This window comes from Gaetbulibacter sp. NE (assembly GCF_025548475.1).
Classification (GTDB): Bacteria; Bacteroidota; Bacteroidia; order Flavobacteriales; family Flavobacteriaceae; genus Gaetbulibacter_B; species Gaetbulibacter_B jejuensis.
Genome location: NZ_JAOQHY010000016.1, coordinates 1 through 47,753 on the forward strand (window position 1 = coordinate 1; position 47,753 = coordinate 47,753).

Genomic DNA, 47,753 nt, shown 5'->3' on the forward strand with positions numbered 1-47,753 from the left:
CCTTTGTAAATATAGCAGCAGTAAATTTCTAAAAAAAACTTGTTTTTTACCTTGGAATACGTATAACCGTCAGTTACTTGGATTAAAGATACTATTTTTCAATTAAGTTGTTACAAGACATTACTGTAAGTAGTCTTTTTATTTTATCTATATTAGCTTTCAAATAATTAACCACAAATCAATAAAGATGAAAAAAATTTTAATACTGCTTTTGTTAGGTGTAAGCATGCTAAGTGCTGCGCAAGAAAAAGTGTTACTTCGTTTAAATTATGTTGAAGGACAAAAATATGCTATGAGTATGAGCATGTCGCAAGTAATTGGTGATGATATTATAACCAATGATATGCAAATAGATATGCAGTATGATATAACTAAAGTCACTGGTGATACCTATGAAAGTAATGCGAAAATTACTAGAATGGCAATGGATATGAGACAAGATCAATTGGCAGTATCTTATGATACAAATAAAAAACATGATGAATTAGATGAAACAGGACAAATGATGAAGACTCGATTGGAGCCTATGTTATCGGCAACAATTATAACTAAAGGTGATAATTTAGGTAATATTTTAGAAACTAGAGTTGAGCCTAGTGATATTGAAGGTGCTGCCGACTTTGCAGATCAATCAGGTAGTGTAATTTACCCTAAAGAGGAAGTTGCTGTTGGTGATACATGGACAAAAACTAAGGTTGATAACGCAATGACGTTTAACTTTATATACAAAGTGAAAGCTATCAATCGTAATAATGTTTTAGTTGATATTTCTGGTAGTATTTCGGGTACTGCTTCTGGTGATATTACAGGAACTATGGATATAGATAGAGATTCTGGTATGCCTACATTATCAAAAATCAATATGACGATGAGTATTGAAGGTCAAAAATCTACAACCGATATGACTGCTAAATTTACTAAAATTTAAAGGCATTAAATTTTTACCTAGTACTAATAGAAAAACCTTGGTTATAGTTTAATCAGGGTTTTGTTTTTTTACTTCATTTGTTAACTCAATAATTCCTTCTTTTGTGATTTTTCCTGTTTTGTAAATAACTTCTTTTTTATCAGTTCCTACTATTTCGTTTCCATTTTCATCACAATTAAAATAACGAGAATTAAATGCAACGTAAATATTTAAATCATTATCTATTTCCATTAATTCTTCACATTCAAAACATGGGTCAGGTCCACAACGTCCAATCATCAATTCTTTTGAATTAACTATTTCACCAGTAATCTTGAAAGTTGTTAATATTGGCATAAAACACTCAGCTTCTTCTAGTGTAATTACAGCAATATACTCTTCATTAATTTTAATTTTTCCATAGATGTAATTGAATTCTTCCCTGTCAAGAATGTTGTTTGTGTCGTTTAATTGGATAAACTCACTAAAATCATCATCACAAGCTTTTATTTTAATAGGAGTTTCAATTATTGGAAATTGGTCAACAAATAGGTTGTATTGTTCAGTTAGCTTAGATGCTTTAGAAGTAGTTTTATTACTTGCTAATGTGTTTTCTCTTTCTTTACTTTCTGATTTGCAGCTAGATAAAAGTATTAATGCTATTATTGGAAACAATATTTTCCGCATCATATTCCTCTAAAATCGAGTAGACAACCTTACATTAAATACTCTTGGTGTTAAGTAATTTGGGATGGCATATTGACGCTTACTGTACACATCTCTAACCCAAGTATTAGTAATTGAGTTTTGTACGTCAAACATATTAAAGATTTCAAAACCTACGGTAAGTTCTTTAAAATGACGTTTCCAACTACTATTATAGGTTTTGTTTTGGTCAACAAGTACATAGCTTATACCTAAATCGGCACGTTTGTAATCTCTTAATCTGTTTTGGTAGTCGTATGGGTCAGCATAACTTGGAGAACCTCCAGGAACACCTGTGTTATAAACCAAATTAAGGTACATTTTTAAATCAGGAATACTTGGTACATAATCTTGAAACAGTACTCCAAATTTTAAACGTTGATCTGTTGGTCTTGCAATATACCCTCTGTCTTCAATGTTTTCTTCGGTTTTAAGGTAGCTAAAACTAAACCAGCTTTCTGTACCTTTTACAAACTCACCATTAAGTCTTAAGTCAAGACCATAAGCATAGGCTTTAGCATTGTTTTTTGCTCTGTAACGAATACGAACGTTTTCTAAAGTGTAAGGGTTTACATCAGACAGACTTTTGTAATAAGCTTCAGATACAAGTTTGAAAGGTCTGTCCCAAAGTTCAAAACTGTATTCGTTTCCTAAAACAAAATGAACTGATTTTTGTGCTTTTACATCTGGTTGTACTACACCAGAAGAGTCTCTTAATTCTCTGTAAAAAGGAGGTTGGTAGTACATACCAGCAGCAAACCTAAATAGCATGTCTTTTTCCCAATTTGGTTTTATGGCAAATTGAGCTCTTGGACTAAATACTGTATGGCTTTTACTTTCAATACCGTCACCACTAACATTCCAGTTGTGCACACGTACACCAGCATTATAAAACACGTCGTGTTCTCCTAGTTTTGTACGCTTGCTGTATTGTAAATAGGCCTGTAAACGGTCAATAAGTACTTTGTTGGTTGCTCTTACATTTTGGAATGCGACAAGTGGTCCTTCGTAAGGTGAGTAAGGTTGATCGTTAAACGCATCAATATTTGGTGGGTTTATTGAAAAACCTGCACTATCAATAACTTCCCATTCTACTAGACGGTCTCTAATATCTTCATGAGTATACTTTGCTGACCACTCAAGTGTGCTTTCTTCATCAATTTTATAGTCTCCTTTGTGCTCAACATTTACAATTACAGCATCAAGGTTATTTCTAGCATGCGTAAGTTGAGAGCCAATACCTTCACTAAACTCCACTTCACCTAAGTCTTCATCTCCAATATTACTATTGACTTCACCTAGTCTGTATTGTGCTAAAATATCAAAGTATTCCTCTTCAGTCGTGTGATACGCAGAAGTAATGAGCTTTAAGGTTAGGTCATCATTTACAAAATAATTAGCTTTAAATGCTCCAAAAGCGGTTTGGTAACGGTCTTTTTCTTGACCTTCATAAAACACCAATAAAGCTACAGGATTATCTATAGTACCAAAGTTGGTTTGTCTATTTTGAGGTTTAAAATCGTATTTGTTAAGTGAAAGGTTTCCAAGGAAATTTAAATGAAATTTATCAGAAAACTTATACGTTAAATAGGTTTGAGCATCTGCAAAAACAGGAACTACATTAGTTTCGGTTTCTAAAGAGTTTATTAAAAGACTATTGTCTCTGTAACGCAAACCTACAATACCTGAAAACTTAGAGTCTTTACTCACAGTTTCAGCAGCAATACTTCCTCCAAGTAAGCTTAAGTCTGCTCTTAAACCAAACTTTATAGGATTTCGATACGTAATATCTAATACTGAAGATAATTTGTCTCCATATTTTGCTTGAAAACCACCAGCTGAAAAGTCTACATTTTGAACCAAATCAGTATTTACAAAACTCAACCCTTCTTGTTGACCAGAACGAATTAAAAACGGACGATACACTTCAATTTCGTTAACATATACCAAGTTTTCATCAAAATTCCCACCTCTTACTGAATACTGTGTACTCAGTTCATTGGAAATATTTACACCTGGTAAGGTTTTTAAGATGTTTTCAACTCCTGGTTGCGCACCTTTTATGGTTCTAATCATTTCGGGAGCTATTGTGGTTACTCCAGTTACTGATTGTCTTGTATTTGTATTAATTACAACAATACCTATTTGCTCTACATCAACTTTCATTACTGGGTTAAATTCCAGTTCTTGACCGCTTTTTAGATTAAAAGTTTGTGTTATTGACTTGTGCGATAAATGTGTAAAAACAATGGTTACATCTTGGTTTGCTGGTATTTTTAACTCGTAAAAACCATTTATGTTTGTTGCAGTTCCTAAATCACCTGCTTTGATATTTACATCATAAATAGGAGTATCGTTTTCATCCAATATTACACCTCTAATGGTAGCGTTTTGTGAAAAAGCCATTGTAGACATGGCGAAGAAAAACAAAAGTAGATAGTTGGTAAGTGGTTTCAAATGCTGTAAATTTTATTTTCTGAAAAAGGTTGCTTCAAAAGTAGAACTATTTCCTACATTATCAGTAACAATTACTTTTAATTTATTTTCGGTATCAGTGACAATACCATCGTCAAAATTATGGGTTAATACACCTGTTTTGTATTCATACTCCATTAAAATCCATTTTCCGTTTACAGTTGCTCTGTAATTACTAATACCTGAAAGATCATCGGCTATTTTCACTTTCAATTCGGAAGATTTACTCATCCACTTACCATCGGTAAAATTAACAGGAGTAATAGTAGGAGCTACTAAATCGCTTTGTAAAGCAAATGTTCCTAGTGATTTTGTTCTAGCTGAAAGCACATCTCCTTTTCGGGTTGTATGCACATAAGATGGTCTTTGGTAATACCCAACAAGTTCAGCAATAAACAGTTTGTCTTTATCAACATCGTTATAATTACTTATGTCATAATTTATGGTGTAGCTTTTAAGTAATGGCACCACGTCTTTATGCATTAATAGTGTGTCGCTACTAACATTAAAATCTAAATGAAGGTCATCGTAAAACGTATTGCTAGGAATATAAACTGAAACATTACCTTTTTCTAAAGTAGTTACTTGGTTGGCATACGCAAAGTGTAACGGTTTAATATCGTTGAGTTCTTTTTGTTCTTTTTTGACTTCTTTTTTTCCAATAATAGGAATGGTAATCCACGCATCGTTGTCTTTAAAATCTTTAACCCTTATTTTATAAACCGAAGAGGTGCTGTCCTCAACAATTAAATACCCATTATTATCTAAATCTTTAAGCATACTAAGTGTATTACCAGATTGTGCAAATAATTTTTGAACTCTTGAGCGTTTGGTTTTATAGATTTCAAAATCTATATAACGATTGATGTGTTTGGTTTCGTTAAAACTAAAACGCTTAAAATCCATTTCAAAACTCTTGTTGCCATTAAAAAAGGTTTGAATGTTACTAACACCATTTTTATTATTGGCTCCATCTAATTGGTCATAACTTACTATACCAAACCCAATATTTCCATAAGCTTCAACACTTTCAACGGAATAATCACCATTTTTATTTGGTATTAATCTTAGTTCAACACGTTTTTTTGAATTGTTCACATGCGAATTTTCGTCTTTAGGATACGCATAAATACCAGAAATTAAAGGCTTTTTAGAATCTTTTACATCCATGCCAAAGAGCATTGGGTTTATAGGTCTTTCAGCATTATCTCTAATTTCGAAGTGTAAATGTGGTCCGCCAGAAGACCCTGAGTTTCCTGAGAAAGCAACCATTTCGTCAGTTGTAATAGGAAGCTCGTCAGGAGTAGGGAAGACCTCTACTTCATAAGTTTCTTTTTGGTATTGACACTGCTTGATGTACTCTTCAATTCTTGGCGAAAATTTCTCTAAATGTGCATAAACCGTAGTATATCCATTAGGATGAGTAATGTACAACGCTTTACCATAACCATAATGTGAAATTTTAATTCTGCTCACATAACCTTCAGCAGCAGCATAAACCTTTAAGCCTGTGCGTTGTTGTGTTTTAATGTCTAATCCTGAGTGAAAGTGGTTAGAACGCAACTCAGCAAATGTACCAGATAAAACAAGGTCAATATCCAAAGGATTCCTAAAGTAATCTTGAGGGTATTGTGCGTAAGCACTATAGAATTGCGAGCAAAAAAGGATTAAAAAAAGGTATTTCATATATGGAATTATAATAGCTAAAATATTAATTTGAATGTAATCTTCAAAAGCATAAAGAGTTATTCATAAAATATTGATTGCTTATCATACTATTAATTAAATATTTTAAAATTTATTGTAAAACAATTGTAATTTTTGATTTGGTATGTTAACTTTGTTTCAACAGTATTGAAATTTGTAAATGAGTAAAATTGAAGATATTGTAGATTCTTTAGAGAATAAAATTAGCAAGGTTTTGCACAAACTAGAGGTTTTAAGGCAAACCAATGCTAAACTTTCAGAAGAATTAGCAATACAACAACAAAAAAATATTCAACAACAAGAAGAAATAAGTTCTTGGGTTGAAAAGTATGAAGCTCTAAAAATGGCAAATTCATTACTTGGCAGTGGCGAAGATAATAGAGAAACTAAGCTCAAAATAAATACATTAATCAGGGATATTGACCATTGTATAGCGCAATTATCTGAATAATGTTAGTAAAATAAATCATGGCAGAACAGCTTAAAATAAAGCTTTCAATAGCAAATAGAGTATATCCTTTAACGATTGCTCCAAGCCAAGAAGAAGGTTTGAGAAGAGCTGCAAAGAAAATTGAAGACATGATTTCTCAGTTTGAGCAGAATTATTCTGTCAGAGATAAGCAAGATGTATTAGCCATGTGTGCGTTACAGTTTGCATCTCAGGTAGAGCAAAAACAAATAGATAAGGCAAATGTGAGTGAAGAAGTTCAAAACAAGTTATCAGCACTTGATGAACTATTGCACAAACATTTATCAGCCTAACGTTCTTTTAAATAAAACATAAGGTTACTGCCTACATTAGTTATTTTTTTTGATAAACTCAACGTTAATTCTTTAAAAAGGGTGAGTTTAAGTTGTAAAAGCAAGCCATCTTTGAATGGATCCTTGATCAGCTTGTTAGCCCTAAACTTGTTTTTAAGGAGTTTATACAAAATGCTCAACTGATGTAGGCTTTTTTTATATATAAACACTAACTAAACATGGAAACGAACACAATTTTATTAATTGTTGGAGGAATAGTATTAGGAGTAATACTTGGATATATAGTTGCAAAATCATTAGAAAAAAGCAACGCATCAAAGCTTATAAAGAATGCTAAAAGTGAAGCAGATTCAATTATAAAGCAAGCAAACTCCGAAGGAGAATCGATTAAAAAAGATAAAATACTTCAGGCAAAAGAAAAGTTTATCGAGCTAAAGTCTGAACACGAAAAGGTGATTTTATCTAGAGATAAAAAAATGGCTGAAGCCGAAAAAAGGACTAGAGATAAAGAGTCTCAAGTATCTAACGAGCTTTCAAAAAGTAAAAAAGCCAATCAAGAACTAGACGCGAAAATCAAAGATTATGATTTTCGTTTAGACTTTTTAGAGAAGAAAAAAGTAGAGCTCGAAAAAGCGCATAAAAGCCAAATTCAGCAATTAGAAGTTATCTCAGGACTTTCTGCTGAAGATGCTAAAGCACAATTGGTAGAGTCACTTAAAGGTGAAGCTAAAACTGATGCAATGGCATTTATTCAAGATAGAATAGAAGAGGCAAAACTTACAGCTCAACAAGAAGCAAAGAAAATTATTATTAACACCATTCAGCGTATAGGTACTGAAGAAGCTATTGATAACTGTGTATCGGTTTTCAATATCGAATCTGATGACGTTAAAGGACGCATTATTGGTCGTGAAGGTCGAAACATTAGAGCTATTGAAGCTGCAACAGGAGTAGAGATTATTGTTGATGATACACCTGAAGCAATTATCTTATCGTGCTTTGACTCTGTGCGACGAGAAGTAGCGCGTTTATCGTTACACAAGTTGGTAACTGATGGTAGAATTCATCCTGCACGTATTGAAGAGGTTGTTAAAAAGACGCAGAAACAAATAGAGCAGGAGATTATTGAAGTAGGTAAGCGTACTGTAATTGACTTAGGAATTCATGGATTACATCCTGAACTTATAAAACTTGTAGGACGTATGAAGTACCGTTCGTCTTACGGACAAAACTTATTACAACACTCTCGTGAAGTTGCTAAGCTATGTGGTGTAATGGCTGCAGAATTAGGCTTGAACCCAAAACTAGCTAAACGTGCTGGATTATTACACGATATAGGAAAAGTACCAGATAGTGAAGCTGATATCGAAACGCCTCACGCAATCTTAGGAATGCAATGGGCTGAAAAATATGGTGAAAAACCAGAAGTATGCAACGCTATTGGAGCTCACCACGACGAAATAGAAATGACCACTTTATTATCGCCAATTATTCAGGTGTGTGATGCTATTTCAGGAGCAAGACCAGGAGCAAGACGACAAGTGCTAGATTCTTATATTCAAAGGTTAAAAGACCTTGAAGATGTTGCTTTTGGATTTACAGGAGTAAACAAGGCTTATGCAATACAAGCAGGTAGAGAGCTTCGTGTAATTGTTGAAAGTGAAAAAGTATCTGATGATCAAGCAGCAAACTTATCGTTTGAGATTTCACAAAAAATCCAAACAGATATGACGTATCCTGGTCAGGTTAAAGTTACTGTAATTAGAGAAACAAGAGCAGTTAATATTGCTAAATAGAATATATAAACTATTACAACGTAAAAAAAGCACCTTTTTAGGTGCTTTTTTTTATGTATTTAATGTGACTTTAAAGCAAGTACCTTGGTTAGGAGTGCTATCAACTTCAATAGTCCCTCCAAGAGCTTCTACTTGGGTTTTTGTGATATATAAACCTATGCCTTTGGAATCTTCTCTTTGAGTGCCATGAAATGTTTGGTAAAGCTGAAAAATCTTGTCTTCATGTTTGTTTAAATCTATACCAATGCCATTATCCTTAACTGTAAGTTGAATAGTGTTAATAGTTACATCACAATTTAATGTTATTAAGGGTTGACGTGTTTTACTACTGTATTTAATACTATTTGAAATTAAATTGTGTATGACGCTATTAAGGTAGCTTACGTTGGTATTTATATAAATTGTTTCAGGAATAAGATTTTCAATTAAAACATTATGTTTTTTAATATCAAGTACTAAGCTTTCCACAACTTTTTTTGCAACCTCTCTTAAGTTTACTCTTTGATTAAGTGCTTTGGTATCTGACTTTGATTTAATACTAATGATAGAATTTAAATCAGTAATGGTTTCAGTTAAAGATTTTGAAATAGTTTTTAAATGATTAACCATGTCTTCCTTTTCGCTTTCAGAACTAGCTTGGTCATAAAACTCTAAAATACTCTCAAAGTTACCAACGTGTGTGCGTAGGTTATGAGATACAATATGAGTAAAGTTGTGCAATCTATCGTTTTGATTAGTTATAAGGTCAAGATTTATTTTTAATGCCTCTTCAACTTCTTTACGTTTGGTAATATTGGAGTGCGTACCAATAATTCTTGTAGGTTTACCATCGTTATCTTTACTAACAACTTTACCTCTATCTAAAATCCACGTATAACTTCCGTCTTTACAGCGTATTCTATGTTCGTTTATATAGATATCAAGTTCGCCTCTTAAGTGTGCATTAAAGTCTCTGTAATAGGCTTCTCTATCTTCAGGATGAACTCTTTTGTCCCATTCGTCTGATGTGTTTCCAATTTCATAATCTTCATAGCCTATCATTTGTTTAGACTCTTCAGAATAAAAGACTTCGTTAGTTTTTGCATTCCAATCCCAAACACCAATATTTGAGTTTTCTAAAGCAAAACGCCATTTATAACTATCAGTAATTAACTCTTCGAGATATTTATCATTATTTAAGCATTCTATGTAGAGTAGCTTGCTATTTTCCATAAGTGTTGATTGATGTAAGGGCTTTTGTGTTAAGACACATAATCTAAAAAAGGGTCACAAAGATAGGACTGATTTTTAGAAAAAATTATGAAGAACATTATTTTCTTGGATGAAACTGAGTAAGTACGTCTTTTAAGTGAGTTCTATCAACATGCATATAAATTTCGGTAGTGGTAATACTTTCATGACCTAACATAAGTTGTATAGCTCTTAAATCGGCACCATTTTCTAATAAATGAGTAGCAAACGAATGTCTAAATGTATGTGGCGAAATAGTTTTTTGAAGACCAGTTTTCTTTGCTAGCTGTTTAATAATTGTAAATATCATAGCACGAGTAAGCTGTTTCCCTCTATTGTTTAAAAATAAAGTGTCTTTAAACTCTTTTTGAACATTAATAGTTGTACGCACTTCGTTTTTATAGATGTTAATGTACTTTTGAGTGTTTTTTCCAATAGGCACAAACCGTTGCTTATTACCTTTACCTGTAACTTTTATAAAACCTTCATCAAAATAAAGATCAGATAGCTTTAGGTTGGTAAGTTCGCTTACACGCAATCCGCAACTGTAAAGTGTTTCTAGTATAGTCCTATCACGTTCACCAATTCGTATACCATTATATTCTTTGGTAATATCAATAGCAGCTATAAGAGAGTCAATATCTTCAATACTTAAAGTGTCTGGTAGTTTTCGGCCTATTTTAGGCGACTCTATATGGTCTAAAGGATTTGTGGTTCTGTAATCTTCAAATACCAAATAGCTAAAAAAACTACGCAAACCAGATATTAAACGCGATTGTGACCTAGCGTTAAGGGATTTTGATAATTCGTAAATGAATGGTTGTATAGTATCATAATCAATTGCATCAGGAGATTGATTAATATTGTTTTCTTCTAAATAGGTGATAAGTTTTTGAACATCATACTCATAATTAGTGATTGAATTGTCTGATAATCCTCTTTCAATTTTGAGATAATGTTTATAATCGTTGAGTGCATTTAGCCATTTCATTGGGTAAAAATAGTACTTTTTTACTGTAAATTAGTCAAAATCAGTACGTCATATGTCGTATATTTCTTAAAAATTGTTAATAACGCATTGTGTAAAGTATTGATAATTAGTATTTTAAAAATTAATGTGTATAAAATTGTTAATAACTAGCGATAAAAATGTGAAAAATTCAAAAAAAAGTGTTTAGTTTGCTAATAATCAATTTAAAAACTTTAAATATTATGAAAAAATTAATGTTATTAGCTGCTATGGTAGCTTTTGGATTTACTGCTAAAGCCCAAGATTTTAATGCAGGAATTAGTGCTGCATTACCAATTGGAGATGCTGGAGACTCTTACACTTTTGGAGTTAATTTAGACGCAAATTATTTATGGGAAGTTTCTGAAAGCTTCAATGCAGGTGTTGCTGCTGGTTATCATCACTATTTTGGAGATTCTGTTGAAGTATTAGGAACATCTATTGATGTAGACGATGCAGGATTTTTACCAATTGCTGCTGCTGGACGTTTTGCTGTTTCTGAAGAATTTACTTTAGGAGCTGACTTAGGATACGCAATAGGACTAAGTCCAGATGGTAACGATGGTGGATTTTACTATGCTCCTAAAGTACAATATGGTGTAAGCGAATCTTTAGATATCGTTTTATCTTATAAGGGAGTAAGTGTTGATGGTGGATCTTTCGATGCGATTTCTTTAGGTATTGAGTTTGGGTTATAATACTTCCAAAACATAAAAAATGAAGCCGAAACATTCGTTTCGGCTTTTTTTATGTTCTGATACTTAAAAGATTAAGAAAATTCTTGTTAAAATGTTGTGTAGATAAAAAACTTCTACATACTTTCGCAAACTCAATTAAAAAAAAACTTAATCAATTATGAAAAAATTATTTTTATTTGCTGCTGCTGCAGTATTAGGATTATCTAATGTAAACGCTCAAGATTCTGACAACGCATCAACTGCTTTATCAGAAGGAAGTATGGTTATTGAAATCAACACTGGTTCTTGGGCAACAGGAAGTACAGCATTTTCTTTAACATCTATTGATGGAAACACTGCTTGGTCTGCTGGTGCTGAAGCTGGTTATTTTGTTATGGATAACTTAGCGGTTAAAGCTGGTTTAGGTTATGCTGATGATGGTTTTAACGATGGAATGTTTGCTTACAAAGTTGGAGCAAAATACTACATCGACGGACAGTTTCCTGTAGGAGTTGATTTTACAGGTGTTTCTCAAGATGGAAACAACGCTAACTGGGTTGGTTTACAAGGTGGTTATGCTTGGTTTGTTGCTCCAAACGTAAGTATTGAGCCAACTGTACGTTACAATGTAACTTTAGATGAGGAAAAAGCTGAAAGCGCTTTCCAAGGTTTAATTGGATTTGCTTTTCACTTCTAATTATAAAAAATAATAGTTGAAAAAAGCCGAAGCAGTTGCTTCGGCTTTTTTTATACCTTTTTTTAATATCTTTACTATATGAAGAAACTAATTATTATTAATGGACCTAATTTAAATTTGCTAGGTAAACGTGAAACCAATATATATGGTAGCTTAACTTTTAATGAGTTTTTTGATACAATACAAGAAAAGTATAAAAACGTAAACATAGAATACTTTCAGTCAAATATTGAAGGTGAAATTATTAATAGACTTCATGAAGCTGGTTATGGTGCTTATGATGGTATTGTATTAAATGCTGCTGCTTATACACATACTTCTGTTGGTATAGGTGATGCTGTAAAAGCCATTGAAACTCCTGTTGTAGAAGTTCATATTTCCAACACATTTGATAGGGAAGAGTTTAGACATGTATCCTATGTGTCTCCTAATGCAAAAGGTGTAATAGTTGGTTTTGGTTTGCAAAGCTATGAGCTTGGTATTCAAAGCTTTTTATAAAGTTATAATTAGTTAATTAACTTTTTTTAAGCTATAATTTAAGGTTCTTTTGTGAAATACTTATTCTATGTTGTTGTAAATTAGTGTAAAATACTATACCCAACCATATGAAACGATTAATTTCTAGCCTGTTATTAGTTGGTCTTTTTCAAACTATTAACGCTCAAGAAACGAGCACTCAACCAGTAGATTCTTTTACACAAAGTGACGAAGTCTTGAATTCAGATTTAGGGATTAATTACTTTTATGGTAGTTATTTTTCAGAATACGACATACTTGGTGATAATTGGACCTTGAGAACAGAACTGCATAAAACCATTACACCGCATTTTAATTATTTAGAATATCCTTTTCTTTTAAAATATGGAGTTACAAATAAATTTAGTGTGATGGCTGGTCCAAAAGTTAATATTCTCTCAGATAATACAGGAGTTCCACGCGAATACTCTATGTCCATGACTACTGGAGTTCAATATGATGTTAATGATAATTTGAATATATATGCACGATTTAATTTGTTAATGACTGAGCAGTTTGAGAATGAAGGTTTTAATACACAACATTATCAAGGTAAATCGCGTTCTTCATTTAATTTAGGCTCTAGATTTAAGTTTTAGATACATAATTTAACCAATCACATAACTAACCATGAGATTTAATCTATTACTATTTTTTTGTATTTCAACATTTACAATGCATTCACAAAATGAAGTGAATTTTGGAGTTAAAGGAGGTTTAAACCTTACGTTTTTTAATGTAGAAGAAGCTAATTTTGGAGCAAACACTGAAACTGAAACAGGGTTTTATTTTGGTGTTTTTACTGAGTTTGAAATTAACGAAACCTTTTCTTTGCAACCTGAAGTGTTATACATTGGGCTTAGTGATTTTAAGTTTATAAATGCTCCTATTTATGCCAAATATGAAGTGGCTAACAATTTTAACTTACTTGCAGGACCTAGTCTTAATTACTTTTTTGATTTTTTCTCTAGTAAATTTAAAGTAAGAGCAGATATAAGTGCGTCTTATAATATCACACCTTCATTAGATGCTCACATGAAATACACCATAGGATTTGAAGAAATAGCTCCTAATGGATTGTTCATAGGAATGGGACTTGTATTATAAAAAAAAGCAACCCAAATTAAGGATTGCTTTTTATATCTATTAGTTTGTTTTGTTTAGATATGAATACACTCATCATAAGCATCTGCAACAGCTTCCATAATCGCTTCACTCATTGTTGGGTGAGGATGTACTGCTTTTAATACTTCATGACCTGTAGTTTCTAGTTTTCTACCTAAAACAGCTTCTGCAACCATATCAGTTACTCCAGCACCAATCATGTGGCATCCTAACCACTCACCATATTTGGCATCAAAAATAACTTTTACAAAGCCTTCTTTATTTCCACCAGCACTTGCCTTACCAGAAGCTGAGAATGGGAATTTTCCAACTTTAATATCGATACCTTGATCTTTAGCTTGTTTTTCAGTTAAACCAACGCTAGCAATTTCTGGAGTACAATATGTACAACCAGGAATGTTTCCGTAGTCTAAAGCTTCTACATGCATTCCTGCAATTTTTTCAACACAAAGAATTCCTTCAGCAGAGGCTACGTGAGCTAATGCTTGACCAGGAGTAACGTCTCCAATAGCGTAATAACCAGGTATATTGGTTTGGTAGAAATCATTTACTAAAATTTTATCTCTATCAACAACAATACCTACGTCTTCTAATCCTATGTTTTCAATATTAGTTTTAATTCCTACTGCAGATAATACTACATCAGCTTCAAGAACTTCTTCTCCTTTAGATGTTTTTACAGTAGCCTTAACACCTTTTCCTGAAGTGTCAACTTTAGTTACTTCGGCTGAAGTCATGATTTTAATACCACTTTTCTTAAAGCTACGTTCTAGTTGTTTAGATACGTCTTGATCTTCAACAGGAACAATATTAGGTAAGTACTCAACTATAGTTACCTCAGTTCCCATAGAGTTGTAAAAGTAAGCAAACTCAACACCTATAGCTCCAGAACCTACTACAATCATCTTTTTAGGTTGCTCTTTTAAGCTCATTGCTTCGCGGTAACCTATTACTTTTTTACCATCTTGTGGTAAGCTAGGTAACTCTCTAGAACGAGCTCCAGTTGCTATTACAATATGGTCAGCACTGTAGTCTTTACCGTCAACTTCAACTTTCTTTCCAGGTTTTACTTTTCCATACCCTTCAATAACGTCAATTTTGTTCTTTTTCATTAAAAACTGAACACCTTTGCTCATACCATCTGCTACACCACGACTACGTTTTACAACAGCATCAAAATCTTTATCAGCGTCTTTAACTGATAATCCGTAATCTTCAGCATGTTTTAAGTATTCAAATACTTGTGCAGATTTTAACAATGCTTTTGTTGGAATACAACCCCAATTTAAGCACACACCACCTAGACTTTCTTTTTCAACAATTGCAGTTTTAAAACCTAATTGAGAAGCTCTAATAGCAGTTACGTAGCCTCCAGGACCACTTCCAAGAACAATAATATCGTATTTACTCATGAGAATTTGTTTTGTCTTATTTTGAAGCTACGAATTTACAAAACCTAAATTGAAATATGAATTTAGCTAACAAAAAATTATATGTTTTGCTACCTTTGTATTGAAAGTTAAGCTTTATGAATATACCTAGAGTGAGTTATCCACGCATTGTTATTATTGGTGGTGGATTTGCAGGCATTTCTCTTGCCAGAAGATTATCAAAAAAAGAAGCACAAGTTGTTTTATTGGATAAACACAATTATCACACGTTTCAGCCTTTACTATATCAAGTCTCTACAGGTGGATTAGAACCTGATTCTATTGCATATCCATTGCGAAAAATATTGAAAAATTTTCCTAATGTTTTCTTTAGAATGGCAAATGTGAAGGAGATTGATGCCGAAAATAAAGTAGTAAAATCTGATATTGGTGATTTAAAGTTCGATTATCTGGTTATTGCAACAGGTTCTGAAACCAATTATTTTGGTAACCAATCGATTGAAAAGCATAGTATGGCTATGAAAAGCATACCACAATCGCTTAATCTTAGAAGTTTAATTTTAGAAAATTTTGAAGATGCGCTACTCACATCAGACCTTGATGAGCGTAATGCTTTAATGAATTTTGTAATTGTAGGAGCAGGACCAACAGGAGTTGAGTTAGCTGGTGCTTTAGCCGAAATAAAGAAAGGCATTTTACCTAAAGATTATCCTGATTTAGATACGCGTTTAGCACAAATAAATCTTGTGCAATCTGGTGACAGAGTGTTGAAAGAAATGAGTGAAAAGGCTTCTAAAAAAGCTGAAGATTTTCTTGAAGAACTAGGTGTTAACATCTGGAAGGATTTAAGAGTTACAGGATATGATGGCAAAACGGTAACTACAAATACCGATGTTACTTTTGAAACTGCAACTGTTGTTTGGGCTGCAGGTGTTAAAGGTGCTACCATAAAAGGATTAGATGCTCAAGATTACATTACAAGAGGTAATAGAGTAGAGGTAAACCAGTTTAGCCAAGTAAAAGGGTTTGATAGCATTTTTGCTGTAGGTGATATTGCTTGTATGCAAACCGAAGATTTTCCGCAAGGTTATCCTATGATGGCTCAACCTGCTATTCAACAAGGAAAACAACTTGGAGATAACTTGGTGAGATTAATAGATTGTAAACCCATGAAACCTTTTAAGTATAACGATAAAGGATCAATGGCAACAGTTGGTCGTAATAAAGCGGTTGTAGATTTAGAGTCGTTTAAATTTCAAGGTGTGTTTGCATGGTTTGTTTGGATGTTTGTTCACTTATTCTTTTTAATAGGATTTAGAAACAGAGCAGTTGTTTTTATAAACTGGGTGTATAATTACATTCGTTTTGATAGGGAAGCACGACTAATTATTAGGCCTTATAAAAAACATCACATTGTAAAATCTGAAGTGAAAAAAAGTTAATTTCTGTTTTTGTTGAATTTTTCTTTATTAAATGCTTCAGATTGTCCTTTGGGAATAGATAATGATTTCCAATGATTCTCTTTTAGCAATTTTCCTATATAAGCAATTTGACCGATGTGATAAGGGTAATGTCCTAATTGCCTAAAGATAGCCTCAGCTACAGTATGCTTTTCATTTCTAATGTAAACTATACGTTCTAAATCAGAATCTTTAAGAGGTTCTATAGCGTCAAACAAACAGTCCCAACCCTTTTCCCATGCTTGCAATACATCGTTTTTAGTTGTGTAAGTTGCCACAAATTCTTGTTCGCGATGCCTCCAATCTTTTTCACCATCTTCTGTTAAAAAATTGGTCCATCTACTCAACATATTTCCTACCATGTGTTTAACAATTTTAGAAATACTATTTGAAGTATCATTGGGTTGCCAATTTATATCGTCAAAAGATAGTTGGTCAAATGTTTTGTCAGCAGCAGTTTTGTAGTATTCAAACTGCTTGATTACGCCAGAAATTATTGTGTTTTCCATAAGTGTAAAGATAACACTTATGCCAATGACTTGGTGCTAATTTTTTTCAGCTTTAGCGTCAAAGTTTAAACTCGCTGAGTTTACACAAAAACGCTTTCCTGTTGCAGTAGGTCCATCGTTAAAAATGTGTCCTAAATGTCCTCCACAATTGGCGCAAAGAATTTCGGTGCGAACCATTCCTAAAGAGCGATCTTCTTTATATTTTATAGTGCCTTCAATGGCATTGTCAAAACTAGGCCAACCACAATCTGACATAAACTTATCTCCGCTTTCAAATAATTGAGCATCACAAGCTGCACAAGCATATGTGCCTTTCTCAAAGTGTAAATTGTACTTGCCTGTGTGAGGTCTTTCAGTGCCTTTTTCTCTTAAAACATAAAATTGTTCATCAGTTAAAACACGTCTCCATTCTTCATCAGTTTTGTTCACTTTGTAAACGTCCTTTTTTGTAGTTTTTGTTTTTTGCGCTACAGTATTGCAGCTAAATAACATTCCTATAGCAAATAATAAAAAGAGCTTTTTCATAATTCTAAATTTTCAATTTTTTATGGTTTTGGTCGAGACCATTAGCTTAAAATTACATTTATTTAAAAGAAATAATACTTTTACAGTGTATTTAATTATGTACATTTAGTGTTTAATTCTCAATATGGAAAAGGTAATAGCCTATAGTTTGTTTACAGAATTTGATATTGGTCTTTTCAAAGCAGGAAAGCATTACAGACTTTATGAAAAGTTTGGCTCTCATATTACTACTTTAAATGGAGTAAAAGGGACGTATTTTGCTGTTTGGGCTCCAAGCGCTAAGGCTGTTTCGGTTATAGGTGATTTTAACTTTTGGGAAGATGAACAACACCAACTTACTGTACGTTGGGATTCTAGCGGAATATGGGAAGGCTTTATACCCAATGTTGGGAAAGGCAGTGTGTATAAGTATAAAATACATAGTAATAATGCTGATATAATAACTGAAAAAGCTGACCCTTACGCAAGACGATGCGAACACCCTCCAAAAACAGCTTCAATAGTTTGGGATGATGAAAATTACACTTGGGATGATGCAAAATGGATGAAAAAGCGTAAAGCTAATAATGCTTTGGACGCTCCATTTTCAGTATATGAGGTGCATTTAGGATCTTGGAAACGAAAGCTAGAACACAATCGGTTTTTGTCTTATCGAGAATTAGCTGACGAGTTGGTAAGCTATGTAAAGGACATGAACTTTACACATGTAGAGTTGATGCCAGTAATGGAATATCCTTATGACCCAAGTTGGGGTTATCAAATTACAGGATATTTTGCACCAACATCGCGTTTTGGGTATCCTGAAGAGTTTAAACTTCTGGTAGATAAACTTCATCAAAATGACATAGGAATTATTCTAGATTGGGTACCATCACATTTCCCAGAAGATGCTCACGGACTCGGTTTTTTTGATGGCTCACATTTGTACGAACATCCTGATAAGCGAAAAGGCTATCATCCTGATTGGAAAAGCCTAATTTTTAACTATGGTCGAAATGAAGTAAAATCGTTTCTAATTAGTAACGCTATTTTTTGGTTAGATCATTATCATGCAGATGGTTTAAGGGTTGATGCTGTAGCATCTATGTTGTTTTTAGACTATTCAAGAGAAGAAGGAGAGTGGGAACCCAATAAGTTTGGAGGTAGAGAAAACCTTGAGGCTATTGATTTTATGAAAGAAATGAATGAAGCCGTTTATAGTTTGTTTCCTGATGTACAAACCATTGCTGAAGAATCTACAGCATATCCAATGGTGTCAAAACCAACTTTTTTAGGAGGTTTAGGATTTGGTATGAAATGGATGATGGGTTGGATGCACGATACACTTCAATATTTTGCAAAAGAACCTATTTACAGAAAGCATCATCAAAATGATTTAACGTTTTCAATGACCTATGCATTTTCTGAGAATTTTATGCTGCCTTTATCGCATGACGAAGTTGTGTATGGTAAACGTTCTTTACTAGGTAGAATGCCTGGAGACGAATGGCAACGCTTTGCAAATTTACGATTGCTGTATAGTTACATGTTTACACATCCTGGAACAAACTTGCTGTTTCAAGGAGCCGAATTTGGGCAAAGCGAAGAATGGAATTTTCAACAAAGTTTAGATTGGCATTTATTACAGTATGATGTTCATAAAGGTGTTCAAACACTTATAAAAGATTTGAACACACTGTACAAAAGTGAACCTGCTTTATACCAAAAGCAATTTTCAAACGACGGTTTTGAATGGATAGATTATAACGATTCTGAAAACTCTGTACTTGTCTATATAAGAAAAGGTAAGCTAGTAAAAGATAACATTATTGTAGTGTGTAACATGACACCAATTCCTAGGGAAGACTATAGAATAGGTTTACCTAAACAAGGAACACTTAAAGAAATCTTTAATAGTGATTTAAAGTCATACAATGGTACAGGTGAATATCAAAACAAAACGCTTAAGTCAGAGAAAAAAGATTGGCAGTATAGAAAGCATTCTGTAGAGATTACTATTCCGCCTTTAGGTATGGTGGCGTTTAAATATTCAAAATAAATTTTCGAAAACGTTATAGTTAATAATTCTTATAAACTAATGTTTTATATGTGGTAACTTATACGTTTTTTTGTTATGTATATTAACCTTGACTTATGATTGTAAATACTGAATTAGAATATAAAGGAAACTTATTTCCTTCAAAGATTGTTTCGTATAGCAAAGATGTTGATACCTTGTATTTTAAAACAGATAATGATGTTGTTTTAGAATTAACAGTGGTTAGAGATAGTGTGTTGAGATTTAGGTTTACAACAACAGGTAATTTTGAAAACGATTTTTCCTATGCAATAACCAAATATGCAAGTAGAGGATATAATAAACTTGAGATTGAAGAGCAAGAAGAAGTTTATAAAGTCACAACTTCAAAACTAATTTGTGAAATTTCAAAACTAGATCTTAGAGTGTCATTGTTTGATGCGATTGATGGAAGTTTGATAAACGAAGACGAATTAGGGTTTCATTGGGAAGAAAGCTATGAGTTTGGAGGCAATATTGTAAAAATGAGCAAAGCCTCTCATGATGGTGAAAGTTACTTTGGTCTTGGAGATAAACCTGCAAAGCTTAACCTAAAAGGAAAACGCTTTGAAAACTGGGTAACCGATTCTTACGCTTATGGTAAAAATACAGACCCAATCTATAAAACAATACCGTTTTATACAGCATTGCACAATAAAAAAGCCTACGGAATTTTCTTTGACAATACCTTTAGGTCATTTTTTGACTTTGCTAATGAAAGACGCAACGTCACTAGTTTTTGGGCTCAAGGAGGCGAAATGAACTATTATTTCATTTATGGTCCTCAAATGAGCGATGTAGTTGCTAATTATACAGATTTAACAGGAAAACCACATCAATTGCCACCACTTTGGGCATTAGGTTTTCACCAATGTAAATGGAGCTATTATCCAGAAAGTAAGGTAAAAGAAATCACTCAAAAATTTAGAGAGTTAAGAATACCATGTGATGCTATCTATTTAGATATTGATTATATGGATGGTTTTAGGTGTTTTACTTGGAATAAAGACTATTTTCCTGATCCTAAGAGAATGGTTAAAGAACTATCAGACGATGGTTTTAAAACTGTTGTTATCATTGATCCAGGAATTAAAATAGATATGGAATACAGTGTGTTTAAAGAAGCTTTAGATAAAGACTACTTCTGTAAACGTGCTGATGGACCATACATGAAAGGTAAAGTATGGCCTGGGGAATGTTATTTCCCTGATTTTACAAATCCTGAAGTTAGAGAATGGTGGTCTGGTTTATTCAAAGAGCTTGTTGAAGACATTGGTGTAAAAGGAGTTTGGAACGATATGAACGAGCCTGCAGTTATGGAAGTACCTAATAAAACTTTCCCTAACGATGTAAGACACGATTATGATGGTAACCCTTGTAGTCACAGAAAAGCGCATAACATTTATGGTATGCAAATGGCGAGAGCTACATATCAAGGATTAAAAAAGTACTCTTATCCAAAACGACCATTTGTAATTACAAGAGCAGCCTATTCAGGAACTCAAAGATATACATCAACTTGGACAGGTGATAACGTTGCAACATGGGAGCATTTATGGATAGCAAACATACAAGCACAACGCATGGCAATGTCTGGTTTTTCATTTGCTGGTAGTGATATAGGTGGATTTGCAGAACAGCCACAAGGTGAGCTTTTTACTCGTTGGATTCAGTTAGGAGTATTTCACCCATTTTGTAGAGTACATTCTTCTGGTGATCATGGCGATCAAGAACCATGGGCTTTTGATGAAGACGTAACAGACATTGTTAGAAAGTTTATTGAACTTCGCTACCAATTACTTCCATATTTATATACTACATTTTGGCAGTATGTTGAAGAAGGTATTCCAATGTTGAAATCATTAATGTTGTTTGATCAAGAAGACGTTCATACACATTACAGAAATGACGAGTTTATTTTTGGTGAAAAAATATTGGTTTGTCCAATTTTAGAACAAAATGCAAGAGGCAGACGCATGTTTGTACCTAGAGGAAAATGGTTTAATTTCTGGACAAATGAAATTGTTAATGGAGGAAAGGAAATGTGGGTTGATGCTGATATTGATAGTATGCCAATTTTTGTGAAAGAAGGAGCAATTATCCCAAAGTATCCTGTTCAGCAGTATGTAGACGAAAAAGAAATAGACCAAGTAGTATTAGATGTATATTACAAAGAAGGTAAAGAAGATTCTCTGTTTTATGATGATGCACATGATGGTTATGACTACATAAAAGGACGTTATAGTTTTAGAACGTTTAAGTTAACAGGAAAGCCAAATCAGCTTATTATTCAGCAACATAAAGAAGGTAAGTTTACAGCAAACTATCAGCAGTTTTTAGTAAAATTCCATGGATTGCCATTTAAGGTTTCTAGTATCCAAATTGATAATGTCGATATTCCATTAGCTAATGTTAAGATGAATGGAGACAATAGTATGATAGTTGATAAAGACTTTACCGAGCTTCACTTGGTGGGAGAATAAGAACTAAACTGTAAGTTAATTGTGACAATTTATGATGTTATGTGTCATAATTGTATGGAATGATTTTTGTAAATTTATAACTAATAACATTTAACACCATCAATAATGAACTATAGAAAAAGCATCGTTGCATTAGGTACAGTATTACTGTTTTTATCTTGTGCAACAAACCCTTTTACAGGGAAAAAAACAATGGCATTTGTATCTAACGACCAATTGTTTCCATCATCATTTTCGCAATACGATCAATTTTTAACTGAAAATAAAGTAGTTACAGGAACTGCTGATGCTGAAATGATTAAACGTGTTGGTCAACGTATTGCAGTTGCTGCTGAGCGTTGGTTAAATGCTAATGGCTATGAAGGGTATTTAAAAGATTACCAATGGGAGTATAATTTAGTTAATGACGAAACTGTAAACGCTTGGTGTATGCCTGGAGGAAAAATTGTATTCTACACAGGTATTTTACCAATAGCAGATGGAGAAACAGGAGTAGCTGCTATTATGGGACACGAGGTATCACACGCTTTAGCAAACCATGGACAACAACGTATGAGTGCTGCATATATACAACAAGGTCTTGCAGTAGCAGGTAATTTTGCTATAAAAGATGAGCAAACCAGAAATATATTTAACCAGTCTTATGGAGTAGGTTCAAATGTATTAGGAATGTTACCTTTTAGCAGAAGTCATGAAACGCAAGCTGATGAGATTGGACAAATGATTATGGCTATTGCAGGTTATAATCCTGATGAATGTGCTGAACTTTGGAAACGTATGCAAGCACAAAGTGGAGGACAAGCACCACCTGAGTTTTTAAGTACGCATCCTTCAAACGAAACAAGAATTGCTAATCTTACAAAGAATGCTGCAAAGGCAAAAGCTGAAGCAAAAAAGTTTGGTGTAACATCGTTTAAATGATAACACCAAATTCTAAAAATATTTGATTACTTTAGAAGCTGTCCTAAAAAGGACAGCTTTTTATTTTAACTAACTATGGCAGAACTTCAAAAGGGAAGTAAAAAACTTCTTAATGCTTGGGCATTTTATGATTGGGCAAATTCAGTATATACTTTAACTATAGCATCTTCTATTTTTCCATTGTTTTATGGGAGTTTATTTGCAACAAAAACCGAACTAGTTTCGGCATTTGGATATGAATTTAAACAAACCGTTTTAATTGAAATTGTAACAGCGTTTACCTTTCTTGTGGTTGCGTTTTCATCACCAATACTTTCAGGTATTGCCGATTTTGTAGGAAACAAAAAAACGTTCATGAAGTTTTTCTGTTATGTTGGTGGTTTAGGTTGTATTGGCTTGTATTGGTTTAGTAAAGATTTAATTCACGTTAGTTTACTGTTCTATTTTATGGGACTTATAGGATATTGGGGAAGTTTGGTGTTTTATAATTCGTATTTACCAGACATCGCGTACGAAGACCAACAGGATAGCATAAGTGCAAAAGGCTTTAGTTTAGGTTACATAGGTAGCGTGTTATTATTAATTCTTAACCTTTTTATGGTTATGTTTCCTGAGTGGTTTGGATTTGATGTTGGTACAACCGAAGAGTCTCGAAATACAGCTTCAATAGAAGCTATGAGAATTTCATTTATAACAGTTGGGTTATGGTGGATTATATTTAGTCAGTACACATTTTATGTATTACCAAAAGGAGCATCTAAAGGTCATAAAGTTACTAAAAGTGTAATTTTTAACGGATTTACTGAGCTTAAATCGGTTTGGAAAGAGCTTAAGCAAAACCTAAGATTAAAACGTTATTTGTATGCGTTTTTTGTATTTAGTATGGCTGTGCAAACCATTATGTTAATGGCTGTCTACTTTGGTGAAAAAGAAATTCTTTGGGCTGATGATAATGAAAAAAGAACAGGATTAATAGTGAGTATACTGGTAATTCAATTAGTAGCTGTATTAGGAGCTGTATTGACTTCGAGAGCATCAAAGCGTTTTGGAAACAAATACACGCTAATTGTAATTAATGCTATATGGATGCTTTTATGTGTTTGTGCTTACTTTGTAACATTGCCAATACACTTTTATGTTACTGCTGCATTTGTAGGCTTAGTAATGGGAGGAATACAAGCTTTGGCACGTTCTACGTATTCAAAATATTTACCAGAAACTGAAGATTCAACCTCATATTTTAGTTTTTATGATGTAGCTGAAAAAATAGGAATTGTTATCGGTATGGCTATTTTTGCTATTGTTGACCACATAAGTACAATGCGAAATGCTATTGTATTTTTATTTCTGTTTTTCTTATTTGGAATAATTTTATTGTTCAGAGTGCCTAAATCTAATCCTGAAAATTAATTAAAAGTATTATGTTTGTAAAAACCCAACTCAAAACTATTATGAAAAAACTCAGTTTTTTATTTTCTCTATTTATTCTTTTATCAGCATTTACTTGCGAAAACGAACCATTAGATAGTGAAATAGATGCAACTGATTCAGGGAATTTAAATTGTGAGGCTGCAGCACAAGAAGTAGCAACTGCTGCTTTAGCTTTTATTTCTGCTGGAGAAGGAGATTATCCTCAATTATGTTCTGCGTACAAAACAGCATTAGAAAACTTATTAGCAGCTTGTGGTGATCCTGATGGAAGTATTCAATCTAGTATCGATGCTTTAGGAGATTGTTCTGACCCTAACGGATTTGATGATTGCGAAGCTTTAGCGAACGCAACTAACTTAGCAGAGGTAAACTTTAATAACGCAACTGATGATAATTATGCTGATTATTGTATTGCTTACAAGTTGGCTCTAGAAAACCAAATTGCCGAATGCGGAGATGACGACGGAAACTTGCAAGCGATTGTTGATGATTTAGGTGATTGTAACAATAGTTCTCCAGTGTCTAGCGCAGAATTCTACATAACAGGTTTATTTAATGGAGAATCAATAATTATGGAAACAGGAACCAGTGATAATTATCTTACAGGAGATGGGTCTGGTTTTAGTGTTTTAGATTTTGAAGACGATAATTGTATAATAGGTTATCATGGTACATTGGCTTCTTCACTTCCTTTTAATCAATTACCAGCCGCAAATATAAACTTCGATTATTTTTACAACGGAGGATGCAATTATACTAATGAAACTAGTGTATTTAATTCTATTTTTACTGTTGGTAGTTATGACGCTTTAAATGATGAAGGAAATTTAGAACAAGGTATGCATATGGAGTATTATCCTACAGGTCTTGAAGGAGGTTGGTATACTAGTGCTTCAGGTGATCAATCAAACAGTCAATTTCAAATTACAAATTCAGAATCTGCAAACTACACATTAAGTAATGGAAACGAAGTGTATAGACAAATAGTAACAGGAACATTTAATTGTGTGTTATATGATAGCAATGGAAACTCAATTGAAGTAACAGAAGGTACTTTTAGAGTTCGTTTTAGTCAGTATTTTAATTAATAAAAAGGGAGCACTCAATTTTATCTTTGAGACTTAAAGCATTATGTTTGTAAAAATTCAACTCAAAACTATTATGAAAAAACTCAGTTTTTTATTTTTTCTATTTATTCTTTTATCAGCATTTACTTGCGAAAACGAACCATTAGATAGTGAAATAGATACATCAAACTCAGGAAATTTAAATTGTGAAGCTGCAGCACAAGAAGTAGCTACAGCTGCTTTAGCTTTTGTTTCGGTTACTGATGATAATTATACTCAATTGTGTTCTGCGTACAAAACCGCATTAGAAAACTTATTAGCAGCTTGTGGTGATCCTGATGGAAGCATTCAATCTAGTATCGACGCTTTAGGAGATTGTTCAGACCCTAACGGATTTGATGATTGCGAAGCTTTAGCGAACGCAACTAACTTAGCAGAGGTAAACTTTAATAATGCAACTGACGATAATTATGCTGATTATTGTAATGCTTACAAATTGGCTTTAGAAAACCAAATTGCCGAATGTGGAGATAACGACGGAAGCTTACAAGCGATTGTTGATGATTTAGGCGAATGTGTTGTAAATGTTGAAAACCCTGATCAGGAACTAAGCCTTTTTGCAGGTACAGCTCCAATTGATTTTGAAGATATTAGTGTAGCTGTTGAAAACGGAATGGTAAAAGTTACAGGAGTAGATACATCTCCAGGATCTGTATATTCAATTTATTTTGAAGTACCTGTTGATACTACAGGAGAAGGTTTAATTAATGATACTTTTGAATTAACATTAACATCAGTATTTTATCCTTCAGAATTAGGACCTCCATTTGATTTTGTATCAAATATAACAGTTAATGAAGCTGGAAATTTAGTTGGTTCTTTTGGAGGAGTAGTTACTAATGCAGATGGAGGAGACCTTAGTATTACTTCAGGTGTTATTAATATTACGTATTAAGAAATATATACGATAAAAATAAAAAGCCACTCTTCCTAAGTAATGGGATTGAGTGGCTTTTTTAATTGATTGATGAAATTATTTTAGTTGCTAATACTTCCTGAGCCTGCAACTTTAGTGTCTTCAGTTTTTGGGTTTCCTCTATATTCTATATCACCAGAACCTGCAACTCTTGCTTTTAAACTTATATTACTCACAACTTCTGCATCACCAGAACCTGCTACAGCTACATTTGTGTGGTTTGACTGCAAATTAAAACCATGAAAATCTCCTGATCCTGAAACTTTAGCTTCTAACTCATTGGTGTTTCCTTTAAGCGTTAAATCGCCAGAGCCAGCTAGTTTTCCAACTATAGAAGAAGCCTCTACGTTAAGTACTACATCACCAGAACCAGCTAAAGCTACGTCGAGGTTTGTAGAGGTAATTTTATCTTCGTTCCAAAGGTCTCCAGAACCAGCAAGCGATACATTATTGATGTCTTTAAAAGGAATGGTAATTTTAATTGTTTTCCCTTTACTTGTTCTAAGGTTAACATTGTTTTCGGTTTTAACGATAAGGTTTCCACCTTTAACTTCGGTAACTATATATTCTAAAAGGTTTTCTTCTCCTTCGATAGTTATGTTACCTTCAGTTCCTGCTACTAAAATGTAATCAAACGACCCAGCGCATTTTATACCATCATAGTCTGATGTTGATCTGGTAATAGTAGTCATGTTTCCATTTCCTTTTATTTTTTGTGCGTTTACAATAAACGAACATGCTAAAAAGGCTAAAAATAAGATTGATTTTTTCATTGTTCAGTTGTGTTTTTTGATTAATTCTCTTTTAGTGTTACACTTCCATAGTCTGAAGTGATTTTAATGTTGTTTCCGCTATTAGGACTTCCTTTATGTCCTAAGTAATACTTGTCAGTAGATTCAATTCGTTTTTTAGAAATTTCAACAGCATCATCAATTTTTAGGGATGCATACTCTAAATCAATTTCAAAATTAAAGTTGTATCCAGGATCGTAGCCAATTGTAATTCCAACGTAATCTGACTCTATCAATACATTTCCTGCATTTGCAGCCATTTTAGCAATTTTTATAGAACCATAATCAGCATTCAATTTTACATTTTTATAAATGTTGCCAAGTCTTTGAGTAAGGTAATCTCCTTTGCCATTTACGTTGTTTGCGTTGTTAATGGTAATTGAGCCATAATCACAATTATAACTTACATTTTCAGCAACTTCAATTGTAGAGTCTGTATAGTCTGCCGAAATTTCAATATTTTTGGTTTTTGCAACAGTATACCCACTGTAATCAGCATTGATTTTACCACTTTTTATATACTCAAAGTAGCAGTTTTTAGTATAGTCAAAGCTTAGTATGTTATTGTCTGACATTAATTCTTTTGTGGTAATCTTTCCGTAATCGCATCTTATTATAGCGCTTCCTTCTAGCTTATCAAGTGTAATACTACCATAGTCGTTGTTTAAATCGACATTGTTGGTAATAGGAAGGTTGACGATGTAATTAATTTCCATATTAATATTGTTACCTTTTCCCCAATTCCACCAAGACTTTGATTTGTTTTTATTGAAAATGGTTTTTGCTTCCACTTCGTTTGATGTTGCGTTAAATTCAACAGTAATTTCATCAAGCTTTTTTTGAACCTCGTCTAAATCATTTCCGTTGGTTTTTATAACCACTTCAACAGATGTTGTGTTGCCTTCGTAAGTAGCTACATTAATATTACCATAGCTATTTTTTATTCTTAATAGAGCATCACTGTTAACAGTAAACTCTTTTTTAATGGTTTTTTCTTTAGTGTGCTTGCCTTTTAAGCTTGTTCCACCAGCTATAGCAGATAGTGGCATCACTAAAACCAAGGTTAAAAACAGGTTATATAGTATTTTTGATTTCATTATTTTGTTGCTTTAATTGTTTAACTTGTTCTATGTTTTCTAGTACTGATTGTAATACGTCAATTCTGGTTTGAAAATTTGAGATCATAGCATAAATAACTCGTTTGTCATCTCCACTTTCGGTAAGGTCAACTTTTAGTAATTCGTATTCTTTTTCTAAAATGTTTAACTGCTTTAAAGCATCGTCAACCAAAACTTTGGTTTCAGGAGAACGCTCATCTTTAAGTAATGCTAATTCTTTGTTTATAGCTGTTGTAAAGAAATCTTGAGTTTTTGATAACTCTGGAGACACACTAGCTAAATCTTTTACTTCAGGTTCTTGCTGAGTAATAGTAAAAAGACTTAAACATAGTATTACTGATGCAGCAACAGCCATTAAAGGTTTCCAAATGTTTTTACCTTTGGATTCAACCGTTGTTACTTTAGTATCTTGAGTTTTTAATTTACTCAAAAAACGATCTTGATGACCTATAGATGGAGTTTCAATGTCAAATTGACCATCTAGCTTTTCAAACAAATTCTTTAAGTTATCTTTTTCCATATCGTTTACTTATAATTCAGCTAATGGCTGAAGTTTTTGCCTCAAACTCTCTTTAGCTCTAGATATCATCGTTCTACAATTAGCGTGTGATATATTCATGATTTCCGAAATTTCTTCATAATCATAACCTTCAATTAAATGCAGTGTTAAGCTAACTTGGTAATTTTCTTTAAGCTGCTTCATACTCTGCATAACTTGGGTTGCTTTTAGATTGGTAAATTCATAATCTTCGGCAATCCCTTGCTCATCTTCAATTTTATACATTACATTATCTAAAGGAACATCACTGTATTTACTGTTTTTATTATAATGGTAAATACTATTGTTTACTACAATTCGTTTTAACCATGATCCAAAAGTCGACTCGTTTTTTAAGCTGTCTAATTTTGTAAAAGCGGTTAAAAAAGAATCTTGCATGATATCTTCAGCTTCAAAGCTGTCTTTTACAATTCGGTGTGCAGTATTATACATAGCTTTGTAATACCGGTTGTAGACTTCCATTTGCGCGTTTTGGTTGCCTAATTTACATAGCTGTAGTAGCTGCTCTATATTTTGATTGGTTAGTGTCAAAAAACAAATGCTTTAGTATAAAGATGTATGTGTTTTTAATTTGTTACACTTTAATTGAAAAAAGTTTTTACTGTGATATTTTGGTAATGGCATAACTATTGAAATTATATAAAGGTAAATAACTTTGTTGATATGTTAAATTGTTGATTATCAGCATTTGTTTTGAATATTTAATGATTAATTAAAATGCATTTTGTTATTTATAATGACAGAATGACCTACAAAGGATATATGGCAAAATCTAATTTTTTAAGTCTTGACAGTTTGTCATTACAGGATTTCGATGAAAATTCAGAGTTAATCCCACTAATGACACCTGAAGATGAAGCAGAAATAAATAATGAAGCACTACCCGAAACATTACCAATATTACCATTACGTAATACAGTGTTGTTTCCTGGAGTGGTTATTCCAATTACAGCAGGTAGAGACAAGTCAATAAAGCTTATTAACGATGCTAATAAAAGTAGTAAGGTAATAGGTGTGGTTTCTCAAATAGATGAAACTATAGAAAATCCAACAGGAAACGACATTTATAAAAAAGGAACAGTAGCAAAAATCCTTAAAGTTTTAAAAATGCCTGATGGTAATACTACTATTATTATACAAGGTAAAAGACGTTTTGAGATTGATACAATAGTTTCTGAAAAACCTTATATAACAGCAACTATCAAAGATGTGGCAGAAGCTAAACCAGCTGTTGATAACGAGGAGTTTTCGGCAATAATAGACTCTATAAAAGAATTGTCGTTTCAAATTATTAAGGAAAGCCCAAACATTCCTACCGAAGCTACTTTTGCAATTAAAAACATTGAAAGCAATTCGTTTCTGGTAAATTTCGTGTCTTCAAACATGAATCTTACAGTAAAGGAAAAGCAAGAGCTTTTAGAGATAAACGATTTAAAAGAGCGTGCGTTAACGACTTTAAAGTATATGAATGTTGAGTTCCAAAAGCTGGAGCTTAAAAACGACATTCAGTCTAAAGTGCAAAGCGACATGAGCCAACAGCAACGTGAGTACTTTTTACATCAACAAATGAAAACCATTCAAGAAGAACTTGGAGGTGTTTCGTATGAAGAGGAAGTAGAAGAGATGCGCCAACGTGCTAAGGATAAAGTTTGGGATGAAAAAGTAGGCGAGCATTTTGATAAAGAATTATCTAAATTACAGCGAATGAATCCGCAAGTTGCAGAGTATTCTATTCAACGTAATTACTTAGACTTATTTTTAGATTTACCTTGGAATGAGTTTAGTGACGATAACTTCGATTTAAAACACGCTAAAAAAGTTTTAGACCGAGACCATTATGGATTAGATGACGTAAAACGTCGAATTATTGAATATTTGGCAGTTTTAAAATTGCGTAATGATATGAAATCTCCAATCCTTTGTCTTTATGGACCTCCTGGAGTTGGTAAAACGTCTTTAGGGAAGTCTATTGCTGAAGCTTTAGGGAGAGAGTATGTAAGAATGTCATTAGGAGGTTTACGAGATGAAGCTGAAATTAGAGGACATCGTAAAACCTATATTGGTGCAATGCCAGGACGAATTCTTCAAAGTCTTAAAAAGGCAGGAACATCTAATCCAGTATTTGTGTTAGATGAGATAGATAAACTGTCTAATTCGCACCAAGGCGATCCTTCATCTGCAATGTTAGAAGTGTTAGATCCTGAGCAAAACAGTGAGTTTTATGATAACTTCTTAGAAATGGGATTTGACCTTTCTAAAGTAATGTTTATTGCAACCTCTAATAGCTTAAATACCATTCAGCCTGCTTTAAGAGACAGAATGGAAATTATAAATGTAAGCGGTTATACTATTGAAGAAAAAGTTGAAATCGCAAAAAGACATTTACTGCCAAAACAACTTGAAGAACATGGTTTAAAGCCTAAAGACCTTAAAATAGCAAAACCACAATTAGAAAAAATTGTAGAAGGTTATACTAGAGAGTCTGGTGTTAGAGGATTGGAAAAGCAAGTAGCAAAAATGGTGCGTTACGCAGCAAAAAACATTGCTATGGAAGAAGAGTACAATGTAAAAGTGAGTAATGATGATATTATAGAAGTACTTGGAGCACCAAAGCTAGAACGCGATAAATATGAGAATAATAATGTAGCAGGAGTTGTTACAGGATTAGCTTGGACTAGAGTAGGAGGCGATATTCTGTTTATAGAATCAATACTTTCTAAAGGAAAAGGTAATTTAACTATTACTGGTAACTTAGGAAAAGTGATGAAAGAGTCTGCTACCATTGCTATGGAGTATATTAAATCGCATGCTGATGAGTTTGGTATAAACCCAGAAGTGTTTGATAAATATAACGTACACATTCACGTACCTGAAGGAGCTACTCCTAAAGATGGTCCAAGTGCAGGTGTAACTATGTTAACCTCTTTAGTGTCTTTATTTACTCAGCGTAAAGTTAAAAGTAGTTTAGCGATGACAGGTGAAATTACACTTCGCGGAAAAGTGTTGCCTGTTGGTGGAATTAAAGAAAAAATATTGGCTGCTAAACGTGCTCGAATTAAAGAAATCTTACTTTGTGAAGACAACAAGCGTGATATAGACGAAATAAAGCCTGAATATTTAAAAGGTCTCAAATTTCACTATGTTACCGATATGAGTGATGTTTTAAAGCTTGCACTCACTAACCAAAAGGTTAAAAATGCAAAGGCCTTATAAGTTTAAACCTCAACAATTTGTTGAGGTTTTTTTATAGCATAAAAATAAAACAATGATGTCTTCGTTTTAAGATAGATTTGTTTACTTTGCAGACTTATGCTAAAGAGGGTTTTTATTTTTTTATTTTGCATTGTTACTTCATCAATTTATGCTCAAGTTGGTGGAGAGTCTACATACCAGTTTTTAAATTTGGTATCATCTCCTCGTCAAGCTGCATTAGGAGGTAAAGTGCTTACCAATTATGATTATGATGTAACCAGTCCTTTATACAATCCTGCAACTATTAATGATGAAATGGATAACCAGTTAGCACTTAATTATTCAAGCTATTTGGGAGGTATTAGTTATGGTACTGCTGCTTATGCATATACTTGGGATAGACGAGTGCAAACATTTCATATTGGGATGACCTATATTAATTATGGTAGTTTTGATGGTTATGATATCAACGGAGTATCTACAGGTTCTTTTACAGGAAATGAAGCCGCTTTATCTTTAGGTTATGCAAAGCAAATTGGGTTTTCCGATTTTTATGCAGGAGCAAACCTTAAAATCATTACTTCAAAATTGGAACAATACAACTCTATTGGAGGTGCTTTGGATTTAGGAATAATGTATATAAATGAACGATTAGATTTTCATGCAGCATTAACCGTTAGAAATCTTGGAGCGCAGTTTAAAACTTATGCAGGTTTAAATGAGAGTTTACCTTTAGAAATCAATTTTGGTATGTCGCAAACTTTAGAGAACGTACCAATAAGGTGGCATTTAACCTTAGAAAATCTACAAGAGTGGCCAATTGGTTTTTCTAATCCTGCAAGAGCAACCACAGATCTTGATGGCGAACAAACTCAAGAAAAAGTTGGGTTTTTAAATGAAGTATTGCGTCATACAATACTGGGAGCAGAGTTATTTCCTGATAGGGGATTTAATGTTCGATTAGGATATAACTTTAGAAGATCAGAAGAATTAAGAATTGTTGACCAACGTAACTTTTCAGGATTATCTTTTGGAGTTGGAATAAAACTCAACAAAATGCGATTTAGTTATACGCATGCAAGATATACAGGAGCTTCGAACACAAGTTTCTTTGGGTTACAAATAGATTTGAGATAACCAGTCTATGTTTAATAAATTATCTTTTTTCCTTTTAGCATTTAGTGTAAATGTTTTTTCACAAACCAACCTAATTGAAATAAGCACTTTGAATGGAGTTTGGATTGCTGAAGAATATTATAATGCTTTTGAAGAGAATAATAGTGCAATAAAAAGTAAAAATGCTTTTGATTATAGTTATCCTGTAGCTTTAAGAATTAATACATCCGAAAATAAAAAAGGAATTCTTAATATAGGATATTCTGTTTTACACGACCATTTTTTACATCCTGAAGTGTCTAAATATGTTGTGAAAAATAAAGACACTATAAGTGAACAAGGTAGTTTTAGTGTGGATTTAAACTCAAAAGATTCATTAGGGTTTTATAAGATAATAGATTTTCGTGAATTTAATAATGATTGGGTGTCTTATTTATCTTTAGATTCTCAAAACAGTACAGTTACTCTATATAGACCAAAAAATAAAGAACATACAGAGGAGATTATTAAATACAAACGAGTGAAATCAACCTTCAATAAGGACTATCAATATCCTAATCCTTTATACTATTATACAAGGAGTAAGAATTTAGTAGGAAATTATGTTCTTAAAGATATTAATGATAATTTACTTTCTAATGATTTGGTTATTAGTGAAGATGGATTGGTAAAAGGATATTCATTGTTAGAGGGTTTTACTGTGTATTTTTCAACTGATATTTATTGTGGATTACCATCTAATGAAGATTTAGTTATTTTTATTAGAGATGTTTTTGATAATGAGAGTAAAAGTTATGCATACTCTTATGTAAAAGACAAAAAAGGTAATATATCCTTGTATAACAATGAAATGGGAACCATAGAAGGCACTAATTTTGAAGTTATTAAGTTGACTGATAAAGTTTATGATCTTATTAAAAAATAACTAGTTTTGATAAATAAAAACATGCTAATGCAAAACATTACTATTGCTATAGACGGATTTTCCTCTACAGGAAAAAGTACAGTTGCTAAACAATTGGCAAAAGCTTTAAGCTATGTGTATGTGGATACAGGAGCTATGTATAGAGCTGTAACTTTATATGCGATGCAAAATAGCCTTATAGCAGAAGACTGTTTTGATACAGAAGCATTAATCAATCAATTAGATGATATAAATATCTCATTTAAGTTTAATGAAACGCTTGGTTTTGCTGAGGTATATTTAAATTCTGTAAATGTTGAAAAGCAGATTAGAACATTAGAAGTTTCAAAATTTGTAAGTCAAGTAGCAACAGTTCCCGAAGTTCGTAGGCAATTGGTAAAACAGCAACAACAAATGGGAAAAGACAAGGGTGTTGTTATGGACGGTAGAGATATTGGTACAGTTGTTTTTCCTGATGCAGAGCTTAAATTGTTTATGACAGCATCTGCAAATACAAGAGCAGTAAGGCGTTATGAAGAATTGAAAGAACGTGGTGACGATGTGAGTTTTGAAGACGTTTTAAAAAATGTTGAAACCAGAGATAGAATAGATTCCACTAGAAAAGACTCTCCACTTACCAAAGCTGTAGACGCTATAGAAATAGACAATTCCAACCTAACATTAGATGAGCAATTTGAAACCATTTTGCAACTAGCAAAACAAACCATTGCTAAAAACGCATAAGCACTTATTACGCGTTAAAAACCAATAATTTATACTTCAATTATTTATTTGGTATTACAATAAATAAATTGTATTTTTGCACTCCTTTTTAGCGAGTTGAAAAAGATAGGAAGGAAACAAACAAAACAAACAATAACACTTCTGTGTGTGTTCGCATAAATCTTTTTAAACATACAGAATACAAATTAATTATCAGCACATGGCTGAAAAACAAGCAAAACAAGCAGAAGTTGAAGCAACTGAAGCAGTAGCAGCTAAAGCTCCAGTAGTATCTGAAGCACAAGCAAATCCTGAAAAATTCTTAAAAGAGTTTAACTGGCACAATTACGAAGAAGGAATTGACCAAGTTGACGACAAGCAATTAGAAGAATTTGAAAAATTAGTATCTGAAAATTTCGTAGATACTTTAGATGATGAAGTAGTAGAAGGAGAAGTAATCCACATTACTGATCGTGATGCTATCATCGACATCAACGCAAAATCAGAAGGTGTAATCTCATTAAATGAGTTCCGTTACAACCCAAATTTAAAAGTTGGTGATAAGGTAGAAGTATTAATTGACGTTCGTGAAGACACAACAGGACAATTAGTATTATCTCACCGTAAAGCTCGTGTTATCAAAGCATGGGATCGTGTAAACAATGCACATGACACTGGTGAAATCGTAAACGGTTTTGTAAAATGTAGAACTAAAGGTGGTATGATCGTTGACGTATTTGGTATTGAAGCATTCTTACCAGGTTCTCAAATCGATGTAAAACCAATTAGAGATTACGACCAGTACGTAAATAAAACTATGGAATTTAAAGTTGTAAAAATCAACCACGAATTCAAAAACATAGTAGTATCTCACAAAGCTCTTATTGAAGCGGATATTGAAGAACAAAAGAAAGAAATCATTGGTCAATTAGAAAAAGGACAAGTATTAGAAGGTGTTGTTAAAAACATTACTTCTTACGGTGTGTTTATTGATCTTGGTGGTGTTGATGGATTAATCCACATTACTGATCTTTCTTGGTCTCGTATCAACCATCCAAACGAGATTGTTGAATTAGACCAAAAACTTAACGTTGTAATTTTAGATTTTGATGAAGATAAATCTAGAATCCAATTAGGTTTAAAACAATTAAGCAAGCATCCTTGGGAAGCACTTGGTGAAACTGTAAAAGTAGGTGACAAAGTAAAAGGTAAAGTTGTTGTAATTGCTGATTACGGTGCATTTATTGAAGTAGAAGAAGGTGTTGAAGGATTAGTTCACGTATCTGAAATGTCATGGTCAACACATTTACGTTCAGCTCAAGATTTCGTATCTGTAGGAGACGAAATTGAAGCGGTTATCTTAACTCTTGATAGAGAAGATCGTAAAATGTCACTTGGTATTAAGCAATTAACTCCAGATCCATGGACTGACATTACAGGAAAATACCCTGTAGGTTCTACACACACTGGTATTGTACGTAACTTTACAAACTTTGGTGTATTTGTTGAATTAGAAGAAGGTATCGACGGATTAATTTATATCTCTGATTTATCTTGGACTAAGAAAATTAAACACCCAAGCGAGTTCTGTAACGTAGGAGACAAGTTAGAAGTTGTTGTTCTTGAGTTAGACGTAGAAGGACGTAAATTATCTTTAGGTCACAAACAAACTACTGATAACCCATGGGATAAGTATGAGACTGAGTTTGCTTTAGATACAACTCACACTGCTGAAATTTCTGAAATCGTTGACAAAGGTGCAACTGTTGAGTTTAACGAAGATATCGTTGCTTTTGTTCCTTCTCGTCACTTAGAGAAAGAAGATGGTAAGAAACTTAAGAAAGGTGAAGAAGCAGAATTTAAAATCATTGAGTTCAATAAAGAATTCAAGAGAGTAGTTGCTTCTCATACAGCAATCTTTAAAGAAGAAGAAATTGCAAACGTAAAAGCTGCTGCTAAAAAAGCAGAAGCTCAAGCTGCTGAAGCAAAACCTACTTTAGGTGATGCTAACGACGCGTTGCAAGCTCTTAAAGATAAAATGGACGGGAAGAAGTAATATTTGACCCAAAACCAATTTTTTAAAAAGCCTTACAGTTTCTGTAAGGCTTTTTTATGTTTTTGCGTTAAATGTTAAAAATTTATGCATTTCATATAATATTTAACTAAATTATTGTTTTTGGTGTTCTTGTTTGTTAAATTAATAGTAAATAATTATTAAAATAACGATTTTTGTGATTATTTGTTGAAATAAGTTTTAAAATTTTTCATAATTATAGAGTGCACTTTGTAATTAGACAAGATATAGTTCAATCAAGAACAAAGCAGTCTTTTTATTAACCCTAAATTTTTATATTATGAAAAAAAATGTACTTTTTTTAACCGGATTTTTGATGGCTACCATCTTAGTAGCTCAAAATGGAAACACGATTAACGATGCTATAGAAGCAGATGGAACTGCTGTAGCTGTAAATGTTTTGGATTTTAACTCAGCTACTCCTTCGGGATTAAATCCTGCGTGTGGAGCTACTGATGATGTGTTTTATATGCATGAAGTCTCAGGAGGAGATAACAAAGTTACAATTGGTATGGTAAGCGCTGGTGTTTCTTTAATAACTAGTGTTGATTATCAAATTTTATTAGCACCATCAGGAGATATTGGAAATCTCCAAGAAATAGGATGTGATTCTTACGGAGTTTTATTGGTTGTTGGAGGTAGCTTTGAAGTTGTTATCAATAATATTAACCCAGGTGATGTTTACTATTTAAGAGTTTATAAAACTTCAGGACTTGGAGGTGTTTTAACCAATCTTTTAAATGGAACATCAATTACCATGGTTAGTGAGTATGATAGTACTTTAGGTTTAGAAAGCGCAAATCAACAAGACTTTAAAGTTCTAGTAAAGGACAATAAAATAGATTTATTAAACAATACCGATTTTTTTGAATTTACTATTTATGGATTAGACGGTAAGCAATTAGCTAAAGGAGATTCAAGTGATGTTTTACAATCTATTGACACATCTTATTTAAACAAAGGAGTTTATGTTTTAAACTTATACAATAATAAAAACAGTGAGTCTGTCAAGTTTGTTAGATATTAATTTATTTTGACAACTAAAAAAAAGAAGCCTTAAATAGGCTTCTTTTTACTTTTTTAGAGTTTATACAAACTGCGTAAAAATTTTGCATTATCTTTGTTCTCCAAATACGTTTGGATACAATATGAGTCAAAAAGTGTTACTTAATGCAAAAGAGGTAAACATCATTCTTCATAGATTGGCTTGTCAATTAATTGAAAACCACAACGATTTTTCCAACACAGTTTTAATAGGTATTCAGCCTAGAGGTAAGTATTTAGCTAATCGTTTAGCTAAAATGTTAACTGAAGACTATAAAGTAAAAAACATTCAGTTAGGGCATTTAGATATTACTTTTTTTAGAGACGATTTTAGACGAGGAGAAAAAACTCTTGAAGCTAATACTACCGAAATTAACTTCTTAGTTGAAAATAAAAATGTGGTTTTTATTGATGATGTTTTATATACAGGACGAAGTATACGGTCTGCTTTAACAGCAATTCAATCGTTTGGAAGACCTAACGAAATAGAACTTTTAACCTTAATTGACCGACGTTTTAGTAGGCATTTACCAATACAACCTAATTATAGAGGTCGTCAGGTAGATGCTATTAACAAAGAAAAAGTAAAAGTAAATTGGGCTGAAAATGATGGAGAAGACTCGGTTTACTTAATAAATAATTAAATCTATGAGCGAATTAAGTGTCAACCACTTATTAGGAATAAAATATCTTAATTCTCAAGATATTCAACTTATTTTTGAAACTGCCGATCATTTTAAAGAAGTCATTAACAGGCCAATAAAAAAAGTACCTTCGCTTAGAGACATTACAATTGCTAATTTATTTTTTGAAAACTCTACGCGTACAAAGCTCTCTTTTGAGTTAGCCGAAAAACGATTGTCTGCTGATGTTATCAATTTTTCAGCATCACAATCTTCAGTAAAAAAAGGAGAAACTTTAATTGATACGGTAAACAATATTCTTTCCATGAAAGTGGATATGGTTGTTATGAGGCACCCAAATCCTGGAGCAGGAGTGTTTTTATCTCAACACGTAGATGCAAGTATTGTAAATGCTGGAGATGGAGCACATGAGCATCCAACACAAGCCTTGTTAGACAGTTATTCAATACGAGAGCGACTAGGAAGTGTAAAAGGCAAAAACGTTGTTATAGTTGGTGATATTTTACATAGTCGTGTTGCCCTTTCAAATATATATGCATTACAACTTCAAGGTGCAAATGTTATGGTTTGCGGACCAAAAACATTGTTGCCAAAACATATTGATAAACTTGGTGTAAAAGTTGAAACTAATTTGCGTAAAGCCCTTAATTGGTGTGATGTAGCTAATATGCTTCGCGTTCAAAACGAACGAATGGATATAAGCTATTTCCCTTCAACAAGAGAGTACACTCAGCAATATGGAGTGAATAAAGCATTATTGAACAGTCTAGATAAAGAAATTACAATAATGCATCCTGGACCAATTAATCGTGGTGTGGAAATCACGAGTGATGTTGCAGATTCTGACCAAGCTATTATTTTAGATCAAGTTCAAAATGGAGTAGCAGTTAGGATGGCTGTAATTTATTTATTAGCTTCAAAAATTAAACACTAATTTATTATGATTTTTGACAAAGACGGAAATACAACTATCATTACACAAGAAAAAGCTACGGTTGTTGAACTAGTAAAAAAGCTTGAAGTAATGTATGAGCGTTTTAAAAATGACAATGTAATTGTTAATCTTACTAGTTTAAATAAAATTCCTTTAGAACAAATAGTAGAATTTTTAAGTATTTCAAATAAACATAGAGCATCAAAACATTCGTTTGTTATAGTTACTGATAAAACCAATTTAGATGAAACTCCAGATGAAATTGTTGTAGTTCCTACACTGCAAGAAGCTTATGATATTATTGAAATGGAAGAAATTGAGCGCGATTTAGGATTTTAAAACAACTACATGCAACTAACAATCCTTGGCTGTCATAGTGCAACTCCACGAATAGATACAAACCCAACGTCTCAAGTATTGCAAATTAAAAACCACATGTTTTTAATTGATTGTGGCGAAGGCACACAAGTGCAGTTAAGAAAAGCTAAGATTAAGTTCAATCGCATAAAGCATATCTTTATTTCTCATCTTCATGGTGACCATTATTTTGGTTTAGTTGGCTTAATATCAACTTTTAGACTTTTAACCAGAGAAACTGATTTGCACATTTATGGACCAAAAGGACTTAAAGAAGTTATTACACTCCAAATGAAATTAGCCGAATCATGGACAAATTATAAACTGATTTTTCATGAGTTAACTTCAACAAAGTCTGAATTAATTTTTGAAGACGATAAAGTAGAAGTTCATACAATTCCTTTAGACCATCGAGTGTACACTAATGGGTTTTTATTTAAAGAGAAACCTGGAGAGCGAAAACTAGACATGAATGCAATATTAAATAATGATATTGATGTTGCGTATTATAGAAAGTTAAAACAAGGAGCAGATGTTGTAGATAATAATGGAGAGCTAATTAAAAATAGTGAGCTTACTAAAGCTCCAGCTCCAGTTAAAAGCTATGCGTTTTGTAGTGATACAGCATATAACCCTAGTATTGTTCCTATTATTAAAGATGCTGATGTACTTTATCACGAGTCTACTTTTTTAGAAAAACACGCACATTTAGCTCCAAAAACAAAACACTCTACAGCAAAAGAAGCTGCTGAAATAGCTAAGTTAGCTAAAGTAAAGGCATTAATTTTAGGTCATTATTCAACACGTTATAATGACTATGAAGATTTTCGAGAGGAAGCTTCATCAGTATTTGATAATGTGTTGTTATCTAAAGATGGAAAATCATTTGATTTTGATGATTTGAGGTCATAATTAGTTGCCCAATGCAAAGCTTCGGCCAAAGACCTAAATCTTAATACATTATTCTTAATGATAATTTTTTCTAAAGTTGATACTTTAAAAGCTTTGTCGCTATAAGTAACAAAAGCACTTGCTTTTAAAATAGGGAATTCATCATCAAGTATATTAAATACTATAGGTTCGGTAGAGTAGGTGTTCACTCTGTTTGCAATACATACAATTTTAGCATTTTTACCATAAAAATCAGTTATTTCTTGAAAAATAACTTTTAACTTATTGTAGCTTAAATGCACTCCTTCATTGATTTCGGCAACATAAAATTTACTAAATAAATAAAAAGTTCCAAAAGACAGTTTCAGTTTGTACGAACTGTTTTCTTTGTAATAACGTGTTAGTTCTAGTCGCATAGTAAAGTGTTTTTGAGGTTGTTTGGTTAATGTTAAACATTCAACAATCTTTAATTTTTTATCAGTAAGCAATTCATTTATTATATTTTGCTTATATAAGCGTGCGGTATAATCAGTTAAAATCTGATTAAGTGAATAGAAAAAAGTAGAGTAAAGAATAATGGTTTTACTGCTTTGAGTAGTTTTTACTGTACATAAAGAGTAAAATTTAAACCTAAAAAAAAGTAGCTTGAGATTCACAATCTTCAAGTTGTTCTTGAAATAATTAGGCGTAACAATTCCCTTACAATATTTTACTATGGTTCTAAAACAATCCATTGCTAATTGCTAAAAATTAAATAATAAGGTAAGGGGATATTATTTAACTAATATACACTTTTTTTAGAGTAAAAGCAAGATATTAATTAAACTCTTTTAGGTTTTTAATCCAAATTATAGCTTCATCTAAAGAGCCGCAACGCTTTATACTCATCTCTGAAAATCGCTTTTCAATAGAGGCGTTTATGTAATTAAGTTCAGTATAAGATACCATAGCACTAGCAACAATAAAACCATAATCTCTTTGAAATCTAATCCACAATTGTGGTTCAATAGAGTAGGGGTTTACTCTGTTTGAAATATATCCAATTTTAAGATTTGACCCATAGTAATCTATTAATGCAGCAATAACCTGTTGAATTTTGTCCCAGTCAAAATGGACGCCTTCATTTATTTCAGAGATTATAAACTTGTCAAAAAGATAAAAATTACCAAATGAAAACTCTACTTTTGAGTGTTTAAGAAGGTTAAAATATTTGCTATTTTCAAATGTCATGGGACTAAAATAATTCTTAAATTTATATGAATTACTTTATTCAAAAAAATAAAATCTAATCAAAAAAGCATATTAAAATCTAATGAGTACAGACTTAAGTAATTACAGAAAATCTTATGAAAAACATGAGCTTTTATTAAAAGATGCTCCTGCAAACCCTCTAGAGTTGTTTAAAAGATGGTTTCATGAAATAGATGCTTCTTTTCCAGAAATTGAAGCTAATGCAATGACGTTATCTACAATAAGTTTAGATGGTTTCCCTAAAAGTAGAATTGTGCTGTTAAAGGAGTTTAATACTGATGGTTTTGTGTTTTATTCTAATTATAATAGTGACAAAGGACAAGCCATAATAGCGAATCCTAATGTTTGTCTTTCCTTTTTTTGGCATTCAGCTGAACGACAAGTTATAATTAAAGGTATTGCTGAAAAAGTTGATGCTGCTACTAGTGACGACTATTTTTCAACACGTCCAAGAGGAAGTCAACTAGGAGCATGGGCTTCTAACCAAAGCGAAATTATTGCCGATAGGGATGTATTGAATAACAAGTTAAAAGAATTAGAGCTTCAATATAAAGACAAAGATATACCTAGACCTAATCATTGGGGCGGATTTTTAATTAAGCCTACAGAAATTGAGTTTTGGCAAGGGAGACCTAATAGACTTCATGATAGAATTGAATATAAATTGAATTCAGATTCTAGTTGGACAATTAACCGACTTGCGCCTTAATTATTTTTTTCAGCTTTTACAAAACGATAAAGTGTAAAATTTTATCGATAAAAAGTAAGAATATTCCTTAATTTTATGCATTTCATCGATTATTGACATTTAAAATCGATGAAATGCATGTTTTTTATCGATTTTAACATTTTATTAACAGTCTACTACGTATAGTCTTCTAATTTTACTACACCAAATCTAAATAACCCTCTTATGAAGACTAAATTTTACCTACCTGTTATGGTATTGTTTGCAATGTTAAGCTTCTCTTGTTCTACTGAAGAATTCCCTGAAAATGAAGCAAATAATATAACATTACAAAACGCACCAGCTGCAAAAACTATTGAAATAGAAATTTTAGAGCTTATCAATGCGCACAGAATAGAATTAGGCTTAAATCCATTGAACAATTTAAACATTATTAAGTCTGTTGCCTATTCGCATACTGACTACATGGTTAGTGTTAATCAAGTAAATCATGACAATTTTTTCCAAAGAAAAAGTAGTTTAGAGCAACACGCATCAGCAACTAAAGTATCTGAAAACGTTGCTTATGCTTTTAGCTCAGCGCAATCAGTTGTAAATGCATGGATTAACAGTGAAGGTCATAGAGCAAATATTGAAGGAGACTTTACAGACTTTGATATTTCTGCCGAACAAAATGAAGAAGGTAAATGGTATTATACCAACATTTTTATAAAACGTTAATAGATTAATTATTAGTTAATGAATTAAGACCACTTTTTAGTGGTCTTTTTTATTTAAAGGTTTTATTTATTTAATTCATGGTCATTAATGTAAATACAGGAATTGCATTTGTTGTACTGTTATAAATCATGCAGCTAAACCATTTACTATTTCTAGCTTAACCATGGTATAATTCAAACTACAAATAAGTAGTTTTATTAGCTCTGATAAATTAAAGTATGTAATTATTAAAAGGACTTTAAATTTGAGTACATTGTCTATGAGTTATACTCACTTTAGTCCATTAACCTAACGGAAACGAGAAAAGAAATCACAAATGTTTGGAGCAGTAGGATATTTTATTAATGCTAGAAGAGAAGAAGCATACTTAATTATTAGAAGAACAATTAATATTAAAGTTTGAAATGGATTATTCAACTACCGTAACAAAAAATGATTCTAGGTTGTTAAAAGGCTTAGTTTTTAATAGTTCAAAATTACAATGGTTAGGCAATAATTGACTTAACTATGATGTATAAAAAAACAGGCTATTATTAGCCTGTTTTTTTGTTCTTATAATTAAGTGCTGTTTAGTTTTTTAAGATATAGAAGTGAGATCTTCTGTTAAGTTGATGCTCTTCAGGAGTACATTTTACACCATTTGAACACTTGTTTAACAATTGTGTTTCACCATAACCAATAGCACTTTCAATTCTTTCAGGAGCTATACCTCTTGATAATAAATATTCATGAGTTGATTTAGCTCTTCTGTCTGATAGTTTTAAGTTATATCTATCACTACCTCTACTATCAGTATGCGACTCAATTTTAATAACCATATTTGGGTGGTCTCTCATTACACTTACTATATTTTCAAGTTCGTAAGCAGCATCAGGTCTTATATTCCATTTGTCAAAATCAAAGAAAATAGGGTTGATAACTATTTCATTATTTATAATTAACGGAATTAAATCTAGGTCTAATGTGTTTTCTTCATTATTAACTTCACCAGTCATAATTTGTTTATGATTGTCTTTATAATCTGGTTTGGTAGCTAATACAGTATATTCAGTATGACATTTTACCTTAAATGAATATGCTCCATTTTCATCAGCAGTAACTTCGTTTAAGATTTTACCTTCTTTGTTGATTAATTTAACGGCAGCCATTGCAATAGGTTTTTGAGTTAAACTGTCTCTAATGGTTCCTTTAATTATTTGAGAACAACCAATAAATCCATAAATATCATCACTACCAGCTCCATCAGGTCTGTTTGATGAAAAATAACCAATTTGAGTGTCAGAATCTATAATAAAACCAAAGTCGTCGTAACTTGTGTTAAAAGGAGCACCTAAGTTTTCTACTTCAGCATTTTCACCTTTTAATATATTTGATTTAAAAATATCCAGGAATCCTAAGTTTATATTACTATCAGAAGAAAAATATAATGTATTATCCTTGGCAACAAAAGGGAACATTTCTTTACCATCTGTATTAATTTCTGGTCCTAAATTTTCAGGAGTTCCATATTTATTATCTCCAAGTATTGCAACTTTATAGATGTCTGTCGATCCATAACCACCATCACGATCAGAAACAAAAAATAATGTACTATCATCAGGACTTAAAGCAGGATGACCAGTAGAGTAGTAGGTGTCGTTAATAGGAAGTTCAACTACATCTTGCCACATGCTATCTACTAAAGAAGCTTTATAAATCTTTAAATGTGATGTTCCTTCTTTGTCAGTTTTTAACTTGTTTCTTTTATTTACATTGTCTCTAGTAAAGTACATTGTTTTTCCATCACTAGTAATAACTGCATTTGCTTCATGGAACTCAGTATTTATTTTTGGTCCATTGATTTTGTTTACCTTTTCATAAGTGTTTACACCATCTTTTTCAGTAACCTCTACTTCATAAAGGTCTAAAAATGGTTCACCATTCCAATCGTAAATTTTGTCTTTTCCATCTCTTGAAGAAGAGAAAATTAACTTACCATCTTTTTCAAACGCACCAAAATCGGCAAACTTGGTGTTAATTGGTAATGTGTTGATAGTAACATAAATTTCATCAGTAGATGATAGTTTTTCGTAAAGTTCAAGGTTATCATACTCTAATCCTGCAATTCTGTCGTCATCAGGATTTTCTGCTTTATATTTTTCTAACCAAATGATAGCTTCTTCATAATTACCTAAACCTCTAAGCGCTTGTGAGTACTTGTAAAAATATTCAGGATCAATTTTATTTTCATGTAATCTTACAGCTTCAGCATACCATTTTGCTGACCCTTCAGAATCTGAATTATTGTAATAACAATCACCTAATCTAGTTAATACATATTCGCTACTATCACCTTTTTTTACAGCTTCTTCATAAAATTCAGTAGCCTTTTGATAAGCGAAGTTTTTAAAGAACTTGTCAGCTACTTTTACTTGCTGTTTTTGAGCAACCATAAAAGTACTACTAAGTGCAACTATTAATAATATTATTCTTGCTTTCATAATCTGTTTTTTTAGAAGTATCTAGGTGATTTAACACGTTGTGTCTTGAAAATTTCAAACATAAGTAAAACTTCATGAGTTCCACTTGTATAAGGTCTAATATCTGAAATAGGATACTCATAAGCATAACCTATTCTCAATTGTTTTGAAACCTGAAAATCGGCAATACCACCAATAGCAGCAGCAGACTCATTCATTCTATAAGCAGCTCCTAACCATAGTTTTTCATTAAATAAGAAGTTAGCTGTTATATCAAATGATAAAGGAGCTCCATTTGTAGCTTTTAGCATTGTGGCTGGTTTGAATTTTGTGGTTTCGCTTAAATCGAATACATATCCACCAGTAAAATAATAACTAACACGTTCTAATGATACATAGTCAATATTTCCTTGGCTTCCTTTGTTGTAATCAGTATTTAAAATTCTAGGAGCAGAGAGGCCTATATACCATTTGTTTGAATGCCAATAAACACCAGTACCAATATTAGGACTCCATCTATTAGATACATCATTAAAGAAAGGGTCATTTACTACCGAAGGGTCATTAAGTAAAGCCTGGTCTAAGTTATAATGAGTAAATCCAGCTTTAAGACCAAAGGCAAGTTTGGTGTTTTCTCCAGTTTGAATAGTATACGAAAAGTCACCATACAAGTAAGAGAAATTTTCATAACCTAACTCATCGTTAATAAACGACAATCCTAAACCAATTTTCTCGTTTCTAAGTGGTGTATGAATAGACAAGGTTTGTGTAGTTGGTCCACCTTCAAGACCAACCCATTGGCTCCTGTGCAATCCAACAATACTTAATGTTTCTCTACTACCAGCATAAGCTGGGTTTATCGAGATAGTATTATACATATACTGTGTAAACTGAGGTAGCTGTTGGGCAACACTTGTCCAGCAATTGAACAGTATAAAAACGATTATGTTAAACTTTAATAATTTCATAATAGGTTAAAATTTATTTGGTTCCTATGTAGATTGGACCTGTAAAAGGTTTTAGCTGCAGTCCATTACTACCTTTGATGTTTATTATATAATAATACGTTCCTGAAGGTACTTTATCAGATCTTCCTATTGAAGCTTTTGAAGCTGTACCATTCCAATCATTTTGATAATTGAAGTTTTCATAGATTTTTGCTCCCCAACGGTTGAATATTTGTAGTTCAATTGTGAACCCACAATCCTCAACACCAGTGATTGTAAAGAACTCATTCCATTGGTCACCATTAGGAGTAACAGCTTTAGAAATCACAACATCTTCAGCTCCACATGGTAGTACAATACAATCATCATGAACTGTTATCATTACTTCAACAGTGCTTGGACATGGTCCGTTTGCTACAGTGTAAGTAAAGATGTAATCACCTAGTTCAACTGTTGCAGGGTCAAAGATGCTTCCGTCTAACGTAGCGTTACCAGAAACAACTTCCCAAACACCATCACTGTCATAATCTCCACTTAATAAATCAAATAAGTCAATAGCTAGATCATCTATACAAAGTTCGGTATCATATCCTGCGAATGTACTCTCAACATTTACATTTACTATTTGTGTGTAGATGGCTTCGTTACCACATTCGTCAGTAACAGTCCAGCTTCTAGTGATTGAATAATCTTCTAAACCATCATTTGAATCATTTGATTCGTTAAACTCAACAGTTATGTCAGAAGAACAAGCGTCTTCAAATACTAATTCTGGTACTTCAGGAATATCTGAACAACTAACATCTATAGTGGTTTCAAAGTCTCCAACAATAACAGGAGCAGTAGTATCTACCACATTAATAGTTTGAACAAGTGTAGCAGTATTACCACAATCATCAGTTACTGACCAAGTACG

General features: G+C 32.5%; 45 protein-coding genes and 1 other RNA gene. 29 read left to right on the forward strand and 17 right to left on the reverse strand.

The features are described 5' to 3' along the window. Positions 1–187 precede the first annotated feature (187 nt). On the forward strand, positions 188–928 hold the full coding sequence (locus OD803_RS13835; RefSeq protein WP_134200026.1) for a DUF6263 family protein: 741 nt from the start codon (positions 188–190) through the stop codon (positions 926–928). Between the two features lie 48 nt (positions 929–976). Here OD803_RS13835 and OD803_RS13840 read toward each other — a convergent pair whose 3' ends face one another. The 3 genes from OD803_RS13840 to OD803_RS13850 are packed head-to-tail and all read right to left on the reverse strand — an operon-like array spanning position 977 to position 5,773. Next, complete coding sequence (locus OD803_RS13840) at positions 977–1,597, reverse strand: hypothetical protein (protein ID WP_262733944.1); 621 nt, start codon at positions 1,595–1,597, stop codon at positions 977–979. Positions 1,598–1,603: 6 nt separating this feature from the next. After that, positions 1,604–4,027 carry a TonB-dependent receptor gene (locus OD803_RS13845; protein ID WP_262733976.1) on the reverse strand — a complete coding sequence of 808 codons (2,424 nt, stop codon included), beginning with the start codon at positions 4,025–4,027 and terminating at the stop codon, positions 1,604–1,606. A gap of 54 nt (positions 4,028–4,081) precedes the next feature. Then, on the reverse strand, positions 4,082–5,773 hold the full coding sequence (locus OD803_RS13850) for a M23 family metallopeptidase (RefSeq protein WP_262733945.1): 1,692 nt from the start codon (positions 5,771–5,773) through the stop codon (positions 4,082–4,084). Positions 5,774–5,954: 181 nt separating this feature from the next. Here OD803_RS13850 and OD803_RS13855 point away from each other — a divergent pair, with 181 nt between their 5' ends. The 4 genes from OD803_RS13855 (at position 5,955) to rny (ending at position 8,352) form a co-directional block, all read left to right on the forward strand. Beyond that, positions 5,955–6,245 carry a hypothetical protein gene (locus tag OD803_RS13855; RefSeq protein WP_129760755.1) on the forward strand — a complete coding sequence of 97 codons (291 nt, stop codon included), beginning with the start codon at positions 5,955–5,957 and terminating at the stop codon, positions 6,243–6,245. A gap of 17 nt (positions 6,246–6,262) precedes the next feature. Continuing rightward, positions 6,263–6,556 carry a cell division protein ZapA gene (locus OD803_RS13860; protein WP_129760756.1) on the forward strand — a complete coding sequence of 98 codons (294 nt, stop codon included), beginning with the start codon at positions 6,263–6,265 and terminating at the stop codon, positions 6,554–6,556. Between the two features lie 56 nt (positions 6,557–6,612). After that, a non-coding RNA gene (ssrS, locus tag OD803_RS13865) (6S RNA) lies at positions 6,613–6,720 on the forward strand. Positions 6,721–6,774: 54 nt separating this feature from the next. Beyond that, positions 6,775–8,352, forward strand: coding sequence for a ribonuclease Y (gene rny / locus OD803_RS13870; RefSeq protein ID WP_129760757.1), 1,578 nt, complete (start codon positions 6,775–6,777; stop codon positions 8,350–8,352). A 51-nt stretch (positions 8,353–8,403) separates the two neighbouring features. On the opposite strand, the gene OD803_RS13875 is transcribed toward rny, so the two are convergent. Together OD803_RS13875 and xerD are read right to left on the reverse strand one after the other, a co-directional pair. Then, the gene (locus OD803_RS13875) at positions 8,404–9,564 is read right to left on the reverse strand and encodes a sensor histidine kinase (RefSeq protein WP_262733946.1); all 1,161 of its coding nucleotides are present in this window, start codon (positions 9,562–9,564) and stop codon (positions 8,404–8,406) included. Positions 9,565–9,661: 97 nt separating this feature from the next. Beyond that, positions 9,662–10,573: a site-specific tyrosine recombinase XerD gene (xerD, locus tag OD803_RS13880; RefSeq protein ID WP_262733947.1), complete on the reverse strand. Its 912-nt coding sequence runs from the start codon at positions 10,571–10,573 to the stop codon at positions 9,662–9,664. 221 nt (positions 10,574–10,794) lie between these two features. Here xerD and OD803_RS13885 point away from each other — a divergent pair, with 221 nt between their 5' ends. The 5 genes from OD803_RS13885 to OD803_RS13905 all read left to right on the forward strand — a co-directional run bounded on the left by OD803_RS13885 (position 10,795) and on the right by OD803_RS13905 (position 13,588). Continuing rightward, on the forward strand, positions 10,795–11,289 hold the full coding sequence (locus OD803_RS13885; RefSeq protein WP_129760760.1) for an outer membrane beta-barrel protein: 495 nt from the start codon (positions 10,795–10,797) through the stop codon (positions 11,287–11,289). Positions 11,290–11,446: 157 nt separating this feature from the next. Next, positions 11,447–11,965 carry a hypothetical protein gene (locus OD803_RS13890; RefSeq protein WP_262733948.1) on the forward strand — a complete coding sequence of 173 codons (519 nt, stop codon included), beginning with the start codon at positions 11,447–11,449 and terminating at the stop codon, positions 11,963–11,965. A gap of 78 nt (positions 11,966–12,043) precedes the next feature. Next, positions 12,044–12,463, forward strand: coding sequence for a type II 3-dehydroquinate dehydratase (gene aroQ / locus OD803_RS13895; RefSeq protein WP_134200010.1), 420 nt, complete (start codon positions 12,044–12,046; stop codon positions 12,461–12,463). A gap of 107 nt (positions 12,464–12,570) precedes the next feature. Next, positions 12,571–13,080, forward strand: coding sequence for a hypothetical protein (locus tag OD803_RS13900; protein ID WP_262733950.1), 510 nt, complete (start codon positions 12,571–12,573; stop codon positions 13,078–13,080). A gap of 31 nt (positions 13,081–13,111) precedes the next feature. Further along, complete coding sequence (locus OD803_RS13905; protein WP_262733952.1) at positions 13,112–13,588, forward strand: PorT family protein; 477 nt, start codon at positions 13,112–13,114, stop codon at positions 13,586–13,588. 53 nt (positions 13,589–13,641) lie between these two features. Here OD803_RS13905 and lpdA read toward each other — a convergent pair whose 3' ends face one another. After that, entirely contained in the window at positions 13,642–15,018 is a 1,377-nt protein-coding gene (lpdA, locus tag OD803_RS13910; protein WP_131507293.1) for a dihydrolipoyl dehydrogenase, read from the reverse strand. Between the two features lie 116 nt (positions 15,019–15,134). On the opposite strand from lpdA, the gene OD803_RS13915 reads away from it, so the two are divergent. After that, positions 15,135–16,439: an NAD(P)/FAD-dependent oxidoreductase gene (locus tag OD803_RS13915; protein WP_262733953.1), complete on the forward strand. Its 1,305-nt coding sequence runs from the start codon at positions 15,135–15,137 to the stop codon at positions 16,437–16,439. On the opposite strand, the gene OD803_RS13920 is transcribed toward OD803_RS13915, so the two are convergent. Both OD803_RS13920 and msrB read right to left on the reverse strand, forming a co-directional pair. Continuing rightward, a complete protein-coding gene (locus tag OD803_RS13920; RefSeq protein WP_262733954.1) occupies positions 16,436–16,966 on the reverse strand; it encodes a DUF1572 domain-containing protein in 531 nt (176 codons plus the stop codon). The two genes, OD803_RS13915 and OD803_RS13920, sit on opposite strands and share 4 nt — an antisense overlap. 36 nt (positions 16,967–17,002) lie before the next feature. Beyond that, the gene (gene msrB, locus OD803_RS13925) at positions 17,003–17,491 is read right to left on the reverse strand and encodes a peptide-methionine (R)-S-oxide reductase MsrB (RefSeq protein WP_442899866.1); all 489 of its coding nucleotides are present in this window, start codon (positions 17,489–17,491) and stop codon (positions 17,003–17,005) included. 124 nt (positions 17,492–17,615) lie between these two features. On the opposite strand from msrB, the gene glgB reads away from it, so the two are divergent. The 6 genes from glgB (at position 17,616) to OD803_RS13955 (ending at position 26,404) form a co-directional block, all read left to right on the forward strand. Continuing rightward, complete coding sequence (glgB, locus tag OD803_RS13930; protein WP_262733955.1) at positions 17,616–19,529, forward strand: 1,4-alpha-glucan branching protein GlgB; 1,914 nt, start codon at positions 17,616–17,618, stop codon at positions 19,527–19,529. A gap of 95 nt (positions 19,530–19,624) precedes the next feature. Beyond that, the gene (locus OD803_RS13935; protein ID WP_134199996.1) at positions 19,625–22,030 is read left to right on the forward strand and encodes a glycoside hydrolase family 31 protein; all 2,406 of its coding nucleotides are present in this window, start codon (positions 19,625–19,627) and stop codon (positions 22,028–22,030) included. A 105-nt stretch (positions 22,031–22,135) separates the two neighbouring features. Then, positions 22,136–22,951 carry a M48 family metallopeptidase gene (locus OD803_RS13940; RefSeq protein ID WP_129760773.1) on the forward strand — a complete coding sequence of 272 codons (816 nt, stop codon included), beginning with the start codon at positions 22,136–22,138 and terminating at the stop codon, positions 22,949–22,951. A gap of 75 nt (positions 22,952–23,026) precedes the next feature. Further along, positions 23,027–24,361: an MFS transporter gene (locus OD803_RS13945; RefSeq protein WP_262733957.1), complete on the forward strand. Its 1,335-nt coding sequence runs from the start codon at positions 23,027–23,029 to the stop codon at positions 24,359–24,361. A gap of 41 nt (positions 24,362–24,402) precedes the next feature. Continuing rightward, on the forward strand, positions 24,403–25,470 hold the full coding sequence (locus tag OD803_RS13950) for a hypothetical protein (protein ID WP_262733958.1): 1,068 nt from the start codon (positions 24,403–24,405) through the stop codon (positions 25,468–25,470). Between the two features lie 73 nt (positions 25,471–25,543). Continuing rightward, positions 25,544–26,404 carry a hypothetical protein gene (locus tag OD803_RS13955; RefSeq protein WP_262733960.1) on the forward strand — a complete coding sequence of 287 codons (861 nt, stop codon included), beginning with the start codon at positions 25,544–25,546 and terminating at the stop codon, positions 26,402–26,404. A gap of 83 nt (positions 26,405–26,487) precedes the next feature. Here the strand turns inward: OD803_RS13955 and OD803_RS13960 are convergent, their stop codons facing one another. From OD803_RS13960 to OD803_RS13975, 4 genes are read right to left on the reverse strand one after another with little or no spacing between them, the layout of a single operon-like run. Further along, entirely contained in the window at positions 26,488–27,198 is a 711-nt protein-coding gene (locus OD803_RS13960; RefSeq protein ID WP_134199989.1) for a head GIN domain-containing protein, read from the reverse strand. A gap of 20 nt (positions 27,199–27,218) precedes the next feature. Next, complete coding sequence (locus OD803_RS13965) at positions 27,219–28,313, reverse strand: DUF4097 domain-containing protein (protein ID WP_262733962.1); 1,095 nt, start codon at positions 28,311–28,313, stop codon at positions 27,219–27,221. Then, complete coding sequence (locus tag OD803_RS13970; protein ID WP_134199985.1) at positions 28,291–28,854, reverse strand: hypothetical protein; 564 nt, start codon at positions 28,852–28,854, stop codon at positions 28,291–28,293. The genes OD803_RS13965 and OD803_RS13970 overlap by 23 nt, the downstream gene beginning before the upstream one ends. 9 nt (positions 28,855–28,863) lie before the next feature. Next, positions 28,864–29,424 carry an RNA polymerase sigma factor gene (locus tag OD803_RS13975; RefSeq protein ID WP_129760779.1) on the reverse strand — a complete coding sequence of 187 codons (561 nt, stop codon included), beginning with the start codon at positions 29,422–29,424 and terminating at the stop codon, positions 28,864–28,866. A gap of 231 nt (positions 29,425–29,655) precedes the next feature. On the opposite strand from OD803_RS13975, the gene lon reads away from it, so the two are divergent. From lon to OD803_RS14025, 10 genes are all read left to right on the forward strand, one after another. Then, the gene (gene lon, locus OD803_RS13980; RefSeq protein WP_262733979.1) at positions 29,656–32,106 is read left to right on the forward strand and encodes an endopeptidase La; all 2,451 of its coding nucleotides are present in this window, start codon (positions 29,656–29,658) and stop codon (positions 32,104–32,106) included. Between the two features lie 96 nt (positions 32,107–32,202). Next, entirely contained in the window at positions 32,203–33,222 is a 1,020-nt protein-coding gene (gene porQ / locus OD803_RS13985) for a type IX secretion system protein PorQ (RefSeq protein ID WP_129760780.1), read from the forward strand. A gap of 7 nt (positions 33,223–33,229) precedes the next feature. Further along, positions 33,230–34,126 (forward strand): hypothetical protein, encoded by an 897-nt coding sequence (locus OD803_RS13990; protein ID WP_262733965.1) that lies wholly within the window; start codon positions 33,230–33,232, stop codon positions 34,124–34,126. 27 nt (positions 34,127–34,153) lie between these two features. After that, positions 34,154–34,849 carry a (d)CMP kinase gene (cmk, locus tag OD803_RS13995; protein ID WP_262733966.1) on the forward strand — a complete coding sequence of 232 codons (696 nt, stop codon included), beginning with the start codon at positions 34,154–34,156 and terminating at the stop codon, positions 34,847–34,849. A 199-nt stretch (positions 34,850–35,048) separates the two neighbouring features. Beyond that, positions 35,049–36,884, forward strand: a complete 1,836-nt coding sequence (gene rpsA / locus OD803_RS14000; protein WP_129760782.1) for a 30S ribosomal protein S1 — start codon at positions 35,049–35,051, stop codon at positions 36,882–36,884. A gap of 298 nt (positions 36,885–37,182) precedes the next feature. Next, positions 37,183–37,929, forward strand: a complete 747-nt coding sequence (locus tag OD803_RS14005) for a T9SS type A sorting domain-containing protein (RefSeq protein WP_262733968.1) — start codon at positions 37,183–37,185, stop codon at positions 37,927–37,929. A gap of 121 nt (positions 37,930–38,050) precedes the next feature. Then, positions 38,051–38,590, forward strand: a complete 540-nt coding sequence (gene pyrR, locus OD803_RS14010) for a bifunctional pyr operon transcriptional regulator/uracil phosphoribosyltransferase PyrR (RefSeq protein WP_129760783.1) — start codon at positions 38,051–38,053, stop codon at positions 38,588–38,590. 4 nt (positions 38,591–38,594) lie between these two features. After that, complete coding sequence (locus OD803_RS14015; protein WP_129760784.1) at positions 38,595–39,524, forward strand: aspartate carbamoyltransferase catalytic subunit; 930 nt, start codon at positions 38,595–38,597, stop codon at positions 39,522–39,524. A 6-nt stretch (positions 39,525–39,530) separates the two neighbouring features. Continuing rightward, a complete protein-coding gene (locus OD803_RS14020; RefSeq protein WP_262733969.1) occupies positions 39,531–39,863 on the forward strand; it encodes a ribonuclease Z in 333 nt (110 codons plus the stop codon). A 9-nt stretch (positions 39,864–39,872) separates the two neighbouring features. After that, a complete protein-coding gene (locus OD803_RS14025; RefSeq protein ID WP_262733970.1) occupies positions 39,873–40,793 on the forward strand; it encodes a ribonuclease Z in 921 nt (306 codons plus the stop codon). Here OD803_RS14025 and OD803_RS14030 read toward each other — a convergent pair. Both OD803_RS14030 and OD803_RS14035 read right to left on the reverse strand, forming a co-directional pair. Further along, positions 40,697–41,188 carry a hypothetical protein gene (locus tag OD803_RS14030; protein WP_134199969.1) on the reverse strand — a complete coding sequence of 164 codons (492 nt, stop codon included), beginning with the start codon at positions 41,186–41,188 and terminating at the stop codon, positions 40,697–40,699. The two genes, OD803_RS14025 and OD803_RS14030, sit on opposite strands and share 97 nt — an antisense overlap. A gap of 400 nt (positions 41,189–41,588) precedes the next feature. After that, on the reverse strand, positions 41,589–42,002 hold the full coding sequence (locus OD803_RS14035; protein WP_262733971.1) for a hypothetical protein: 414 nt from the start codon (positions 42,000–42,002) through the stop codon (positions 41,589–41,591). A gap of 82 nt (positions 42,003–42,084) precedes the next feature. On the opposite strand from OD803_RS14035, the gene pdxH reads away from it, so the two are divergent. Both pdxH and OD803_RS14045 read left to right on the forward strand, forming a co-directional pair. Next, positions 42,085–42,732: a pyridoxamine 5'-phosphate oxidase gene (pdxH, locus tag OD803_RS14040; RefSeq protein ID WP_262733972.1), complete on the forward strand. Its 648-nt coding sequence runs from the start codon at positions 42,085–42,087 to the stop codon at positions 42,730–42,732. Positions 42,733–42,936: 204 nt separating this feature from the next. Further along, positions 42,937–43,431: a CAP domain-containing protein gene (locus tag OD803_RS14045; RefSeq protein WP_129760789.1), complete on the forward strand. Its 495-nt coding sequence runs from the start codon at positions 42,937–42,939 to the stop codon at positions 43,429–43,431. Positions 43,432–44,000: 569 nt separating this feature from the next. Here the strand turns inward: OD803_RS14045 and OD803_RS14050 are convergent. The 3 genes from OD803_RS14050 to OD803_RS14060 form a co-directional block, all read right to left on the reverse strand. Further along, entirely contained in the window at positions 44,001–45,911 is a 1,911-nt protein-coding gene (locus OD803_RS14050) for an OmpA family protein (protein ID WP_262733974.1), read from the reverse strand. Between the two features lie 11 nt (positions 45,912–45,922). Further along, positions 45,923–46,858 carry a PorP/SprF family type IX secretion system membrane protein gene (locus OD803_RS14055; protein ID WP_129760791.1) on the reverse strand — a complete coding sequence of 312 codons (936 nt, stop codon included), beginning with the start codon at positions 46,856–46,858 and terminating at the stop codon, positions 45,923–45,925. Between the two features lie 13 nt (positions 46,859–46,871). Further along, positions 46,872–47,753, reverse strand: an 882-nt coding sequence (locus tag OD803_RS14060) for a gliding motility-associated C-terminal domain-containing protein (RefSeq protein ID WP_262733975.1), incomplete at its 5' end; no start/stop codon positions are given.

What these genes read in the sequence shown, in the direction of transcription:
- OD803_RS13835 (WP_134200026.1), top strand. Translation starts at nt 188, where the DNA reads ATGAAAAAAATTTTAATACTGCTTTTGTTAGGTGTAAGCATGCTAAGT.
- OD803_RS13840 (WP_262733944.1), bottom strand. Translation starts at nt 1,597, where the DNA reads ATGATGCGGAAAATATTGTTTCCAATAATAGCATTAATACTTTTATCT.
- OD803_RS13845 (WP_262733976.1), bottom strand. Translation starts at nt 4,027, where the DNA reads ATGTCTACAATGGCTTTTTCACAAAACGCTACCATTAGAGGTGTAATA.
- OD803_RS13850 (WP_262733945.1), bottom strand. Translation starts at nt 5,773, where the DNA reads ATGAAATACCTTTTTTTAATCCTTTTTTGCTCGCAATTCTATAGTGCT.
- OD803_RS13855 (WP_129760755.1), top strand. Translation starts at nt 5,955, where the DNA reads ATGAGTAAAATTGAAGATATTGTAGATTCTTTAGAGAATAAAATTAGC.
- OD803_RS13860 (WP_129760756.1), top strand. Translation starts at nt 6,263, where the DNA reads ATGGCAGAACAGCTTAAAATAAAGCTTTCAATAGCAAATAGAGTATAT.
- rny (WP_129760757.1), top strand. Translation starts at nt 6,775, where the DNA reads ATGGAAACGAACACAATTTTATTAATTGTTGGAGGAATAGTATTAGGA.
- OD803_RS13875 (WP_262733946.1), bottom strand. Translation starts at nt 9,564, where the DNA reads ATGGAAAATAGCAAGCTACTCTACATAGAATGCTTAAATAATGATAAA.
- xerD (WP_262733947.1), bottom strand. Translation starts at nt 10,573, where the DNA reads ATGAAATGGCTAAATGCACTCAACGATTATAAACATTATCTCAAAATT.
- OD803_RS13885 (WP_129760760.1), top strand. Translation starts at nt 10,795, where the DNA reads ATGAAAAAATTAATGTTATTAGCTGCTATGGTAGCTTTTGGATTTACT.
- OD803_RS13890 (WP_262733948.1), top strand. Translation starts at nt 11,447, where the DNA reads ATGAAAAAATTATTTTTATTTGCTGCTGCTGCAGTATTAGGATTATCT.
- aroQ (WP_134200010.1), top strand. Translation starts at nt 12,044, where the DNA reads ATGAAGAAACTAATTATTATTAATGGACCTAATTTAAATTTGCTAGGT.
- OD803_RS13900 (WP_262733950.1), top strand. Translation starts at nt 12,571, where the DNA reads ATGAAACGATTAATTTCTAGCCTGTTATTAGTTGGTCTTTTTCAAACT.
- OD803_RS13905 (WP_262733952.1), top strand. Translation starts at nt 13,112, where the DNA reads ATGAGATTTAATCTATTACTATTTTTTTGTATTTCAACATTTACAATG.
- lpdA (WP_131507293.1), bottom strand. Translation starts at nt 15,018, where the DNA reads ATGAGTAAATACGATATTATTGTTCTTGGAAGTGGTCCTGGAGGCTAC.
- OD803_RS13915 (WP_262733953.1), top strand. Translation starts at nt 15,135, where the DNA reads ATGAATATACCTAGAGTGAGTTATCCACGCATTGTTATTATTGGTGGT.
- OD803_RS13920 (WP_262733954.1), bottom strand. Translation starts at nt 16,966, where the DNA reads ATGGAAAACACAATAATTTCTGGCGTAATCAAGCAGTTTGAATACTAC.
- msrB (WP_442899866.1), bottom strand. Translation starts at nt 17,491, where the DNA reads ATGAAAAAGCTCTTTTTATTATTTGCTATAGGAATGTTATTTAGCTGC.
- glgB (WP_262733955.1), top strand. Translation starts at nt 17,616, where the DNA reads ATGGAAAAGGTAATAGCCTATAGTTTGTTTACAGAATTTGATATTGGT.
- OD803_RS13935 (WP_134199996.1), top strand. Translation starts at nt 19,625, where the DNA reads ATGATTGTAAATACTGAATTAGAATATAAAGGAAACTTATTTCCTTCA.
- OD803_RS13940 (WP_129760773.1), top strand. Translation starts at nt 22,136, where the DNA reads ATGAACTATAGAAAAAGCATCGTTGCATTAGGTACAGTATTACTGTTT.
- OD803_RS13945 (WP_262733957.1), top strand. Translation starts at nt 23,027, where the DNA reads ATGGCAGAACTTCAAAAGGGAAGTAAAAAACTTCTTAATGCTTGGGCA.
- OD803_RS13950 (WP_262733958.1), top strand. Translation starts at nt 24,403, where the DNA reads ATGAAAAAACTCAGTTTTTTATTTTCTCTATTTATTCTTTTATCAGCA.
- OD803_RS13955 (WP_262733960.1), top strand. Translation starts at nt 25,544, where the DNA reads ATGAAAAAACTCAGTTTTTTATTTTTTCTATTTATTCTTTTATCAGCA.
- OD803_RS13960 (WP_134199989.1), bottom strand. Translation starts at nt 27,198, where the DNA reads ATGAAAAAATCAATCTTATTTTTAGCCTTTTTAGCATGTTCGTTTATT.
- OD803_RS13965 (WP_262733962.1), bottom strand. Translation starts at nt 28,313, where the DNA reads ATGAAATCAAAAATACTATATAACCTGTTTTTAACCTTGGTTTTAGTG.
- OD803_RS13970 (WP_134199985.1), bottom strand. Translation starts at nt 28,854, where the DNA reads ATGGAAAAAGATAACTTAAAGAATTTGTTTGAAAAGCTAGATGGTCAA.
- lon (WP_262733979.1), top strand. Translation starts at nt 29,656, where the DNA reads ATGGCAAAATCTAATTTTTTAAGTCTTGACAGTTTGTCATTACAGGAT.
- porQ (WP_129760780.1), top strand. Translation starts at nt 32,203, where the DNA reads ATGCTAAAGAGGGTTTTTATTTTTTTATTTTGCATTGTTACTTCATCA.
- OD803_RS13990 (WP_262733965.1), top strand. Translation starts at nt 33,230, where the DNA reads ATGTTTAATAAATTATCTTTTTTCCTTTTAGCATTTAGTGTAAATGTT.
- cmk (WP_262733966.1), top strand. Translation starts at nt 34,154, where the DNA reads ATGCAAAACATTACTATTGCTATAGACGGATTTTCCTCTACAGGAAAA.
- rpsA (WP_129760782.1), top strand. Translation starts at nt 35,049, where the DNA reads ATGGCTGAAAAACAAGCAAAACAAGCAGAAGTTGAAGCAACTGAAGCA.
- OD803_RS14005 (WP_262733968.1), top strand. Translation starts at nt 37,183, where the DNA reads ATGAAAAAAAATGTACTTTTTTTAACCGGATTTTTGATGGCTACCATC.
- pyrR (WP_129760783.1), top strand. Translation starts at nt 38,051, where the DNA reads ATGAGTCAAAAAGTGTTACTTAATGCAAAAGAGGTAAACATCATTCTT.
- OD803_RS14015 (WP_129760784.1), top strand. Translation starts at nt 38,595, where the DNA reads ATGAGCGAATTAAGTGTCAACCACTTATTAGGAATAAAATATCTTAAT.
- OD803_RS14020 (WP_262733969.1), top strand. Translation starts at nt 39,531, where the DNA reads ATGATTTTTGACAAAGACGGAAATACAACTATCATTACACAAGAAAAA.
- OD803_RS14025 (WP_262733970.1), top strand. Translation starts at nt 39,873, where the DNA reads ATGCAACTAACAATCCTTGGCTGTCATAGTGCAACTCCACGAATAGAT.
- OD803_RS14030 (WP_134199969.1), bottom strand. Translation starts at nt 41,188, where the DNA reads ATGCGACTAGAACTAACACGTTATTACAAAGAAAACAGTTCGTACAAA.
- OD803_RS14035 (WP_262733971.1), bottom strand. Translation starts at nt 42,002, where the DNA reads ATGACATTTGAAAATAGCAAATATTTTAACCTTCTTAAACACTCAAAA.
- pdxH (WP_262733972.1), top strand. Translation starts at nt 42,085, where the DNA reads ATGAGTACAGACTTAAGTAATTACAGAAAATCTTATGAAAAACATGAG.
- OD803_RS14045 (WP_129760789.1), top strand. Translation starts at nt 42,937, where the DNA reads ATGAAGACTAAATTTTACCTACCTGTTATGGTATTGTTTGCAATGTTA.
- OD803_RS14050 (WP_262733974.1), bottom strand. Translation starts at nt 45,911, where the DNA reads ATGAAAGCAAGAATAATATTATTAATAGTTGCACTTAGTAGTACTTTT.
- OD803_RS14055 (WP_129760791.1), bottom strand. Translation starts at nt 46,858, where the DNA reads ATGAAATTATTAAAGTTTAACATAATCGTTTTTATACTGTTCAATTGC.